This window comes from Streptomyces laurentii (assembly GCF_040635425.1).
Taxonomy (GTDB): Bacteria; Actinomycetota; Actinomycetes; order Streptomycetales; family Streptomycetaceae; genus Streptomyces; species Streptomyces laurentii.
Window position 1 is genome coordinate 56,796 of sequence record NZ_JBEYHT010000014.1, and the last position, 57,671, is coordinate 114,466.

The following is a 57,671-nucleotide window of genomic DNA, read 5'->3' on the forward strand; positions in this document are numbered from 1 at the left end:
CCGGGCCGTGCTCGCCGTACACCAGGCGGGGGTGCCGGCGGACGTCGGCGCGCTGCGCGCGGCGTGCGCGGACTGGGGGCTGCCGCTGGTCGAGGACGCGGCCTGCGCGATCGGCTCGACGGTGGACGGCGGGCCGGTCGGGCGGGGCGCGCTGCTCGCGGCCTGGTCGTTCCATCCGCGCAAGCTGCTGACCACCGGCGAGGGCGGCATGGTCACCACGGACGACCCGGAGTGGGCGGCCCGGCTGCGCCGGCTGCGCGAGCACGGGATGGACGTGTCGGCGGCCGAGCGGCACGCGAGCGGGAAGCCGGTCCTGGAGCGCTATCTGGAGACCGGGTTCAACTACCGGATGACCGACATCCAGGCCGCGGTCGGCCTCGCGCAGCTGGAGAAGCTGGACGCGCTGGTCGCCCGCCGCCGTGAACTCGCCGCCCGCTACGGGGAGTTGCTGGCGGACGTGCCGGGCCTCACGCCGGTACGCGATCCCGCGTACGGGCAGGGCAACGTCCAGTCGTACTGGGTGCTGCTCGCCGAGGACTTCCCGGTGGACCGCGACGCGCTGCTCGGGCTGCTCGCCGAGGCCGGGGTCTCGGCCCGCCGGGGCATCATGGCGAGCCATCTCGAACCCGCCTACGCGGACCACCCGGCGGCGCCGCTGCCGGTCACCGAGCGGCTCGCGCGCGACGCGCTGATCCTGCCGCTGTTCCACACGATGACGGACGAACAGCAGGAGCGCGTGGTCGCGGTGCTGCGGGACGCGGCGGTACGCCGGTGACCCGTCCCCTGGTGATCATCGGCGCCGGCGGCTTCGCGCGGGAGACCGCGCAGGCCGCCCGCGCCGCCGGGCTGCCGCTCGCGGGCCATCTCGACGACGACCCGGCGCTGCACGGCACCGGGATCGACGGCGTGCCCGTGCTCGGCGGCACCGGGCGGGCCGGCACGCTGCCGGACGCGGTGTTCGTGGTGTGCGTGGGCAATCCGCGCGACTACGCCGCCCGGGCCCGGATCGTGGACCGCCTCCGGCTGCCGGAGGACCGCTACACGACGGTCGTCCACCCCACGGCGGCGGTCTCGGCCGACTCCGTACTCGGTCCGGGCACGGTGCTGCTCGCGCACACCGTGCTGACGTCGGCCGTGCGGGTGGGCCGGCATGTGGCGGTGATGCCGCACACCGTCCTCACGCACGACGACACCGTGGGCGACTTCGCGACGGTCGCCTCGGGCGTACGGCTCGGGGGCGCCGCCCGGATCGGGCCGGGCGCCTACCTGGGCGCGGGCGCCCTGATCCGCGAGGGGACGGCGGTCGGCGCCTGGTCGCTGGTCGGGATGGGCTCCGTGGTCCTGGCCGACGTCCCGCCGGGCGAGGTGTGGGCCGGGTCCCCGGCACGCCGTCTGCGCGCTGCGCCGCCCCCGGCGCTGGAACGGCTCGCCCGGTCCGCCGTGCCCGGCCCGCCGTCCTTACCGCTCGACCCCGACGACACCGCCGCCCGGACGTCCCGGGCGGTCCCGGCACGAGGAGCGAACGTCTGATGGACCGGATTCCCCTGGTCGACCTGCGGGCGGCCCACGCGGAGGTCGACGCGGAGGTGCGCGCCGGCTTCGACCGGATCCTCGCGGACACCGCGTTCATCGGCGGCGAGGAGGTCGCCGCGTTCGAGCGCGAGTACGCCGCGTTCGGCGGCGTCGCCCATGTCGTCGGGGTCGCCAACGGCACCGACGCGCTGGAACTGGCGCTGCGGGCGAGCGGCGTGGGCCCCGGCGACGAGGTGGTGCTGCCGGCGAACACGTTCATCGCCACCGCCGGGGCGGTGACCCGCACCGGGGCCCGGGCGGTCCTGGTCGACTGCGCGCTGGACACCCTGCTGATCGACGCCAAGGCGGCGGTGGCGGCGGCCGGCGCGGCCACCCGCGCGGTGGTGCCGGTCCATCTGTACGGGCAGTGCGCCGATGTCGCCGCGCTCGCGGCCGGCCTGCCCGGGCACGTACGGATCGTGGAGGACGCGGCGCAGAGCCAGGGCGCGAGCCGGGACGGCCGTACCCCCGGCAGCGGCGGGATCGCGGCCACCAGCTTTTACCCGGGCAAGAACCTGGGCGCGTACGGCGACGCGGGCGCGGTGCTCACCGACGACGCGGACGCCGCCGCCCTGATCCGGGCCCTCGGCAACCACGGCGGTGTCGCCAAGTACCGGCACGACGTCCCCGGGTTCAACAGCCGGCTCGACGGTCTCCAGGCGGTCGTGCTGCGCGCGAAGCTGCGCCGGCTGGCCGCCGGGAACGCGGCCCGGCGGGCGGCGGCGGCCCGCTACGACGAGCTGCTCGCCCCGTTCGCCGAGGCCGGCCGGGTGATCCGGCCGGTGACCGCCGAGGGCAACGCGCACGTCTGGCATCTGTACGTGGTGCGGGTGCCCGGCTCCGACCGCGACGCGGTGGTGGACCGGCTGAACGCCGGCGGGGTGGGGGCGGGCGTGCACTATCCGGCGCCGGTCCATCTGACGCCCGCGTACCGGCAGCTCGGGTACGCGCGCGGCGACTTCCCGCACGCCGAGGCGGCGGCCGGCGAGATCCTCTCGCTGCCGCTGTACCCGCAGATCACCCCGGACCAGCAGCGCCGGGCCGTGGACGCCCTGGCGCACGCGCTCGCCTGAGCGTGCCCACCGCTCCCGGCCCCCTCCGGCCGGGATCCGAACCGTCGTGAGAGGTGCCGCGATGCCGAACCAGTACCCACGGGTCAGAACCGCCGTCTTCGCGTTGGTCGCCGCGCTGGCCGCGCTGTTCCTGCCCTCGGCCGGCTCGGCGAGCGCCGTCGCCGACCCGTGCGGCACGGGCGGCAACCCCGTCGTGTGCGAGAACTCCAAACCGGGCGCGCCGAGGTCCGAATGGTTCTCCGGCAGCAGCTACGGCGACATCGCGGGCTTCGCGACGAAGGTGAGCGTGCAGGCCGGCGAGACCGTCCAGTTCAAGGTGCAGTCCCCGGTCGCGTACCGCGTCCGGATCTTCCGGCTGGGCTGGTACGGCGGTGACGGGGCGCGGCAGATGTCGACGGCCGCGCAGGCCGGACAGACGTATCCCGCCAACTACACCACCAAGCGGGCCGATTGCCTCTCCGACAAGACGACGGGGCTGCTCGACTGCGGCAACTGGCCGACCACGGCGTCCTGGACGGTGCCGGCGGACGCGGTCTCGGGCCTCTACATGGTCAACTTCGACCAGGCGGACGGCAACGGGCTCATGCCGTACCCGATCATCGTGCGCAACGACGCCAGTACCTCCGACATCCTCGTGCAGACCGCGGACCAGACCTGGCAGGCGTACAACGACTGGGGCGGCACCAACCTCTACGACGGCAACGGGCCCGCCCCCGACGGACGGGCCTACAAGGTCAGTTACAACCGTCCGATGGACATCGGCGGCGACAACGGCGTCTACGGCTCCGAGTTCGAGATGATCGCCTGGCTGGAGCGCAACGGCTACGACGTGAGCTACACGTCCGGCATCGACGTCGCCACCCGGGGCGCCACGATCCTGCCCAAGCACCGGATGTACATGTCGCAGGGGCACGACGAGTACTGGACGGCCGAGCAGTTCACCAACGTCCTCAACGCCCGCAAGGGCGGTCAGCACCAGACGTACTTCGCGGGCAACGAGATCTTCTGGAAGACCCGGCTGGAACCGGGCATCGACTCCGGCAAGGCGGCCGACCGGACCCTGGTCAGCTACAAGGAGACCAAGCTGAAGTTCCCGACGCCGAACGGCGTCCCGGACCCCAGCCCCACCTGGACCGGCACCTGGATGGACCCGGACAGCACCAAGGGCGGGGCGCCGTACCGGCCGCAGAACATCCTGACCGGCTCGCTGTTCCAGGTGAACGGCTACCGCAGCGACGCCATCAAGGTGCCGGCGGCGTACGCGAAGATGCGGCTGTGGCGGAACACCTCGGTCGCGGCCCTGACCGGCAGCCAGGTCGCCACCTTCCCGACCGGGACCCTCGGCTACGAGTGGGACGCCGACGTCGAGAACGCCTCGCGGCCGGCCGGCCAGATCCGGATGTCGTCGACGTCGGTCGACATCCAGGACGGCAAGTACCTGCTGGACTGGGGCAACAACTACGGCAACGGCACCGCCACCCACAGCCTGGTCGCCTTCCGTGACCCGACCTCCGGCGCGCTGGTGTTCGGCACCGGCACCGTGCAGTGGTCGTGGGGGCTGACCAACGTGCCGGCGTACGACCCGGCCGACGAGGTCGTCACCGAGGACAAGCGGATGCAGCAGGCCACCGTGAACATCCTCGCCGACATGGGGCTCCAGCCGAAGACCCTGCAGTCGGGCCTGGTCGCGGCCACCGCCTCGGCCGACACGGCGGGGCCCGCCGTCACCGTGACCAGCCCGGCGCCGAACAGCTCCGTCCCTGCGCTGGGGCAGGTCACCGTCACCGGGACGGCCGCCGACACGGGCGGCGGTGTGGTCGCGCGCGTCGAGGTGTCCACGGACGGCGGGACCACCTGGCGCGCGGCCGAGGGTACGGGGTCGTGGAGCTACGCCTGGACGCCGATGACCATGGGAGCGGTGCAGCTGAAGGTCCGTGCCGTGGACGACAGCGTCAACATCGGCGCGGTGACGACGGTGCCGCTGACGGTCGCCGCCCAGCAGTGCCCGTGCACGGTCTGGCCGGCCTCCGCCGCGCCCGCCACCCCGAACGGCTCCGACGGCAGCTCCGTCGAACTCGGCGTGAAGATACGCAGCTCGGTCCCGGGCACCGTCACCGGCATCCGCTTCTACAAGAGCACCGCCAACACCGGGACGCACAAGGGCAGTCTGTGGTCCGCCTCCGGCCAGCTGCTGGCCACCGGAACCTTCACCGGCGAGACCGCCTCGGGCTGGCAGCAGCTGAAGTTCGCCACCCCGGTCCCGGTGAAGGCCGACACCACCTACATCGCCTCGTACTTCGCGCCGAAGGGCGGATACGCCTACGACGAGGGCTACTTCACCGACAAGGGCGCGGGCATGGCCCCGCTGACGGCCTTGAAGAACGGCGCGGACGGCGGCAACGGGCTCTACCGGTACGCCGCGTCCAGCAGCTTCCCCACCCAGTCGGCGAGCGGCGCCAACTACTGGGTGGACGCCATCCTGGAGACCGGCACCGCGAGCACCGCGCCGCCGAGCGTCACGACCCGTGTGCCCGCGACGGGTGCCACGGGCGTGTCGATCACCGCGCCGCTGTCCGCCGGCTTCAGCACGGCGGTGGACGACAGCACCCTGGTGTTCACGGTGAAGGACCCGAGCGGGACGGTCGTCCCGGGCCGGACGACCCTGAGCTCCGACGGCCGCACGGCCGCCTTCACCCTGTCCGGGCAGCTCGCCCTGGGCGCGACGTACGCGGTGTCGGTGCAGGCCGCCGACGTGTGGGGCAATGTGATGACGTCGCCGACCGGCTGGAGTTTCACCACGAGCACGACCCCGCCGCCCACCGCCTGCCCGTGCACCCTGTGGGGCGCCGACGCGGTGCCGTCCCGGGCCGCGGAGACCAGTGACGCCAACTCCCTGGAACTGGGCACCCGGTTCCAGTCCGCGGTCGACGGCAAGGTCACCGGCGTCACCTTCTACAAGGCCGGCGGCAACACCGGGACGCATACGGGCAGTCTGTGGACCGACGGCGGCACACTTCTCGCCACCGGTACGTTCACCGGCGAGACCGCGGCCGGCTGGCAGCGGCTCACCTTCGCCACCCCCGTCGCCGTCACCGCCGATACCCGCTACGTCGTCTCGTACCACGCGCCGAACGGCAACTACGCCTCGGACGGCGACTACTTCGGCGCCGCTCACCTGAACTATCCGCTGACCGCGCCGGCGGACGCCTCCGACCGGCCCAACGGCCTGTACAAGTACGGCTCTTCGACCGCCTTCCCGATCAACTCGTACAACCGGACGAACTACTGGGTGGGCCCGGTCTTCACCACCGGCTGATCCGCCGCCCGGGCGCCCGACCACCGCCGCCGCGGCCGGTCCGACCGGCCGCGCCGACCTCCACCGAAAGACGGGGAACGCACCACATGAGCTCAGTCAGCGTCGTGATCCCCTGCTACAAGTACGGCCATTTCCTGGCCGACTGCGTACGCAGTGTGCTCGACGAACAGCCCGGGCTCGACGTCCGGGTGCTGATCATCGACGACGCGTCGCCCGACGACTCGGCGGAGGCGGCCCGCGCGCTGGCCGCCGGGGACCCGCGGATCGAGGTGCGGGTGCACGAGACGAACCGGGGCCACATCGCCACGTACAACGAGGGCCTCCTGGAGTGGGCGGACGGCGACTACGTGGTGCTGCTGTCCGCCGACGACCGGCTGGTCCCCGGGGCGCTCGTCCGGGCCGCCGCCCTGCTCGACGCCCACCCCGAGGCCGGCTTCTGCTACGGCCGGCCGCTGCGCTTCCGGCACGGCGGGCCCCTCCCGGCGGCCCGCACCCAGGGCACCGGCTCCGTCGTCTACCCCGGCCACTGGTGGCTGGAGCGGCGCTTCCGCGAGGGCACGGGCTGCATCACCTCCCCCGAGGTGGTGGTGCGCACCAGCCTCCAGCGGAAGGTGGGCGGCTACGACCCGGAGCTGCCGCACGCCGGCGACATCGAGATGTGGATGCGGCTCGCCGCCCACGCGGACGTCGGCTACGTCGCCGGCGCGGACCAGGCGTACTACCGCGTGCACGGCCACAACATGTCGACCACGGACTTCGGCGGGCAGCTCGACGACATCCGGCAGCGCCGGGCGGCGTTCGCGGGCGTCCTCGACAAGTGCGGCGACCTGCTCCCCCAGGCCGACCGGCTGGCCGCCCTGGTCGACACCCGGCTGGCCCGCCAGGCGCTGCGCCGCGCCTACCGGGCGTACGACCGGGGGCGCACCGGTGTGGTGCCGGTGGCCGAGCTGGAGGCGTTCGCCCGCGCGTGCCGCCCGGACGCCGAGTCCCTGCCGGAGTACCGGGCGCTGCGGCTGCGGCGCCGGATCGGCGCCCGGACCATGCCGTACCTCCAGCCGCTCGTCCTGTCGGCGGTGGCCGACCGGGCCCGCGAGTGGCTGTGGTGGCGGTCCTGGCGGCGGCGCGGGATCTGACCGGCCCCTCTCCTCTCTGTTCTTCTCTCCTGCCCCTCCGTGGAAAGGCATGTCCGTGAACTACCGGGTGCAGCCCACCGCCCAGGTCGACGCCCAGGCCGTCGTCGGCGCGGGCACGACCGTGTGGGAGCTCGCGCAGATCCGCGAGGACGCCCGCCTCGGCGAGAACTGCGTGGTGGGGCGGGGCGCGTACATCGGGCCCGGGGTCACCCTCGGCGACAACTGCAAGCTGCAGAACCACGCCTTGGTGTACGAGCCCGCGGTCCTCGGCGACGGGGTCTTCATCGGGCCGGCGGCCGTCCTCACCAACGACCACCATCCGCGTGCCGTCGACCCGGACGGGCGGCTCAAGCGGGGCGGCGACTGGGAGCCGGTCGCCGTCCGGGTCGGTGAGGGCGCGGCCGTCGGGGCCCGCGCGGTGTGCGTCGCACCGGTCTCGATCGGCCGCTGGGCGCTGATCGCGGCGGGCGCGGTGGTGACCGCGGACGTGCCCGACTTCGCCCTGATGATGGGCGTTCCCGCGCGGCGGGCGGGCTGGGTCGGGCGGGCGGGCGTCCGGCTGACCGCGCACCCGGACCGGCCCGGGGTGTGGTGCTGCCCGCGGACCGGCGCTCTGTACGAGGAGCGGGACGGACTGCTTACGGAGTGCGGTGCGCCGTGACGAGCCGGCGCGCCGCCCGGCGCCGGCGCCGCGCCACCGCGTACCGCTCGGTCCACAGCGCGCACACCACGCCCACGAAGCCGGCGAGCGCGCCCGAACCGGCCAGGGCACGGGTGCGGTTGGGCGGCAGGGCGACGGTGCCGGGGCGGTTGAGCAGGTCGACGGTGAGCAGACTGCCGGCCGGTACGTCCTGTCCGGCCTGGAGGGCCGCCAGATGACGGCTGTACACCCCGACGATCGCCCGCACGACCCGGTCGGCCTCCTCGGGCGCGGGCTGCTCGGCCTCGACCTGGAGGGTGGGGATCGAGTAGTGCGGGGTGGCGCTGGTGCCGCTGTTGCGCGGGGTGAGACGGAACGTGCCGTGCGCGCCCGCCCTGCGCAACTCGGCCTGCCCCGCCGGGGCTTGGAGCTGTTGCACCACCGCGTAGGAGACCGTGGCCAGGGAGGGCTGGAGGTTGGTGAGCTGGTTGGGCTGGTTGTCGGTGCGCGGCGGCTTCACCACGAGCACGGCCGAGCTCTGATAGCGCGGCGGGGGCCGCAGCGCCGGGTAGCAGGCGGCGGCGGTGACGAGCGCGGTGAACAGCAGCACGTACCAGCGGCGCAGCAGGACGCCGACGAACCCCTCGGGAGTCAGCGCCCCCGCGTCCGCGCGCGTTTCCGCGGCCGATTTCGCGTCTGTGCCCCTGTCCGTGGTCATCGGGACCGATACTGGCACCACCGGGGGCGGCAGGGGGAGGATTCGTGAGCATTGCCGACATCTTCCGTGTCCTGTACCGGCGTTGGTACGTCATGGTGCCCTTGACCCTGCTGAGTCTGGCGGCGGGCGGCTTCCTCGCGGTGACGACCCCGGTGACCTACGAGTCGCGGGCCGAGATGGCCCTGCTCGACTCGGCGCGGGTGGCCCGTCCGGCACCCAGCTACGGCAACCCGCTGGCGTACGCGAGCGGTTCGCTGATCGGCACCGCCGACGTACTGATCCGGGCGCTCCAATCCCCCGAGACCGTCGGGATGTTGCGGGAACGGGGAGTCACGGACGCGTACGGGGTGGACTTCGCCGCGAACGCGGACGGACCGCTGCTCACCCTGACGGTCACCGGCGAGAGCCGGACCCGGGTCCTTGAGGAGACCCGGCTGATCACCGACTTCGCGGCCGATGAACTCCGGACCCTGCAGCGGCAGGTGAAGGTGCCGGAGGGATACGAGGTGCGGTCGGCCCGGATCGTGCCGCCGCAGAAGCCGGTGTCGGAGCCCAAGACCCGCTACCAGAAGGTCGCCGCGGTGGTGGCCTTCGGTCTCACCGCCGCCTTCGTCCTGTCCTTCGTGGTCGAGGCGTGGGCGCTGGCCCGGCGCCGCGCGCGGGGGCTGCCGGAGCCCGGCCCCGGCGCCTCGTCGCCCCGGCCGGGCGCGGGCCGGATCCGTACCCTGCTGACCCGCCCGCTCGACGCCGTGGCGGTGCTCACCGGCTATCTGGCGCTCGCCCTGTTCCTGCCGTCGAACCTGGCGCTGCCCGCGCTGGGCGGGGCGGGAACCCCGGCGAACGTGTTCGCGCTCCTGGGGCTGTTCTGGTACCTCGCGACCTGGTGCCGCGGCCTGATCGCGCCCGCGCCCGGCACCCGGACCGTACGGACGATGATGCTGGTCCTGGCGCTGACGGTGCTGCTCTCGTACGTCGCCAACCAGGACCGGCTCAGTACGCAGAAGGAGATCCTGGCGGCCGACCGGGGACTGATCGTGCTCCTGGTGTGGGTGGCCCTGGTGGTGCTGGCCTCGGCCGGGATCCAGGACCGGCGGCGGCTGGACGTGCTGCTGCGACGGCTGGTGGTGATGGGCTCGGTGGTGGCCGCGCTGGGGCTGTACGACTTCTTCACCGGCACCAACATCGCGGACTCCCTGCGGATTCCCGGGCTCAACTCCAGTGTGGCGAGCGTCTCGGTGCTGGACCGCGGCTCGTTCACCCGCCCCCGCTCGCTCACCGCGCATCCGCTGGAGTTCAGCGGGATGCTGGCGATCCTGCTGCCGTTCGCCCTCGCGCAGGCCCTCGATCCGGCGCGCCGGGCCGCCGGGGCGCTGCGCCGCTGGGCCCCGGTGGTACTGCTGGGCGGCGGACTCCCGCTGACGGTGTCGCGAACCTCGATCATCGGGGTCGCGGTCGTGGTGCTGGTGATGCTGCCGCGCTGGAAGCCGCAGCGGCGCTGGACCGCGATCGGCATCCTGTTCGGGTCGGTGGCGGTGTTCAAGGTGCTCGTGCCGGGGCTGATCGGCACCATCACCGGACTGTTCTCGGGAAGCCTGAACAACGCGGACAGCAGCACCCAGGCCCGCACCATCAAGTACCCGAAGATCTACGAGTACTTCACCCAGGATCCGGTCTTCGGCCGGGGCTTCGGCACCTTCACCCCGGAGCGCTACTTCTTCACCGACAACCAGTATCTGCTCACGCTCGCCGAACTGGGCGCGCTCGGGGTGCTCTGCCTGCTGCTGCTCGGGCTCACCGGGGTGCACCAGGGCGGCGCGATCCGGCGGCTGGCGCGCGACGAGGCGGACCGCGAGCTGGGACAGGCGTTCTTCGCGTCGGCGATGGTGGCGCTGGTCGTCGGGGCCACCTTCGACACGCTCAGCTTCCCCATGTTCGCGGGGGTGTTCTTCCTGCTGCTCGGCCTGGGCGGCAGTTGCCTCGGCTTCGTACGACGGGAGGCGACCGCGTCCCCGCCCGCGCCCGCGCGCGCTCCCGCCGCCCCCTCTCGTTCCGCCGACTCCCCGCACCTCGTGGAGATGTGATGAACCCTCTGACAGTGACGTCCGCGCGGCGCCCGGTCGCCGTGGTCGTCGTGACCTGGAACAGCGCGGCCGTGCTGCCCGGGTTCCTGGACGCCCTCCCGGCCGCGATGGCGGGCCTGGACTGGCGGCTCGTCGTCGCCGACAACGACTCCGCCGACGGCTCCGTCGCCGTCGTCCGCGAACACGCCCCGGACGCCACCATCGTGGAGACCGGCCGGAACGGCGGCTACGCGTTCGGCGTCAACGCCGCCCTGCGCGCCGCCGGGGCCTTCGACGGCGACTGCGTCGCGGCCCTGGTCTGCAACCCGGACATCCGGATGGCCGAGGGCTGCGCGGCGACCCTGGTGGCGGGCCTCGGCGACGTCCTGCCGGACGGCACCCGCGCCGGGATCGCGGTGCCGCTGCTGTACGAGGCGGACGGCGCCCTCGTCCACTCGCTGCGCCGCGAGTCCACGCTGACCCGGGCACTGGGCGAGGCCGTGCTCGGCAACCGGCGGGCCGGCCGGTTCCCGCGCTGGAGCGAACTGGTCACCGCGCCGGACGCCTACGCGGCGCGGACGAGTCCGGACTGGGCGACGGGCGCGCTGATGGCGCTGTCCGCGGAGTGTCTGGCGGACTGCGGCGAGTGGGACGAGTCGTTCTTCCTCTACTCGGAGGAGACGGAGTACTGCCTGCGGGCCCGGGACCTCGGCCACCGCGTCCGGCTGGAGCCGGAGGCCCGCGCCGTCCATCTCGGCGGCGAGTCGCGGGTCTCGCCGCGCCTGTGGTCGCTGCTCGTGGTGAACCGGGTCCGGCTCTACCGGCGGCGCCACGGTCTCACCGCGACGACCGTGTTCCGCGGGGCGGTCCTGCTGCGGGAGCTGTCCCGGGCGGCACTCGGCCGCCCGCCGGCCCGGGCGGCGGTGCGGGCCCTGCTCGGCCGGCCCCGGCGGGACACGGGCGGGCGGCCGGCGGGGGCGGCGTAGCGGCGGCCACCGGAACGGGCGGCTCCGGCGTCGGCCGACGGCACGGTCGTCTGGGACGGGGACGGGATCACGCGGCGTCACCGCCCGGATGGCAGGGCCTCGGCGGCGGACTTAGCCTGCTCGAAGGTGTACCCCCGCCGGGAAGGGCCGAATGCCGTGACCATCGAGAAGGACGAGCCGGAAGCCGCCCTGGAGCCACGCGTCGGCCCGGCCCCCGAGGAGGGCCCGGAGTTCCACCCATACCACCATCCCGCCGCCGGCTGGGGCGCGGCAAAGAGCGTCACGCGCTTCCTGCTGCGCGAGAAGACGCTGGTGGACGGCCCCCGGGCGATCATGAAGATGAACCACGAGAACTCCGGGTTCGACTGTCCGGGCTGTGCCTGGCCCGACGACACCAAGGGCCTCCGGCTCGACATCTGCGAGAACGGCATCAAGCACGTCACCTGGGAGATGACCGGCAAACGCGTCGGCCGGGACTTCTTCGCCGCGCACAGCGTGACCGAGCTGGCCGAGTGGAGCGACTTCGCCCTGGAGGACCAGGGCCGGCTGACCGAACCGATGGTCTACGACCCGGACGCGGACCACTACGTCCCGATCAGCTGGAAGAACGCCTTCGAGCTGGTCGGCCGGACACTGCGGGAGCTGGACGACCCGAACCAGGCGGCCTTCTACACCTCCGGCCGGCTCGGCAACGAGGCCACCTTCCTCTACCAGCTGATGGCCCGCGAGCTCGGCACCAACAACCTGCCGGACTGCTCCAACATGTGCCACGAGGCCAGCGGCCGCGCGCTGCGGGCGTCCCTCGGCACCGGCAAGGGGACGGTCGACCTGAAGGACTGGGAGACCGCCGACGCGCTGTTCGTCTTCGGCGTCAACGCCGCCTCCAACGCCCCGCGGATGCTCACCGCCCTGTCCGAGGCGTACCGCCGCGGCGCGCAGATCGTCCATGTGAACCCGCTGGTCGAGGCCGCCGCCACCAAGACGATCGTGCCGCACGACTTCCTCGACATGGCGCTGTACAAGACGACGCGGACCAGCACGCTGAACCTCCAGCCGCGGATCGGCGGCGACATGGCGCTGCTGCGCGGGATGGCGAAGGCGGTCCTGGAACAGTCGGCCACCGACCCGAAGGCGCTGGACCGGGAGTTCGTCGAGCGGCACACCCAGGGCTTCGAGGAGTACCGCGCGCTGTGCGAGAGCACCCCGTGGGAGGAGATCGAGCACCAGTCCGGGCTGAGCCGCGAGGACGTGCTCAAGGCGGCGCGGGTGTACGGGGAGGCCGACCGCAGCATCGTCAGCTGGTGCCTGGGGCTCACCCAGCATGAGCACGGCGTCGACACCGTACGCGAGATCGTCAACCTGCTGCTGCTCCGCGGCAACCTGGGACGCGAGGGCGCGGGCCCCTCCCCGGTCCGCGGGCACAGCAACGTCCAGGGCAACCGGACCTGCGGGATCGACCACCGGCCCGCGCCCGCCTTCCTGGACCGGCTCGCCGAGGTCTGCGGGATCGAACCGCCGCGCGCGCACGGCCTGGACACCGTGGGCACGATCAAGGCCATGCTGAAGGGCGACATCAAGGTCTTCGTCGGCATGGGCGGCAACTTCGCGCTCGCGGCGCCGGATTCGCCGGTGACGTACGAGGCGCTGCGGACGTGCGAACTGACCGTACAGGTGAGCACGGAACTGAATCGCAGTCATCTCGTACACGGGCGGCGGGCGTTGATCCTGCCGTGCCTGGGCCGCACCGAGAAGGACCACCAGCGCCGGGGCGTCCAGAGCACCTCGGTCGAGGACTCGATGAGCATGGTGCACCTGTCGGTCGGCATGAAGCGGCCCGCCTCACGGCAGCTGCTGTCCGAACCGGCGATCGTCGCGGGCATCGCCCGGGCGGCGCTCCCGGACAGCGAGACACCGTGGCAGTGGTACGTCGAGGACTACGACCGCATCCGCGACACCATGGCCAAAGTCCTCGACGGCTTCGAGGACTTCAACCGCAGGGTGCGGCTGCCCCTCGGCTTCCGCATCAGGCAGCCCGCCCGCGAGCTGGTGTTCCTCACCCCGTCGGGCAAGGCCGAGTTCTCCACCGCCCCGCTGCCCGACGTCGTCCCCGAGCCGGGCACGCTGGCGCTGGGCACGATGCGTTCGCACGACCAGTGGAACACCACGATCTACTCGGACGACGACCGCTACCGCGGCATCAGGAACCTGCGCACGCTGATCTTCATGAACCGTTCCGACATGCGCGAGCGCGGGATCGACGACATGGCGCCGGTCGACATCACGAGCACGGCCAGGGACGGCAGCCGGCGGTCCCTCAAGGGCTATACGGCCGTTCCGTACGACATTCCGCGCGGCTGCGCGGCGGGCTACATGCCGGAGATGAACGTGCTGTGCGCGCTGGGCGACTACAGCACACAGAGCGACCAGCCGATCATGAAGCATCTGAAGGTGACGGTCGGCCCGGCCGCCTGAGCCGCGCGCGCCGGCCACGGGGCTTCGGCGAGGGGGTCAGCGCCCCCGTACGAGCCGGTCGAGCAGTCCGTACGCGCGGTGCTCCGCGGCGGCCAGTTCGGTGGGGTCGATCTCGGCGGGCCAGAGCTCGCCGGCCGCCGCGTCGTCGGCCTCGCGCAGCTCCACGACCGCGGCCGCCAGCCGCGTCTGCGCCGCGGGGAACAGCGTCGCGTCGCGGTCCGTCAGCGCCCGTTCGGCACGCTCGGATGCCCGGGCGCACGCGGTCAGCGCGTGCTTCGCCCGCAGCGCCGCCCGGTCGTGCACCACGACGAGCGCGCAGAGCAGTGCGACGGCGATGCCGAGGAGGCTGCTCAAGGCGCGGTCCTGGACCAGGGCTCCGGCCGGCATGGGCGCGGCGAGGTCGGTGAGCAGCAGTGCCAGCGGCGTCAGGAAGACGACGCCGAGCCCGTAGTTGTAGGCCACGCCGTACTCCAGCAGGAACTCCAGGAGCACGACCACGAGCACCAGCGTCAGGGGGTCGGGGTGGGTGGCCAGCACGCCGAGCGCGAGCAGCAGCCCTGCGGCGGTGCCGAGGGTGCGCTGCACCGCACGCTGCGCCGCCGTCCGCACATTGACCGAGTGCAGGACGGCGGCGGCCGTGATGGCCGCCCAGTACCCGTGGCCGAGTCCCAGGGCGAGGGCCGCCGCGCCCGCCAGGCCGGTGCCGAGGACCATCCGCAGGGCGGGCATCAGGAGGACGAGCGTGTGCCGGTGGGCCCCGCCTGTGAGGAGTTCCGCCGCGCGCAGTTCGGCGTCCTGCGGGGCGGCGGCACCGGCGGCGGTACGGGCGGGGGTCGCCCGGGAGCCCTCGGTGGTGGTCGCGTCGGCGTGGCCGGCCTCGTACGCCCGTGACAGCGCGGGAAGGAGTTCCGGTCGCCCGGGCCGACGGCTCACCAGCAGGCGGACCTGGGCGCGCAGGCACCGCGCCAGGCCGAGGGGGTCGTCGGGAGGACGGCGGGCCGAACCGACGAGCAGCGACCAGGAGAGGTCGGTCAGCCGTAGGCACGTGCCGCCGTCCCGGCCGCTCCGCTCGGCGGCCGTCGGCGGCGGTACGCCGAGGGTCCGGTACGCCTCCAGCACGGCGGCGGTCGCCCGGTGCCGCGACAGCCCATGGCCCCCGCCCGCGTCGATCGCCTCCATCAGGTCCGCCAGCTCGCGGAGCGCTGCGGCGACGGCGAAGCGCTGGGGGCGGTCCGGGTACACGAGCCGGCCGGAGACGCCCAGGAGCCAGGCCGTGGCCGCGCCCACCGCGGCCAGGCCGGTGTGCGGCAGGACATCGGACGACACCGGCGCGCCGTAGGCGGCGGCGGCGAAGGAGAACAGCAGCAGGACGGCACCGAGGCCGCTCAGCCGGGTCGCGTCGCAGGCGAACTTGGCGGCCCCGGCCACCAGGGCCGTCGCCGTGACGACCACGGCGGCGCCCGCTCCCCCGTCCTGCGGCCGGGCCCACGCGCCGAGCGCGGAACCGGCGGCGACACACAGCGTCATCGCCACGGCGACCAGGGCGAGCACCCGGGCGCGCCGGCCGTACGGCAGATTGCGGCCGAACGTGGTGGTCAGCGAGCCGAGGATCGTGTAGACGGCCGCGTCGGCCCGGCCTGCCATGGCGAGCGGCACCGCCGGCAGCGCCGTCGTCAGCGCCGCGCGCGCCGCGAAGGACAGGGCGCCGTCGATGTTCTGGAGGGCGAGCGCGCCCCGCGGGGACAGCGCGCGCTTCGTACGGGCGGCCCATCGGCGCGGGCCGGCCTCGGACATCACCACGCGCACAGGGCGCGGACGGGACCCACCCGGTCCATCGGTGGGGCGGAGTGGCCTCGGGTCACAGCACTGTCCTTCTTCCCCGCGCGAGGCGGTCATACGGGCGAACTCCGGAGGCGTCTCTGCCGGAATGCGCGGGCTTCGCCGGGGCGGTGAAACGGAATTTCTCACGTACCCGAAACTCTCGGACAATGCCTCGGTGATGTCAAAGAGGGAGCCCCGATCGCTCGATCGGCGAGATCTATCACGAGGCATGCCATCGCAGGTCAGGTGGCCTGGGAGCGGAGCAACGGGCACCGCCGGCCGCGAGAGCGGAGCGGGAGCGTCGACAATTCCCCAGCCGTCCGGGAATTCGAAGACACAGAAACCCGGATACCCGGAAGTGTGGAAAGGGATCGGCGGAAATCAGCGGCAGCGCCGAGGACCCGGTTGGCGATCCCGCCGGCGGTCGGGTAGACCCGTCACGTGCTGTTCCGCCAACTCGAGTACCTGGTGGCGCTCTCTCGCGAGCGTCATTTCGCCCGCGCCGCGCAGGCCTGCCACGTCTCCCAGCCCACCCTGTCCGAGGCGATCAGGAAGCTGGAGGACGAACTCGACGTGCCGCTCGTCCGGCGCGGCCGGGCGTACGAGGGACTGACCCCGGAGGGCGAGCGCATCGTCCTGCGGGCACGCCGCCTCCTCGCCGACCGGGACGCTCTGCGGGCCGAGGTCGGCGCGCTGCGCGGCGGGCTGAGCGGGCGGCTGCGGATCGGCGCGGTGCCGACCGCCTCGGGCGCCGTCGCCCAGCTGACCGGACCCTTCTGTACAGAACACCCGCTGGTCACCGTCGCGGTGACGGCGGATCTGCGGGCGGAGGACATCCTCCGGCAGGTGCGGGAGTTCGAGCTCGACGCCGGAATCACGTATCTGCCCGCCGATCTCCCGGAGAGTTTCCTGGCCGTACCGCTGTACCGGGAGCGGTACGTACTGCTCACCGATGCCGCCGACAGCCTCGCCCCCGGCGCGTCGGCGACCTGGGCGGAGGTGTCGCGGCTCCCGTTGTGCCTGCTGACGGAGGCGATGCAGGGGCGCCGGGTGCTCGACGAGGTGTTCGCCGAGGCGGGGGTACGGCCCGAGCCCCGGGTCGAGACGGACTCCGTCGCGGCGCTCTTCGCCCATGTCCGGGCGGGCCGGTGGGCGAGCGTGGTGCCGCACACCTGGCTGCACGTGTTCGGCGTGCCGCACGGCATGCGGGCGGTGCCCATGACGGAGCCCGACCGGACGGTGCCGCTCGGCCTCGTGGTGGCGGCCCGGGAGCCGCGATCGGCGCCGGCACGGGCCCTGGTGGAACTCGCGCGCCGCACCGATGTCGCGGCCGCGCTGGAACGGCTGCCGGAGGACTAGGGCCTGTCTTTCACGGCTGGGAAAGGGCGTTGAGCTCGTGCCCGGCGATCGAGAAGACTGCCACCATGAGCTCTCGGCACTTCGTGACACTCGACCAGGACCTACGTTGTTCGCAGCGCCCGCCGGTTGCTCCCCGGGCAGCGCCATCGGCGGTCTGATCCTCGCCGGGGCCCCGGCATCTCTTGCCTGAAGACCGCGCCTACGCCACCGCGGCGCTGGTCGGCATCGGCGCCATGGCGATCACGACGCTGACCAGCCTTACTCTCGCCCGCCGTCGCTCGTCCGAGGCCAACCCGAACGTCAGAAGCACTCGTCCCCACACTGGAGGTTCCATGCCCAAGGGCTACTGGGTCAGCGTCTACCGCACCATTTCGGACCCTGAGAAGCTGGCCGCATACAACAAGCTGGCCGCTCCGGCCGTCAAGGCCGGGGGCGGTCGGGTCCTCGCCCGTGACAGTCGGGTCGTGGCGTACGAAGCCGGAATCGCCGAGCGCACGATCCTGATCGAGTTCGACAGCTTCGAGCAGGCCGTCGCGGCGCGCGAGAGCGCGGCCTACCAGGAGGCGCTGGCCGCCCTCTCCGACGGCGTCGAGCGCGACTTCCGCATAGTCGAAGGCCTCGACTGACCGCCGGCTTCTTGCGCCGTGACGTGGCCATGAGCATCGGCAGGCCGGCTCCGGCCTGCCGATGCCGAGCCCGGAGTGGCACCCTTCGCGCAGGCCCCGGCCCGCGCCCTGCACGCCGGCGAGAGTGCCGCATGAGCGTCGAGCGGGCTGTCGGCACAGAGCGACAGGCTTCAGTCGACCCTGACCACGTACTTGCCCCGCACCCCGCCCACCTCCAGTGCCCGGTGTGCCGCCGCTGTCTCTTCCAGCGGGAAGGCCTTGTCCACCGCGGGGCGCAGGCCGCCGTCCGCCACCTGGCGGGCGAGGTCGTCGAAGAGTGCCCGCGTGGGGTTGCCGCTGAAGAAGCGCACCCGGCCGCGTCCGTGGACGGCGCTGGCGGCCATGTAGCCGAGTGAGGCGGCGGGCCGTGCCGGGTCGAAGGCGATGGAGACCATGCGTCCGCCGGGCTTCAGCAGGCGCCGGAAGGCCCGCAGGTCGGTGCCCACGGTGTCGAAGACCACGTCGAACAGGCCCATTTCCCCCGGCGGGACGGCCCGGTGGTCGATGGCGTGGTGGGCGCCGAGCATACGGACGAAGTCGAGGTTGGCGGCGCGGGCCAGGGCCGTGACCTCGGCACCGTATGCCTGTCCGAGCTGGACGGCGGCGTTGCCGACGCCGCCCGCGGCACCCCGTACGAGCAGGCGTTCGCCGGGGCGCAGCCCGGCCTTGTCGCGCAGTGCCGTGATGGCCGTGGTCGCCACCGGAAGCGCGGCGGCTGCCACCGGATCCAGTCCGTCCGGGACCCGGCCGAGCCGCCCGGCGCGTACTGTCACGTACTCGGCGGCGCTGCCGAATCCGGTACGGCCCACGATGCCCCACACACGGTCGCCGACCGCGAGGTCCGCCACGCCGGCGCCGAGTGCGGCAACCTCGCCAGCAAGATCCGACCCGACGCGCTGCGGGAACTTCCGTCCGGTGAAGAGACGAAGCCGGCCGGAACGGGCAGCCACTTCGCTGCCGTTGACGCTGAACGCCCGCACCCGCACGAGTACCTCGCCGGGCGCCGGTTCGGGGCGCGGTACCCGGCCCACGTACAGCACCTCGGGGCCGCCGAAGCGGTCGAAGAGTACTGCTCTCATCATGCGGTCGCCCATCGTTCTCACCTTCGCCACCAGTGGCCGTGCGGGGGATTCGGCCCCGAGCGTAGGCTCTCAAGCGGACGGCATCGTCCGTTTGAACCGGAGGTGAGAAACAGTGGTGGAGGAATCCTCTCGGATCGCGGGCCCGGCCAGGCTGCGGGCCGACGCCCGGCGCAACCAGGAGCGCATCCTCGTCTCCGCCCGCGCGGTCTTCGCCGAGCACGGGATCGACGCGCCCATGGCGACCGTGGCCCGGCGTGCCGGGGTCGGCGTGGCGACGCTGTATCGGCGTTTCCCGACCCGGGATGCCCTGGTGCGGGCCGCGTTCGCGCAGCAGCTGGAGACCTGCGCCCGTGCGCTCACCGAGGCGCTGGCCGACCCCGACCCCTGGCGGGGCTTCCAGCGTCTGGTCGAGACGGCCTGCGCGCTTCAGCGGGAGGAACGGGGGTTTCCGGCCGCCTTCGTCGCCGCGTTCCCGGACAGCACGGCGGAACACGCTCAGGCGCGGGAGCGGGCCGAACGGGACCTCATGACCCTGGTCCGCCGAGCCCAGGAGGCGGGCGCGCTGCGGGCCGACTTCCACCCTTCCGACCTCGCTGTGGCCCTGTTGTCCCACTGCGGTCTGGTGAACGCGCTGCCGCATGACGATGCTGCGTCCCGGCGTCTGGTGGCGTACCTGCTCCAGTCATTCCGCGCCGAGCCGGCTCACGGGGCCCTGCCTCCGCCGAGCACTCTGTCGCTGCGCAGCCTCCCGCTCGCGGCCGACAACTCCCCGGGACGGCGCCCCTCCAGGGCCTGACGCACAGGGCCCTCGGTCGTGTCCGGAAAGTCCCTCCCCCAGGGCTTCGCCTGCGAGGTGCCCCCAGCCCGCGACGCCTGGCACGCACTCCCTCGTAGCCCTTCGGGCACGGGAGGTGCCCCCACGCCGCGTTGTCGGAGTCATCCAAGTACGTCCAGTACGAGGGCGATCCTCCGCCTTGCGATCGCGGCTCGGCATCCGAAGGGCGAATAGAGCGCCGAGACGGAGCAAGCGAAGCAAGCAATGCGCACCAGACGCCGCGGGCCCTGCCCTGCGGGCAGACGGCGCTAACTTTCCGGACACGACCTCGGCAGGGATACCGCATCCTCCGGTGCCTCAGTCCGCCGCGGGAGCGACCGATGGCATGGTCGCCGGGTTCGTCTGCCGGGGCCCCGTTACCGTCTTCGTGGCCTCGCAATGAGGCTCCCGGCCTTCGGCCCCGGTATGACTTGAGCCCCCAGTCGAGATGATCGAAAAGGTGGTGTCGCCGGTGTCGGAGGCATTGGCAGACCGCTGATTAGAGGCACGAGCGCCCTTGGGCAGTCTCTTCGTAACGTGGATGCCGGCACGCTGATGCCGCAGGTGGGGCCGGGGAGAGCACGAGCACGGGAGCAACAGGCATGGCCGCTGACGATGGCATCGACGTCTACCTCGGTCTGGACGTCGGCAAGGGCGAACACCACGCCACTGCCGTCAACCAGGCGGGGAAGAAGGTGTTCGACAAGCCGCTTCCCAACAGCGAGTTAAGGTTGCGCGAGCTGTTCGAGAAGCTGCAGGTCAAGCACGGGACGGTGCGGCGGATCGCCGATCTGTATCCCGGCGAGGCAAAAACCGACGCCCGCGATGCGTTCGTCATCGCCGACGCCGCCAGAGCGATGCCTCACACCCTGCGGACCATCGATCCCGCCGATGAGACGGTCGCCGAGCTCGCCATGATCACCGGGTTCGACGACGACCTGGCGGGCGAGTCCACCCGAATCGCCAACCGGCTCCGCGGCCTGCTGACCCAGATCCATCCCTCGCTCGAGAGAGTCCTTGGCCCGCGAATCCAGCACCCGGCCGTGCTCAGACTGCTGGACCAGTTCGGCTCCCCGGCCCAGATCCGCAAAGCCGGAAGACGACGTCTCGTGGCCCTGATACGTCCCAAGGCGCCGCGGATGGCCGAGCGGCTGGTCGAGGACATCTTCACCGCACTCGATGAGCAGACCGTCATCGTCCCGGGCACCGACGCGGCCGCACTGATCGTCCCGAGCCTCGCCGGCTCACTCCAGTCTGTCCTTGACCAGCGCAAACTCCTTGCCGCGAGGATCGAAGAACTCTTGGAGGCCCACCCTCTTTCCCAGGTCCTGACCTCGATGCCCGGCATCGGGATCAGGACCGCCGCCCGCATCCTCATCGACGTCGGTGACGGCAGCGGCTTCGCCACGGCCGGCCACCTCGCCGCCTACGCCGGCCTGGCACCCGTGACCCGCAACTCCGGCACGTCCATCCGCGGTGAACACCCTTCCCGGCGAGGCAACAAACAGCTCAAGAGAGCCTTCTACCTCGCCCCGTTCGCCTCGCTCTCCCAGCCCGAATCACGCGCCTACGACGACCGCAAACGACGCGAGGGAAAACACCACATCGCCGCCCTCGTCGCACTCGCCCGACGCCGCATCGACGTCCTCTTACCCCGTTGATGTCCTCGCCCGCGTCGGCCTGGGCCATCAGCGCGGTGAACACCTGTTCCCAAGTGCCGTCGATGGCCCACATCCGCAGCCGGTTGTAAGTGCCGCGCCAGTTGCCGTACTTCTCCGGTAGATGGACCCACTGCGTTCCGGTCTGGAACTTGAACGCGATCACGTCGATCACCTCGCGGTGGTCCGGCCACCGGCCACCCCGCTTCGGCGCGCGCTCCGGGAGTAACGGCTCGATCCACGCCCACTGCGCGTCAGTCAACGGCATACCCGGACCAACGATCAGATGAATCTGAGAGTGGCGGACTAATCGCCAGAGAAGGCGATGCGCAGGTCTCTGTCCGCGCGGCAGCGCAGGCCCCAGGCCAGTAGCGTCGAGACTAACTGGCTCTCGACACCTCTCAGCCGCGCAAGATCCGCCCCCTCCAGCTCTCGCACCATGTTGTCCACTGCCTCACCGCGCACCAGGGTATCCCCATACGGATCGACGTCAGCCAGAGTAGGCAGTCGGTGTCGGCCCAACGTATCCAGGGCTGCCCAGAGCTCACCATCGACAACTATCCGCTCAAGGACTCCTACTGCGGGACGCGGTCCTGACTTCCGGCCGGTCCGAGCGGTTGAGACCCCACGCCGCAACTCGATGACGAGCGTCATCGCACCCCCTCGCTTGCCTCGGACCAACGCTCGTATCGACCAACAGCTCACTTTCATGATCCGAAAGAAACGGCGGGTGGACGGCCACGCACTCGACCGGACCATGTCGGCGGCGACAAGGCATGCAGCTCACGTCGCAACCGACGCTACCTGCGAAGACGCCAGATCAAACACACCATCCCCGAGCCGAACGACCAGCGGGCCAACCGCAAACGGCGCGGCAGCAAGGGCGGCCAGCCCACCGGCTTCGACAGCGAGATCTACAAGCGCCGTAACGAGGAAGAACGGACGATCAACCGGCTCAAGAACTCCCGGGCCGTCGCCACCCGCTACGACAAGAGGGCCTACATCTTCCATGGCACCGTCGCGGCTGCGGCGATTCGCCTCTGGCTCGGGCCCGACCGTCAAGGTCAGGGAACAGCGCAGTCGTCATCGCGCCACGTGCGGTTCAGAGTCCGGCGGCAATAAGGATCCCCGCCCCCATGAATGCGAAGACGCCTCCAATCACTCTGCACGTGGTGACGCTGCCGGGCCATGATCGGTAGGCGTAGGACATCGCCTGGAACCGGTCGGCCACCCCTCGGACGTTAGCGGCCAGGAGCCCCCCGCCCACGAGAGCGGCGCCTAGCCGTCCCACGCCGTGTAGCGGCTGTCCGGGTTCACCAGGTAGCGGACGGTGGGCCGGGGGAGGTGGGCGACGCGGTGGGTGCGGGCGTAGCGGCGGATCAGCTCCCAGTCCTCGCGGGGCAGCACCCGGGGGGTGCGCCGGAGGCGGCTGAAGTGCAGGGCGGGGGTGCGCCGGGCGACGAACGCGTTGGTGTCGAGGAAGGCGGCGTGGGCGGCCCGCCGGCGGTCGAACGGCACGGACAGGACGTCGCGTTCGGTGCCGTCCGGCCGGATCCGCCGCAGGGCGGTGTACACGCCGTCAGGGCCGCCGGGGGTGTCGAGCGCGGCCAGGGTGTACCGGAGGTGGTCGGGCTCCCATGCGTTGTCGTCGTCGAGGAACGCCACGTACGGCGAGTCCGTCAGCCGGATGCCGATGTTGCGCACCACGCCCGCGACGCCGGTGTTGCGGCTCAGCGAGACGGCGAACAGCCGTGTGTCCTCGGGGAGTCGGGGCAGGCCCGCGCCGTCGTCGACGACGAGGACGACATGGTCGCGTACGGTCTGGCCGAGGGCGGAGCGCACCGCCCGCCGCAGCGCCTCGGGCCGGCGGTGGGTGGCGATGACGGTCACGACCCGGGCGGCGGGCCGCCGCCCGAGGACGCGGGTGAGCCGGGCCGTCTCGGCGTCCTCGAAGCGGCGCAGCCGCCAGGCGGTGGGCGCGAGCAGCACCTTGTTGCGCAGCTCGTACAGGACGAGCCAGCCGAAGCGCCGCTTGAGCAGTTCCCAGGGCGCCCGGATCACCCGGCGCTCGCGTAACGCCCCCCGCATCAGACGCGGTTGCGGACGGCCGTGAGGGACTTCGTCAGTCCGGCGACCCGCTCGGCGAGGATCACGGAACGCGGGAAGAGGTAGCGCATCTCGGCGCGTGTGAGCAGGTCGATGCCGATCACCGCATCCATCCCTTCCTCGGGCGTGCCGGGCCGGCTGTGGGTGAGCGGCCAGTGCCGGACGAGCTTCGCCCGCGCGGCCAGCGGCAGGAACTGGAAGCCGGGGGCCAGGAAATGCGGTTCGACGGGGAAGTAGCGGTACGGGGTCTGCACCCAGTGCAGCGGGGCGAGTTGGTCGACCGCGGCCACGAACCGGCGGCGCTGGCTCGGCCCGCCCACGTGCTCGATCGTGGAGTTGGAGACCACCAGGTCGAACTCGCCCAGCTTGGCGGGGATGTCGGGGTCGGTCACGTCGGCGTTCTCCGCGCTCATCCACTCGGGCAGCAGATCGGGGTGCGGCTCCAGGTTGACCAGGTGCACGTGCCGGGGCCGGAGTGGGGAGCGCAGCCAGTTCTCGGCGGTGCCGCCGAGGTCCACCACCCGCATGCCCCCGATGCCGGGGAAGCAGGCGCGGAACCGCTCCCAGCGGGCGGCGCGGAACCGTTCGCCGAGCGAGTCGGGAGCGTCGACGAAACGGGAGCGGAGGGCACGGATGCCGGACATGCATCAACCACCTGGGGTCGGAGAGGCGGATCGGAGAGGTGGTGCGAGGGGAGAGTGGATCGGCTCAACCGTAGTCGTGGGAAAGGGATTTATCAGGGGATCCCGTGATCCGCCCGCACCCGCCTCCCCTTCGGTCGCGCCGGCCCGGACCGTCAGGGTTTCGGCGGGGCCACCGGGGTCCCGTCCGCCATCCGGTTGCCCCGCCAGACGTTGCCCTCGCCCGTCGGGTTCCAGTAGGCGACCGGCCCGTACTTGCCGCCCTGCGGGTAGTACTGCGGCGAGAAGACGTTGTCGGTGACCTCGATGCCGGTGGCGTCCTTGCCGCCCGCGTAGAGGGTGTACGCACCGCCCGCGAGCCAGTTGTCGTCGACGACGGTGTGCGTGACGGGCGCGCTGTCGGCGAAGAGTCCGACGGCGGCGGAGGCGCCCTTGTCGGCCGGGGTCGGGTTGAGCAGCGTGTTGTGCCGGATGGTCAGCTTGCCCTTGCCGCCGCCATTGCTGATGACCGCGTTGGTGTGCTGCCATTCGCCGCCCAGATTGCGGAACGGGGTGATGTCGTGGACGTAGTTGTCGTGGAGGTCGCCCTGGCCCATGGACAGGGCGTCGCCGAAGACGGAGATGTCGCAGTAGCCGACCTCGACCGGGCTGGTGCTCATGTTGGACACCGCGTAGTCGGAGCCGCCGTTGTCCGGCCCCTTGCCGGGGACGGCGGTGATGGTCGTGTGGAGGACGCGCAGTCCCGAGTAACCCGGCCGCAGGTTGATGCCCCACCAGTTGGTGGAGGTGATCCGGCTGTCGATGACCGTGACGTCGTTGGCGTAGATGTCGAGGGAACCGGTGATGTCCCAGCCCTTGATGACCGTGCCGTCGGTGCGGATGGCCGCGTTGCCGGTGGACTGCGGGGTCAGGGTGGCGATCCGCGGCCCGGTGGTGGTCGCGTCGGGGTAGCCGCAGGCACGCGGGCTCGCGCAGCCCTTCCGCGCGCCGGGTTTGCCGTCGTTGCCGCCGCCCTTGGGTGTGCCGGAGGCGCCGGGTGCGGTGATGGCGCGCGCGTCGCACAGCGCGGCGCCGCCGAGGCAGAACACCTGCTGGCCGAGGCCCGTGAAGGTGAACAGGGAGAACAGCAGGACGACGGCGAGCAGGGTCGCTGTGAGCAGGGTGCGGCGGCGGCCGGGTCGGGCCAGGGGACTCACCTCATCGTTCTCGTGCCGGACCGGCCGGCTGGTGCGGTGACGCGGGTGCGGAGCTGGTGCGGTGACGCGGGTGCGGGATCAGTTGCGCGGACGGGCGGGCGGTGAGGGCTGCGGTGCCGATGCGGAATCGGCGGCCGGCACGGGGTCGAGATCCGGTACGGAGCCGGGAGCCGGTACGGCGGAGGTGACCCCGGTCCGGCGGCGCAGGGTGAGCACGCCGCGCACCAGTGTGCGGCCGGGCACGGCGCACAGCCCGTATCCCACGAGCCCCGCCACACTCGTGGCGGCCAGGGCGACGAACCCCTCCCCCAGCCGGCCGCGGCCCAGGACCAGCAGGACCGCCATCACGACCCCGCCGAGCACCGGCCGGACGCACACCCGGACCAGCGCGCGGGCCGCGATGCCACCGCGCCGCAGGGCGGCGAGGAAGGCGGGCAGTACGACCAGTCCGGCGACGACCACATGGCCGGCGGCGACGGTCCCGATCCCGCCCTCGCGAGCGGCGAACGTCAGCACCGGCACCAGGGTGACCAGCCACAGCCCCTGGATCAGCAGGAGCGAGCGGCGTCGGCCGACGGCCACCAGACAGTCGTACGTCAGCTCGGCGGCGATCCGGGCCAGGCCCAGGGCCATCAGCCAGGGCAGCGCCTCGGCGGCGGGCCGCCACTTCGCGCCGTACACCAGCTCGACGAGCGGCCCGGCGAGCGCGGCGAGCAGCACGCAGGCGGGCACGGTCGCGGTCATCAGGACCCCGAGGGCGCGGGCGAAGCCGTCGGCGAGGGCCTTCGGCGAGTCCGCGAGCCGGGAGAAACCGGCGAAGGAGACCCGGCGGGCGGTCTCGGAGATGACGCGCACGGGCCAGCCCGCCATGTTGAAGGCGAGCATGTAGTAGCCGAGCGCGACATTGCCGAGGACCGCGCCGACGATCATGGCGTCCGCGTTGACGACGGCGAGCGAGAGCAGACTCGCCCCGGCGAGCGGCAGCCCGAACCGCAGCAGCGCCCGGGCCTGCACCGGGTCCCAGCCGAAGCGGAGCATGCCGGGCGCGGCGAGCGCGCAGCCGGCCAGGGCGACCACGTTCCCGGCGACGGCGCCGCACGCGAAGCTCAGCGCGCCCTGGCCCTGGAGGGCGAGCAGCACCGTCACCCCCGTGCTGACGACGAAGTTGAGGGCGTCGATCACCATCCGGCGGCCCTGGCGGAACTCCCGGGTGAGGACGCCGGCGGGCACCTGGGACAGGCCGTCGAGCACCAGGCACAGACACATCACCCGCAGGACGACGGTGGCCTCGGGGGCGCCGAGCAGTCCGGCGACGGCCGGGGCGGCGGCGAACAGGGCGAGATAGAGCAGACCGCTGGACAGGGCGCTGAGGCTGAGCACGGTGGGCGCGAAGCGGCGGACGTCGCCGTCCCAGCGCACCACCGCGAGGGTGACGCCGAGTTCGTTGGCGGAGAGCAGCACCATGAGGACCGTCTGGGCGACGCCGTAGACGCCCCAGGCGGCCGGGTCGAGGACGTAGCGGACCAGGACGATGCCGGTGGCGAAGTTGCCGAGCCGCATCACCATGGTGTTGATCAGGCTCCAGCGGGTGGCGGAGCGGACCTTGCCGCCCAGCGTCTCCGCCCCCGCGGGGGCAGGGGAGGATCCGGACTCACCTGGGGTGTCGCGCGGTGCCGGGGACGCCTGGTCGGGGGCGTCGTTCCGCATCGGGGGGCTCCTCTCGGGGGCTCCTCTTCGCCGGGTCCGTCACTTGACCCAGGACGGGGGACGCCGGGCGGGCCGGGTCCCGGGGGTGGGCCGCACGGGCAGTTGCACGGTGGGCTGGTCACGCTGGTCGTACGACTCCGGGGGCGCCGTCTGTTCCTCCGGCCGCCCGGCCGCCCGCTCCCCCGGCCGTTCCTGTCCCGCCCGCTCCTCCTCCGGCCGCCCGGACCGGGTGGCGGCCCGCGGGGCGGGCCCCTCGCCGCCCGCCGGTCCCTGGCGGTGCCGCGGTCGGGCGGCGCCCCGGCGGCGCGCCTCGGCGAAGAAGGTCGCCACCAGGCTGAGCACGACGCCGAGGCCCCCGCCCATCACCAGATACTGGATGGTGGACTTGAGCTGCGCCTCGGGCTTCTGGGGCGGGACGATGGTGGTGATCCGGATCATCGCGTCCGGGGCCACCTTCTGGTCCGCCTGGAGCTCCCGGAGCCGCTGCTTCGTGAACTCCATGAGCGTCGCGTTGCCCTTCAGGACCGCCGTCGGCTCATGGCCGGTGACGGTGATCCAGAGCAGCGGCCCCTGCGCGTTGTCCGCGATCTTCACCTCGTACTTCTCGGTGAGTCCCGCCCGCTTCAGATCCCCCTTCGCGGCATCGGAGTTGACGTTGCGGGCGAGGCTGTCGGCCATGCCCGTCAGCGACGGTTCCATGCTCAGGAACGGGTTTCCGTCGGCTGCCGCTCCCTTGCGGGAGTTGAGCAGCGCGACCGTGCTCTGCGAGCTGTACGAGACCGGCAGCACGCGCCAGGCCCCGACGACCAGGCCGGCGGTGATCAGCAGTCCCGGCAACAGGACGTACCACCGCCGGCGCATGACGCGGAAGATCTCTGCGAGGTCCAATGGCGTTTCCCCCTTGCGCCTGGTGCGGCGTCCCCCAACTACCGTTCCCTGCACGAGGATAGAGGGGATCTCAGCGATCGCGGACCTGTCGGGGCGGCCGGTCCTCGTGATCGGGCCACTCGGGCCGGTCGGCCCGGCCGGGCGGGGCGTCGGTGGGCCGGGGCCGGCCGGCCGCCGTCCCGCCCTCCAGGATCACCCGGGCGATCCGTTCCCCCGCCCGGCCGTCCCAGAGTTCGGGACGGCGGGGTGGCGGCGGGTCGGCGAGGACCCGCAGCGCGGTGGCGGTGACGCGGTCCGGATCGCGGCCGGCCAGCACGTTGGTGCCCTCCTCGACGGTGATCGGGCGTTCGGTGTTGTCCCGGAGGGTCACACAGGGGACGCCGAGCGCGGTGGTCTCCTCCTGGACGCCACCGGAGTCGGTCAGCACGATCCGGGCGCCGGCCTGGAGGGCGACGAAGTCCAGGTATCCGGCGGGCGGGACGAGCCGGATCCCGCCGTGGACGCCGAGCGCGGTCAGCTTCCCGGCGGCCCGGGGGTGGACGGGCAGGACGAGCGGGCAGTGCGCGGCGATCTCGCCGAGGGCCTTGAGCAGGCCGGCGAGGACCTCGGGGTCGTCGACGTTCGCGGGCCGGTGGAGGGTGACGAGTCCGTACGTCCCCGGCTCGTGTCCGAGGCGCGCGAGGATGTCGGAGGCGGCCGCCCGCTCCCGGTTGGCGAACAGCGTGTCGATCATGACGTTGCCGACGACGTGGATCTGGTCGTCCCGGTATCCCTCGGCGCGCAGGTTGTCGGCGGCGTCGGGGGACGGGGCGAGCAGGTAGTCGCTGAGCCGGTCGGTGGCGACCCGGTTGACCTCCTCGGGCATGGACCAGTCGCGGCTGCGCAGGCCCGCCTCGACGTGGGCGAGGAGCGGCCCCGCCTTGGCGGTGACCAGGGCACAGGCGAGGGTGGAGTTGACGTCGCCGACCACGACGACGGCGTCGGGCGCCACGGTGTCGAGGAGCGGTTCGAAGGCGGTCATGACGCGGGCGGTCTGGGTGGCGTGGCTGCCGGAGCCGACGCCGAGGAAGTGGTCGGGCGGGCGCAGCCCGAGGTCCTGGAAGAAGACCTCGTTCATGGCCGGATCGTAGTGCTGTCCGGTATGGACGAGGACGGTCTCGGCACCCCGGGCCTCCAGGGCGTCCAGCACCGGTTTGATCTTCATGTAGTTGGGGCGGGCGCCCGCGACGCAGACGATGCGCTGGGGGGTCGGGCTCATGGGGTCAGAGCACCTCGATCCGGGGACCGCTCAGCCGGCGCCGGCAGTCCAGTACGTAAGGGGCGTGGGCCTCGACGAGGTCGTAGTCGAAGGCGTCGTGGTCGGTGAGGAGCACCACCGCGTCGGCGGCGGTCAGTTCCTCCTCGGTGAGTTCGACGCGGACGAGCCGGGGGTCGACGCGGTGGTTCTCGACGACGTGCGGGTCGGCGGCGCGGACGTCCGCGCCGAGGTCGAGCAGCAGCCGGGAGATCCGCAGGGCGGGCGACTCCCGGGCGTCGCCGGTGTTCTTCTTGTAGGCGAGGCCGAGGAGCAGGACGCGCGAGCCGTTGACGGAGCGCTTGCGCGTGTTGAAGGCGTCGATCAGCCGGCGGGCGACGAAGTCGGGCATGTGGTTGTTGATGTCGTTGGCGAGTTCCACGAAGCGGAAGCTCTGGCCGAGTTCGCGCTGCACCCGCCAGGACAGGTACGACGGGTCGATGGGCAGGCAGTGCCCGCCGACGCCGGGGCCGGGTGTGAAGCGCATGAAGCCGAAGGGTTTGCTGGAGGCGGCGTCGATGGCCTGCCAGACGTCGATGTCGAGGTGGCGGGCGAACATCGCGATCTCGTTGACGAGGGCGATGTTGACGTGCCGGAAGGTGTTCTCCAGGAGTTTGGCCAGTTCGGCCTCCTTGGGGGAGGTGACCGGGACGGTGGTGTCGACGAGACCGTCGTAGAACTCCCGCACGGCCTTGAGGGAGGCCTCGCTCACCCCCGAGACGACCTTGGGGGTCTGTTCGAAGCCCCAGACCGGGTTGCCGGGGTCGATCCGCTCCGGGCTGTAACCGAGGTGGAAGTCGGCGCCGGCGACCAGCCCCGAGCCCTCCTCCAGGAGCGGGCCGAAGAGTTCCTGGGTGGTGCCGGGGTACGTGGTCGACTCCAGGATCACGGTCGCGCCGGGCCGCAGATAGCGGGCGAGGGCGCGGGCCGACTCCTCGATGTACCGCAGGTCCGGGGTGCCCTCGTGGAGCGGGGTCGGCACGGTGACGACGGCCACGTCGAAGCCGCCGCAGTCCCGTACGGAGTCGGTGGCCCGGTAGCTGCCGGCCTCCAGGGCGGCGCGGAGACGGGCGGAGGAGACGTCCTCGACGTACGACTCCCCGGCCGCGAGGCTCTTGACGCGTTCGGCGTCGACGTCGAAGCCGATGACCTCGTGGCCGGTCTCGGCGGCCCGGACGGCGAGCGGCAGTCCGACGTATCCCTGTCCCACGACGACGACGCGCATCACGATTCCCCCCTGCTTGCGGTGCTGATCGACGGTGCCGGTGTCCGGCGGAGCAGCTCCCGTCCCGTCATCAGGGCGAAGGAGGCGTTGGTGGTGAGGTAGCGGCGGCCGAGGCGGCGTGGTTCCTGCAGGGCCCGGTAGAGCCATTCGAGGCCGAGGCGCTGCCAGCGGACGGGGGCGCGGCGGGTGACGCCGGCGAGGACGTCGAAGGAGCCGCCGACGCCGTGGACGAGCCCGGCCCCGGTCCGGGCGCCGTATCCGGCGGTGAAGTTCTCCTTCTTGGGCGAGGTCATGCCGAGGAACAGCATGTGGGCGCCGCTGGCGGCGACGGCGTCGGCGATGGCGCCCTGTTCCCGGTCGGCGAAGTAGCCGTGGCGGCTGCCGGCGACCCGCAGGCCGGGGTGGCGGACGGCGATCCGGCGGAGCATCCGGTCGAGCGCGTCCTGGGTGGCGCCGAGGAAGTAGACGGAGAGCCCGGCGGTCTCGGCCTCGGCGAGCAGCCGCTCGAACAGGTCGATTCCGGCGACGCGTTCGGGCAGCGGGCGGCGGAGCAGCCGGCCGGCCCAGACCACCGACTGGCCGTCGGCGAGGATCAGGTCGCAGCCGGAGACGGCGCGGGCGAGGGCCGGGTCGCGGCGCATGGCGACCAGCTTGGCGGCGTTGACGACGCCGATCTCCAGGCGTTCCCCGGCCCGGACGGCGGCGAGGCAGCGCTCGACGGTCTGGTCCAGGGTGAGGGCGTCGAGAGTGACCCCGAAGAGGTGCTGGCGTAACGTCATCTCGCGGTGTCCTCCGGGGTGTCGAGAGCCTCCGGGGTGTCGCCGGGGAGGCCGCCGAGCCAGGCGAAGAGCATCCAGCCGAACTCGTAAGGGCGGCACTCGCGGTCCACGGCGGTGGGCCGGAACACGGTGTCGAGCGGCCGGAGCCGCAGACCGGGCCGGACCCGGGTGCCGAGGCCGCGGGCGGCCCGTACGGCCTTCTTCGGATCGCCCCGGTACACCTTGCGCCAGGTGACGCCGAGCTCGTCCCGGATCATCGGCTCGGTGGAACCGGCGGCGGCGAGTTCGGGGACGTCGGTCATCCAGCGCAGACCGCGGCGGACCGGCTCGCCGAAGTCGGTGCCGCCGGCCTCGGCCAGGTCGAGCAGGGCGGTGGGGGCCATGGCGTGCTGGTGGACACTGTAGACGGGGTAGCCCTCGACGACGGTGCCGCGCCGGGCGTCGTAGTGCCACCACCACTGGCCGCCGTCGCCCTGGAGGGCGCAGATCCGGGCGGCGCAGGCGTCGGCGGCGGCGAGCGCCTCGGGGTCGCCGCCGCCGCTCGCGTGGGCGCGGGCGAGGGCCTGGAGGGGGTACGTCTGGTCGGCGAAGCAGCCGATGTGCGCGCGGTACCACGGGGTGAGGCCGGGTCCGGTGGCGTGCGGGAAGAGCGGGCCGTCACCGATCCGGGCGTCCAGCAGCCGGTCGCGGGCCGCGGCGAGGCGGTCCTCGACGTCGACGGTGCCGGTGGCACGGGCGGCGGCGAGCGCGGAGAGCACCCAGGCGGCCTCGACGGTGTACTGGGGCGTGCCGGGCCGGTCCAGGGCGGCGACCCGGTCGAGCGCGTCGGACAGTTTGGGGTGGCCGGTCTCGGCGGCGGCCCAGGCCACCAGCGCGGCGTCGCCCAACCCCCGTACCCCGGGCAGCCGTTCGACGAGCAGCCCGGTGAACTCCTCGGCGGTGCGGCCGCCGAGGACGGCACGCTGCCGGTCGGCGGGCAGGTAGCGGACGCCGAGCGCGGTGATGGCGGCGTAGCGGAGGCTGGTGCCGCGCCGCTCCAGGGTCCGGGTGCCGTCGCGGCGCGCGGCGCGGGTGAAGGCGAACTCGCCGCCCTCCGGCAGAAGCATCCGCGGGAGGCCCCGCTCGGCCACGGCGAGCAGCCGGCCGGCCAGGGCGTGGAGCGGTCGGTCCGCTCCCGCGAGTGCGGTCAGACGTGAACTACGTGATATTTCGGGTGTGTTGACATCGCGATCGGACACACCCACCCCCCTCGGGTCGGTCCCGGACCAGAGCGGCTGGTCCGGATGGCTGGCTGTTCGACGCTGCCGGTCGACGAGCTGAGCGAGCGATGAGCCTTGGTGCGCTGAACGGTGTGCGGTGAGCCGGGTGGGTCACGGGGTCGAGCGGCGTACCGGGAACGGATCGATGAGTGAAACGACGGACACACGACGGGCACGGCGGGAGAACGGCGCACGACACGGCGAGGACGGAGCGGCGGCTGGTCGGTCCGCCGTCGCGTCCCCGCGTCGGCACACTCGTGCGGACCGGTCGTCGCGGCGCCCCTCGGGGCACCGCCCGGCCGGTCGCGACGGTGCGCGCGGGCGCGGCTATCCGGCCCGTTCGCCGGGCAGCCGGTGAACGGGCGCTCCGGACCGTGGCCGACCGCGGGTATCCCCCACCCGGGCAGACCGGATCCGGCGTGCCTGACATGCGTGACAAGACAGGCGGTCGGCGTCGAAGCGTCGCCGCTTCGGCCTCCCGCCGGTGAAACCCCCCACGAACACCCCCTGCGCACAGCGCGGACGTTGTGCTCGAATCGCAGCGTACAACGGGAAGATAGGCGCACAACACGGGGACGATGACGCCTTTCACGGAATTGGTGGCAAGCGGTCGCGAAGCCGTCCCGATCGTGCCCTTCCCGGAGCGTTCAGCCGCTACAGTGACCAGCGCGCGTACCGCTCACGGCAGTTGGAGACTCGCCCGTGTATCTGGCCGACCGCACCACACCGACCGGAACGACCCGCTCGCCGTCCGGCGGCCGGGTGCGCGGCACCCTCCGCGCGGCCTCGCCGACCGTCCTCGCGCTCGGCACGGTCAGTCTGATCACGGATGTGTCGACCGAGATGGTCACCGCCGTCCTGCCGCTCTATCTGGTCTTCGGCCTGGGACTCGGGCCGCTGGGCTTCGGCATGCTCGACGGCGTGCAGAACGGGGTGAGCGCCCTGGTCCAGCTCGCCGGCGGCCACCTCGCCGACCGGGTGCGCGACCACAAACTGGTGGCCGGGATCGGGTACGGCCTGTCAGCGCTGGTGAAGCCGCTGCTGCTGGTCCCGCACCTGGGCGCCCTGGGCGTGTCCCTGGCCCTGGACCGTACGGGCAAGGGCCTGCGCACCGCCCCGCGCGACGCGCTGATCTCGTTGTCCGCGCCGCCCGAGCGGCAGGGCCGGGCGTTCGGGCTGCACCGCGCGATGGACACCACGGGCGCGCTGCTCGGCCCGCTGGTCGCGTTCCTCATCCTCGGTATGGCGGCGGGGGGTTACGACGCGGTCTTCACGGTCAGCGGCTGCGTGGCGGCACTCGGCGTCCTGGTCCTGCTGCTGTTCGTGCCCGGCGGGCAGCGGCGCGCGGCGCGGGGCGCGCGACCGACCGGCGTTCCGGTACGGAGCCGGGCGGGCCGGGCGGGCCGGGCGAAGGGTCCGGCGGCCGACGCCGAGGCGCGGGTGGATCTGCGGGCCGCGTTCGGACTGCTCCGGACCCCTCGGCTGCGGGCCCTGGCCTGCTGCGCGGTGCTGCTGGGCCTGACCACGGTCAGCGACGCGTTCCTCTACATCCTGCTCCAGCGCCGGGCCGGGGTCGGCGAGCAGCTCCTTCCGCTGCTCCCGCTCGGCAGCGCGGCCGTGTTCCTGCTGCTCGCCCTGCCCGCCGGGCGCCTCGCCGACCGGATCGGGCGCCGGACGGTGTTCCTCGCCGGGCACGCCGGGCTGCTGCTCGCCTACGCCCTGTTGCTGTGGTCGCCGGACACGCCGGCCCTGCCGTACCTGGTCCTCGCGCTGCACGGCATCTTCTACGCCGCCACCGACGGGGTGCTGCCCGCCGCCGTCGCCGCCGTGGTGCCCGCCCCGCTGCGGGCCAGCGGCATCGCCCTGGTCGGCACCGGGCAGGCACTGGCCCGGTTCTGCTGTTCGCTGGCGTTCGGCGCCGCGTGGGCGACCTGGGGCGACGGCCCCGCCCTCGCCGTGGCCGCCGCCGGCCTCGCCTGCTGCGCGGCGGTCGCCGGCGTGGCCCTGCGCCCTTCGGAAGGCCGTCGATGACCCTCACCCCGCAGCGCCGGCTGCTGATCCTCGTCGTGGGGGTGCTGCTCCTCGCGGGCCTGGGCACCTGGTCCGTGCTGTCGGCGGCGGACCGGGCCGCCGAGGAGAACGCGCCGCGCGCGGGCGGACCGGCGTACACGAGCGGGAAGGTCCGCCTGGACGAGCCGGGCCGGCGGGTCTTCCGTTCCACCGCGGCGGGACCCCGGCGCGACCGTCTCGTGTCCGTGCCGGCGACCGCGCCCGAGAACGCCACGCGCACCGCGTCCCCGGTCGCCTGTCTGCGCTTCCACGCGGCGACGGGGACCGGCGTCTGCCTCCAGTCGACCCGTACCCTCGGCCGGCCTTCGTACCGCGCCTTGGTTCTCGACGCCGAGCTGCGCACCCGGCGCGCGTACGCCCTCGCCGGGGTCCCGAGCCGCGCCCGGGTCTCCCCCAGCGGACATCTGGCCGCGTGGACCGTCTTCGTCAAGGGCGAGTCGTACAGCAGCTCCTTCTTCTCGACCCGTACCTCGATCCTCGACACCCGGACCTGGCGACTCGTCCCGAGCCTGGAAGAGTTCGCCATCACCCTGGACGGCCGCGCCTACCACAACGCCGACGTGAACTTCTGGGGCGTCACCTTCGCCGCCGACGACGACACTTTCTACGCCACGCTGAGCACCCGCGATCAGACCTATCTGGTCCGCGGCTCTCTGACGGCCCGTACGGTCACCACCCTGGCCGAGAACGTGGAGTGCCCGTCCCTGTCTCCCGACGAGACCCGCGTCGCGTACAAGAAGCGGGTCCTCGGGAAGACCGCGCTGTGGCGCGAGCACGTCCTGGATCTGCGGACGTCGAAGTCGACCGCGCTCGCCGAACGGCGCAGTGTCGACGACCAGGCGGTGTGGCTCGACGACCGCACGGTCGCCTACGCGCTGCCCGCCACCGAGGACGACGACCGCGCCGGCGGCGAGAACGTCTGGACGGTCCCGGCCGACGGCACGGGCACTCCCCGCGTCCTGCTCGAGGACGCGGCGGCGCCACCCCGTTGATCTCGGGGAGGGGACCGGCAGCCCGAAGAGGTGCCGACGGAGGCCCGTGCCACACCGCCGGAGGCCGAGCCGCCCCCGGTCCCCTTGATCCGGAGGGGGATGGCACGGCGTGCCGCCTGCCCCGGACGGCGGTGTCGCCCGGATGCCAGGAAATTCGCCGAGGCCCGGAATCAAGCCGCCCCACCCCGGCCACTCCCCCGCGTCCGGCGCATCTGTGTTAGACTCACAGAGTTGCAGTTGTGGTACCCATGAACTCATGTGCGCCCGGCAGGAATACTCCTTACGGGCGCATTTTTTGTTTTCCGGATTCTCCGGATGGGGCCTCTGCCTACAGAAGGAGAAAATCATGGCGCAGGGAACCGTGAAGTGGTTCAACTCGGAAAAGGGCTTCGGCTTCATCGAGCAGGACGGCGGCGGCCCGGACGTCTTCGCCCACTACTCGAACATCGCCACCCAGGGCTTCCGTGAGCTCCAGGAGGGCCAGCGGGTTTCCTTCGACGTCACGCAGGGCCAGAAGGGCCCGCAGGCGGAGAACATCGTCCCCGCCTGATCGTCGGCGACGTCATCACAAACCGGGGTTCGCACCATCACGGTGCGAACCCCGGTTTGCGCTGTTTCCAGGAAGGAAAAAAACGCATGCCTCGCAGGCCCCAGAAGTCTGGCCGGCGCACCTCTTCCCCCGCGTCCTCCGCGCCGCCCAAGGAATTCCGGCTGCCGGAAAACACGACGCCCGCATTGCCCGCCGTCGAGGAATTCGCCGAGCTGGACATGCCCGCGGGGCTGCTGAAGACCCTCGTCGCCCAGGGCGTCACCACCCCCTTCCCCATCCAGGCCGCCACGCTGCCGAACTCGCTCGCCGGCCGCGACCTGCTGGGGCGCGGGCGCACCGGCTCCGGCAAGACCCTGGCGTTCGGGCTCGCCCTGCTGGCCCGTACGGCCGGTCTGCGCGCCGAGTCCAGGGCCCCGCTCGCCCTCGTCCTGGTGCCCACCCGTGAGCTCGCCCAGCAGGTCACGGACGCCCTGACGCCGTACGCGACGGCGGTGAACCTCCGGCTGACCACCGTGGTCGGCGGGCTGTCGATCACCAAGCAGGCCGGGGCGCTGCGGCGCGGCGCCGAGGTCCTCGTCGCGACGCCCGGCCGGCTCAACGACCTGGTGGAGCGGGGCGACTGCGAGCTCGACCAGGTGCGGATCACGGTCCTCGACGAGGCCGACCAGATGACCGACCTGGGCTTCCTGCCGCAGATCACCAAGCTGATGCTGCAGGTCCGGCCGGACGGGCAGCGACTGCTCTTCTCGGCCACCCTCGACGGCAACATCGACCGTCTGGTGCAGCGCTTCCTGGTCGACCCCGTCGTGCATTCCGTGGACCCGTCCGCGGGAGCGGTCACCACCATGGAGCACCACGTGCTCCATGTCCTGGACGAGACCGACAAGAAGGCCGTCACCACGCGGATCGCGGCCCGTGACGGCCGGGTCATCCTGTTCCTCGACACGAAGCGGTCCGCCGACCGGCTCGCCAAGCGGCTGCTGTCCGTCGGCGTCCGCGCGGCGGCCCTGCACGGCGGCCGGAGCCAGCCGCAGCGCACCCGCACCCTGGAGCAGTTCAAGAACGGCCAGGTCACGGCGCTGGTGGCGACGAACGTCGCGGCCCGGGGCATACACATCGACGACCTCGACCTCGTCGTGAACGTCGACCCGCCCACCGACCACAAGGACTACGTGCACCGGGGCGGCCGTACGGCCCGCGCCGGCAGCACGGGCAGCGTGGTCACCCTGGTCCTGCCCGACCAGAAGCGGGACGTCAGCCGGCTCATGTCGGACGCGGCGATCCGCCCCCGGACGGCCCGCGTCACCTCCAGTGACCCGGCGCTCGCCGCCCTCACCGGCGCCCGCGAGCCCTCCGGCGTGCCCGTCGTCCTCGAGACGGCCCAGCCGACTCCCCCGGCGACGGCACGACGGGGCCGGAAGCCGGGCACCGAGCCCGGCCGACGGGCCGGCCGTCCGCGCAGGGCCGGCGCCGGAGCCACGGCGGGTGCGTCCGCCGACGCGGGTACGCGGAACCAGGGCCCGCAGCGGCGCGCCGCCGCCACCGGGGCAGCCGGAGCCGACAAGCCGTCCACCGCGGGCGGCGGCAGGCGCGGCGGTGCCCGCCGGACCGGATCCGGAGCCGGAAACGGGGCCGCTGCCGGGGCCGGGAAGGCCGCTGCCGGTGCCGCCGGCTCGGGCGGCCGCGGGGCCGACCGCCGGGCCCGGGGCGCGCGGACGAACGGCGCCGGCGCCGCAGCCGGCAAGCCCGCCCGGGGCTCCGGCCGAGGCGACCGCCGTAACTCCCCCTCGTAGCAGGGGTCGTGCCGCCGTACGGCCGGAATGCCCGGACGTACGGCGGCGGTTGACCTGGTCCGGTGCGCCGGACACGATGCCGGTGGCGTCGGCGTCGACGCCGTACCGCTCCCAGGTACGGTGCGCGGGCGCCACCGCGTCGTCCAGGGAGGCACCCGCCGATGAACATCCCGTCCTCGCCGTCCGAAGGCCGGCCCACCACCGGAGAGCCCGTCCGTCTGGGCGCGCTCGTCCCGCTGACGCGGCCCGGCTGGACCGAGGCGGGCCGGCATCTGCTCGCCGGACTCGAGCTGGCGGTCGGCGAGATCAACGGCATCGGCGGGATCGACGGCAGGCCCCTGGAACTGGTGGTGCGGGACACCGCGGCCGATCCGGCGCGGGCCGAGGCGCACGTGGACGAGCTGGCCGGTCTGGGCGTGACCGCGGTGGTGGGCGAGTACCACAGCGTCGTCGCCCGCGCGGTCGCCACCCGGGCCGAGGCGCTCGGTGTTCCGTTCCTCTGCTCCTCCGCGGTACTCGACGCGCTCACCGACGAGCCGGCGGAAGGGGTCGCGCGGCTGGCCCCGGCCCAGTCCCACGGCTGGCGGATCTACGCGGACTTCCTGCTCCGCCAGGGCCGGAACCGGATCGCCGTGGTGGCCCAGCCCGGCGTCTACTGGGCGTCGGGGACCCGCGTCCTGCGCGAGCGTCTCGCTCCCCACGGCGGCAGCGTCCTCACGCTCGACGCGAACACCCTCACCCCGGAAGCACTGTGCGACGCGCTCGCCGATCACGGCGCGACGGCACTTCTCCTGCTGGTCGGCCATCCGGAACCGGCGGTGCCGATCGTCAGGGCCGTACGGCGCGACGCGCGACTCGCGGACCTCCTCGTCGGCGCCCCGGCCGGACAGCCGGAATTCCCGTCCTGGGCCGTCGCGTTGGGCGAGGAAGGTGCCGGGATCCCGTTCCTGCGCTACCTCCCCGAGCGCCTCGGCCCGCTCGGCGAGCGGGTCGGGAAGGAGCTCCACGAACGGCTGGGCGAGGCGCCCTCGTTCGTCGCCTTCGAGGGCTGGGACACCGTCACCGTCCTCGCCGAGGCGCTGCGTTCCCACGGCACCGGCCGGGCGGCTCTCGCGTCGGCGTGGCCGCATGTGGCGGTCGAGGGCACGCGCGGGCCGATCCGCTTCACGCGTACGCCGGACATCGCCGTATGGCAGTGGGCATGGGCGCCCGTCCAGGTCGCCGACCGTGACCCGGCGGAGCCCGGACGCTTGCGCACCCTGCACTCCGGCTGAGCAAGGGGCGACGAGGCGGCCGGATCCGTCCGGGCTCAAGTCCCGCCCCGTACCGTCCCGTTCACCTACCCAGGCCGCCGGCCCTCGCTCCGCCGAAGGTGACACTCTCCCGATTATTCATTTGATTCGACCAAAAGATTGCGGCAAGGTCGTGGCACTGGGGTGACGGAACGGGAGGCGACGCAGGATGTCCGACACACAGACCCGGCTCGGCAGAGCCCCGATCGGCTCGTTCGTCGCTCTCGGGGACAGCTTCACGGAGGGGCTGGGCGACGAGACCTCCGAAGGCGCGCTCGTCGGCTGGGCCGACCGCTTCGCCGACCGGCTCGCCCACCGCTCCCCCGTACCCCTTCGCTACGCCAATCTCGCCATACGTGGCAAGGTCATCGAAGAGATCATCACCGAACAGGTGCCCCGCGCCATCGAGTTGGCCCCGGACCTGGTCAGCCTGTGTGCCGGCGGCAACGACATCCTGCGGCTCGGGAGTTCGGTGGACCGCATCACCGACCGCTTCGAGGAAGCCGTCGTCGAGCTGAGCGGCGCGGCGAAGACCGTGCTCGTCTTCACGGGCTTCGATCCGCGGGGCACACCCGTCCTGCGCCATCTGCGCGGGAAGATCGCCACGTACACGGCGCACATCCACGCCATCGCGGAGCGGCACGGATGCGCGGTCGTCGACCTGTGGTCCATGACCTCCATCCAGCATCCCCAGGCCTGGAGCGAGGACCGGCTGCACCTCTCGTCCGAGGGGCACCGGCAGGTGGCACTGCGGGCCGCCGAGGTCCTGGGACTGGCTCCCACGGCCCCGGCGACTCCGACGACCCCGGTCCGGGACGCCTCCGCGGCGGCCGTGCGGCGGGGGCCGGCACGGCAGACGGAGCGGCTCGAGGATCTGCGGTGGGCCAAGGAGCATTTCCTGCCCTGGCTCGGTCAGCACCTGCTGGGGAAGAACCCCCACGAGACCCTGGAGCCCAAGCGACCGGAATTACTTCCCCTCTGATGATGCGGTGGTTCCGGCCCTTCAGGTCCAGAGGCCGTCGCCGAGCGTCCCCGACTTCCCCGCGCCCGGCAGGACATAGGCCACGGCCGAAGCCCGGTGCTGGACGAAGGGGTTGAGCGCGTCGCGGGTGGCCAGGCGCTCCTGGACACGGACGAACTGGTTCAGGTCCCGCATGAAGGCGCAGAAGAGCAGGCCGCGATCGTCCGGGCCGTCGTCGTAGCTGTAGCTCCGGCGGAGCATCCGCGCGCCGCGGTCGAGGCGCGGGCTGGCGAGCCGTACATGAGCGGTGGCGGGGATGACGTACGAGCCGTCGGGGTTCTTGGCGTAGACGTCCGGCTCGTCGTGCTCGGCGGTCCCGCTGAGCGGCGAACCGTCCCCGGCGCGGCGGCCTATCACCCGGTCGCGCTTGCCCTCGGGCAGGGCCCCGAAGCCGGCGACGTCCATGTGGATCCGGCGGTAGACCAGGACCGTGCCGTCCCGGTGGGCTCCGGAGGGGCCCCAGACCCACTGATCGGCCGCCGCGCGATCGGGATTGGCCGTGCCGTCCTTGGAGCCGAACAGATTGCGCGGGGTGGTGCCCGGCGCCGTGGGGGCCATGAATCCGGACTGGGTCCAGCGCGGTACGGCGCCGGCGGACCGCGCCGCCGCGGCGACGAGTTCGGCGACCACAGTGAGGGTCCAGCGGTCCGCCGCGCACAACTGGACCAGCAGGTCGCCGTCGCCGCGGCGCGGATCGAGGCGGTCGCCGGGGAAGGCCGGCAGCACGGCGAGCGAGGCGGGGACGTCGAGCCGGAGGCGGGCCGCCGCCGCGGGGCCGATGCCGACCAGGGAGGTGAGCCGGGTCGTGGCACCGCTCTGGAGCCGGGGGTCCGCCGGAGCCTCGGAGGCCGCGGTGGCGAGCGTGCCGGTGAGCGCGCCCAGCACCTCGCGCAGGGTCTTCCGGTCGGCGGCGGCCGACGTCCGCGGAAGGTCGAAGGCGAGCAGATGCGTGGCCGGCTGCTGGGGTGCCAGCACACCCGCCTGCCGGGTGCCGTGGAAGGAGATCGCGGTCGCGGCCGGCGGAGCCCCGGCGCCGGCCGTAACAGACCGGCCGTCCGTACGGTCCCCTCGCGCCAGTTCGGCGGCCGCCGCGCCGATTCCGGCCGCGAGCACCGCACCGCCGGCGAGCAGCGCCCCGCGCCGCCCGATGCCGCTCGCCGCGGCCGGGGACGAACCCTGCGCATTTCCCTGTTCGGTGGGCATCCGCCTATTGGAGACGATAGAACAACTTCCATGCAAATCCTGTCTACAAAGGGCCTGTTGACGCCCTCCGCCGGACCGTCGGCCGGATTCCGGAAAGCGTCGCGTCTGTCGGCCCTGCTCGCCGCGCTCGCGCTCGCGGCCACCGGGTGTTCCGGTACGGAGTCGGCGAAGGACGACGCCCGGCATCCGGCCGGGAGCGTGGTGCGCGTGCCGCAGGACTTCCCCACGGTGCAGCAGGCGGTGGACGTCGCCCGCGAGGGAGAGACGGTGCTGATCGGCCCCGGCGTGTACCGGGAGAGCGTCAGCGTCACCAAGCCCCGCCTGGTGCTGCGCGGAACGGACCGCAACAAGGTCGTCTTCGACGGCGGTCTGCGCACGGCCAACGGCATCACCGTGACCGGCGCCGCCGGGGTGGTCGAGAACCTCACCGTGCGCAACTACCTCGCCAACGGCGTGCTGTTCACCGGCGTCACCGACGAGAAGCTGCAGCGGCGCGGCGCCGGCGGCTCCGCGTACGATCCGCTGGACACCAAGCGCTTCCCGCCCGTCCGCGGCTTCCGGGCGACCCGGGTGACGTCGTACAACAACGGTCTGTACGGCATCTACGCCTTCGACGCGCGCGACGGCGTGATCGAGGAGTCGTACGCCTCCGGGCACGCCGACTCCGGCATCTACGTCGGCCAGTGCAAGCCCTGCGCCACCCTCGTCCGCGGCAACACCGTGGAACGCAACGCGGTCGGCATCGAACTGACCAACGCCTCCGACCAGTTGTCGATCCTGGGCAACCGCGCCGCCGGCAACCGGGTCGGCATCACGGTCAACTCCAACGACCTGGAGGCCCTCGCCCCGCAGCAGAACGCGGTGATCGCGGGCAACGTGGTCACCGGCAACAACTCGGCCGACTCCCCCGAGCAGGCGGACGGCGGCTTCGGCATCGGGATCGGCCTCGGCGGCGGCACCGGGAACCGGGTCCAGCGCAACCTGGTCCAGGGCAACCGGTCGGTCGGAGTGATCATCACCGACCCGTCGGGCCATCCGGCGAGCGGCAACCGCGTCGAGGGCAACCGCGTCACCGGCAACGGCACCGATCTCGTCCTGGCCTCGGTCGATCCCGGCAACTGCTTCACGGACAACCGGCCCGCCACCCAGAGCCCGGACCGCCTTGAGCGGAACGCGGGCTGCGGCAGCGGCCGGAAGGGGGCCCTGCCCGCCGGGCGGGCGACCGCGGTGCAGGCGCCGCCCGGGGTCCCGTTCAACCGCGTACCGGCCCCGCCCTCCCAGCCGTCCCTGCCGGACCCGACCGCCCCGGGCAAGCCGGCGACCGGCCTGCCGGGTGCCGTCGACCCGGCCGCCTACCCGCTCCCGAAGGACGCGAACGCCGTACCGAAGGCGCGCTGAGTCCGGCGCGGTTCTGAGAACCGAGGGGCGGGTCAGCCGGTGGCCCACGGCGCCTCGGGGAGCTTCGCGCGGGCGTCGCGCCCGAGGAACTCCAGGGTGGCCGGGGTCCCCAGCCCCGGCATCCGCATCGTCACCTTCGCCAGGCGGCCGTCGCCGTCGACCCAGTACGTCAGCGGCGACCGGCCGTCGTCGGGCCCCGTGCCGGGCCGGGCGCCCTGCGCGCGGGGGCCGGCGATCCGGTCGTAGTCGTCGCGGCCGTTCATATGGTCGCGCCCCAGCCAGCGGGCGCCGGACTGGGCGAGGAGCAGCGGGTTGTCCGGGCGGTCCGCGCCCAGGCCGATCATCAGCTGAAGCCCGGCGTCCAGGGGATCCGCCGTATAGGAGCGCGGGGACCAGCCGGACCGCGGGACCCGCTCGGCCCGCGACCAGGGCGGGTCGGCGTCGCCTTGGGGGCCGGGGGCCAGGCCGAGGCCGCCGGCGTCCCAGACGATCAGCCCGCGGTCGAGCGTCCCCGCCGTGGCCGTGGTCGCCCCCGGCGCCCCGGAAGCACCCGAAGCCCCGGTGATCGTGTAACTCCCCACGGCCCGGCGTGTCCGGTAGTCCACGACCCCCTTGACGGCCACCCTCACTCCGCCGCCCTCGTCGACGAAGAGCCGCACCGCCACCGGACTGGCCTGGTACAGGTCCAGCCGTGACAGCGCGAGCCTGGACGCCTCCTCCGTGGTCACCGGCCGTTCGGCGGGGGTGTCGTCGGACAGGACCCACCAGGCCGCCACGCCGGCCGCCGCCGCACCGAACACCACGACCGCGACCAGACCGGCCCAGAGGGACCGGCGCGGCGTCCGGCGTGCTATCCGACCGGCGGTCTTCTTCTTCCGAGCCATGCGCTCGCCTTCTCTCGTCGGTCGGTGACACAGGTGGGCGGGCCCGCGGACCGGTGGTCCACGAACCCGCCCGAGCCGGACCGGAGTTCACCCGGTCCGGCCGCCCCTCAGGAAACCAGAGGGACTAGAGGGGTCGCGCCTTGCGCCTGCGCCGCATCAGGACGACCAGGGTCGCGCCGAGGACGGTCAGCGCCGCGCAGCCCGCCACCAGCGGACCCGCCAGGCTCGTGCCGGTGGACGCCAGGCCGCCGCCCGGGCCGGACGCGTGACCCGAACCGGACGAGTGACCCGGGGTCCCGGGGGTTCCCGGCGTACCGGGTGTGCCCGGCGCCGGCGTGGTCGGCTCCGGTGTCGGCGTGGGTGCGGGCAGCTTCTTGTTGACCGCTGTCACCGAGACCCCGTCGGCAAGGTTGTCGGCGGTGAGCTCCAGCGGCCCGGACACCGCCTTGTCGGGTACGGCGTAGCCGTCCGGCGGGCTCACCTCCTGCCAGTAGTACGTGCCCACTTCGCCGCTGCCCCCGCAGAGGCCGTCGGCCGTGGTCACGCAGGGCTCGCCGGTCTTCGTGTCCGGCTTGTCGCCGGTGGTCTGCAGGTCGTCGGTGCCGTTCGTCTCCTTCCACAGCTGGAACGTGGCCCCGGCCAGCGGTTTGCCGTCCTGGTCGTGCTTGACCAGGCGCAGCGCGCCTTCCTGCTGCCGGAAGCCGAAGTCGTACGTGTGGTCGTTCTCGCCCGGCCCGCCGGTGGTCAGCGCCCGCTCGGGGAACTTCGCGCCGTCCGGGACGATGCCCTTGGAGTCGATGAAGTGGTTGTCACCGACGTCCGCCTTCGTGGGCACCCACTGGTAGAGCGGTCCCCCCTTGGCGTAGTCGGCCGGGTTGTCGAGACGGATCGTGTACTTCGTCTTCGGCTTGAGGCCGCCGGAGACATTGGAGTCGTCGAAGTAGTACTCGCCGCGCTCCGTCGTCTTCGCCGTCCCCACGAGCGTGCCCGACGCGTCGTACAGGTTGACCGTCGCGCCCGGGACGGGACGCTGCTCCGGGCTCTGGACGCCCTTGCGCTCGGGGTCGTACCAGACGCGGTTGCCGATCTGGAGCGGAGCCTGGTCGCAGAGCACTTCCAGGTCGCCCATCGAGGCGCCCTTGCCGAACGGGGCCGCCGTCCCGGCCGGGTTGAGACGCAGACCGGACTTCGGGTCCTGCTTGCCGTCGCGCTTGTTGAAGGTGGTGCCGTACCCGAAGGCGGTGCTGTTCGGGTCGAAACCGGAGGTCGCGATGGTGTCCTCGACCTTGGAGAACGCCATGCCCGCGAAGGACGCGTTGTGGTGGGACCCCATGCGGCTGGTGTCGAAGAAGCGGGTTCCCCGCGGGGAGAGCCCACAGCCGTTGTTGGTGTCCATCACGTACGTGCCGTCCGCCAGGCATGCCTTGTTCAGGTCACCGCCGGACAGAACGGTGCCGACCGAGTTCGGAGTGGGTCCGGCCGGTGCGCGGTCGCCGAAGCGGTCGCGGAAGGCCAGCAGCATGGACCCGTCGGCCTCGAAGTCGATCTCTCCCAGCTCCGGCTCGGGCTGGGCGATGTACGTCCCGCACGCCTGGCCGTTCTGGGAGGTCGGGAAGGTTCCGGTCCAGGGGAACCAGCCCGCCCCGTCGCACGGGGGCCCGCCGACGGTCGACTCGCGCGGGTAGTCCAGTCGCTGGTCGAGAACCGGCTTCCTTACCGCACCGGTGGCAAGGTCGAAGGGCATGACCACGGCGCGCAGGTCCGCGGCCTTCCCGGTGGACTCGCCGGAGCACACGCCGCCGACGTAGCCGAGACCGTCGTGCAGGCCGAGGCCGAACGGACGCCAGTCGCCGGGCGCGGGGCATCCCGGGTCCGGGATGGCCGTGACGGCCTTCGGCTTGTCCGCGGTCGGCGCCGTGGCGTCGTAGCGGTAGAGCTTGCGGTCGTTGAGGTTGACGACGAACAGGTCCTTGCCGTCGTCCGTGATCTTGATGCCGCCCAGGCTCTCCTTTCCGGGCACGGCGACGAAGCCGTCGTCGGTGCCCGCGCCGTGCTTCGTCGTCCCCGCGTCGGGGACGGTGGTGAACAGGGTGGTCTTCTTCGTCTCGCGGTCGGTCACGTAGACGCCGCCGGCGCCGCCCGGACCGTAGTCCGTCGTGCGCTTGGCCACCGCCGAGGAGAACACCCGCTTGTCGGCCTTGTTCCACGCGATGCCGTAGAGCGTGCCGGTGTCGGCATTGGTGGCGACGTTCGTGACATTGACGTCGACGCCATCCTGGCCACGCGCGCTGTACGGGAAGGAGACCAGCGTCCGCTGGGTCCCGCCCTCGCGCGTGGCGGGCTGACAGGACGTCACCAACGGCGCGTTCTTCTGGCAGTACTCGCCAGGGCTCCACAACCCGGTGGTGAACGCCGCGGTCTTGCCGCCGGAGAGGTCGACGAACTCCTCGTTGCTGCTCAGCCGATCGGGCGCACCGGCCAGTCCCTGCCGGGAGGCGAAGGCCGGGAAAAGGACTCCCGGCTTCGGATTCTCCACCTGTACGCGGTACTTGCCGCTGGTGACCTTGCCCGCCGTCGGGGCCAGCGTCACGGTGCCGTCGGCCGCCGTGACCCCCTCGACGCCCGCTCCGGCATCGTCGGTGAGGGTCACCTTGACCCCCGCCATGCCGGGTTCCAGCGCGGGCGTCCACACGCCGCTGTCGTCCACGGCCCGGATCACCCGGACCGTCACCGATCCTTCCTCGGTCTGCGAGTACGCGACCGGCGCCAGGGCCAGAGCCCCGCCGCCCATGCCCAAGGCGAGCGCGGTCGCACCGACCACGGTGCGGCGGCCGGGCATGCCCCGGCGGCGCCGACGTGGTTCGGGCGCGGCTGCCCTGGTGCTCTCATTCGTGAATGTCATCCCCTGCTCTCAGCGTTCGAAGGGGCCTATGGCCCGGCTCGTGAGGGAGTACACAGAGATGCGGAGAAACCGCCTCACCGGGATCCTAGAGCCGCTTTGAGCATGATCGTGGCGGAATGGCGAACTCTCCTTCCGCTCAGCGTTCGCGTGGTGGTCTTCGCGCACCTCACGAGTGGGTCGACAAAGCTGTAAAGCCGTTCCGTTACGTGCAGTTGACACATAGCCAGACGACTTGTCGACGCCGAATCAGGGCTGCTTCACGGGGTGCGCCCACAGGACGGCGCCGCCGGTCCCCTGGGGCGAGGGGACCGGCGGCACCGCGTTCCATGGGGCGGCGAAGGCCGCCGGAGAGAGGTCAGCGAGCGGCCGCCAGGCCGGGCGCGATGTCCACGATCATGTCCTCCTGGCCGCCGACGAGCCGGCGCCGGCCGCATTCCATGAGGATGTCGCGCACGTCGACCTCGTAGCGCCGCGCGGCGGTCTCCGCGTGCCGCAGGAAGCTGGAGTACACGCCGGCGTAGCCGAGCGTGAGCGTCTCGCGGTCGACCCGGACGGGGCGGTCCTGCCGCGGCCGGACGATGTCGTCGGCGGCGTCCTGCAGCCGGAACAGGTCGCAACCGTGCCGGAAGCCCGACAGGCCGGCGACGGCGATGAACGCCTCGATGGGGCAGTTGCCCGCGCCCGCGCCGTGTCCGGCGAGCGAGGCGTCGACGCGGTACACGCCGTTCTCGACCGCGACCACCGAGTTGGCGACGGAGAGCGAGAGGTTCTCGTGGGCGTGGATGCCGATCTCGGTGGCCGGGTCGAGGACGTCCCGGTAGGCGCGCACCCGGGCGGCGACGTCGTTCATCGTCAGCCGGCCGCCGGAGTCGGTGACGTAGACGCACTGCGCGCCGTACGACTCCATCAGCTTCGCCTGCCGCGCGAGCCGCTCGGGCTCGGCCATGTGGGAGAGCATCAGGAAGCCGGAGACGTCCATGCCCAGTTCGCGGGCGGCGGCGATGTGCTGCGCGGAGATGTCGGCCTCGGTGCAGTGGGTGGCCACCCGTACCGAGCGGACGCCGAGGTCGTAGGCGTGCTTCAGCTCGTGGAGGGTGCCCACGCCCGGCAGCAGCAGGGTGGTGAGGCGGGCCCGCTTCAGGACGGAGGCGGCGGCCTCGATCCACTCCCAGTCGGTGTGGGAGCCAGGGCCGTAGTTGAGCGAGCCGCCGGCGAGGCCGTCGCCGTGGGCGGTCGGCCCGGGTGCTCAGCCGGCCGGGGTGCCGTCCGCCGGCGGGCCGTACAGGTCCCGGTAGGACGGGAAGAGCCCGCCGGGGGTGTCGGTGGTACGGGCGGCCAGCGCCGCGTGCACCACGGCCCGGCAGACCGCGTCGGCGCCCGCCGCGAGGATCTCATCGACCGCCGCCGCCTCGATGTGGACCTCCCAGCCGGTCCGGTCCGCGCCGCCTGCCTCGTCGTCGCCGGTCAGGGGCCGCCGGCCGGTCGACAGCGCGAACACCGTGTCGCCGTCGGTCAGCAGGTGGACCGGCCGGATCGCACGGGCCAGGCCGTCGTGCGCGGTGCCCGCCAGCTTCTGCGCCTGGGCGCGGGTGAGCACGGCGTCGGTGGCCACGACGACCAGGGTCGTGTTCAGCCGCCGTACGTCGTCGGCCTGCCGCCGCCGGCTCTCCTCCAGCGCGGCGGCCAGTCGTTCGCGGGCCCGGGCGTGTACGGCGGGGTCCGGCAGCGGCGCGTGCGGCCCGTGGGTCCGGAACTCGTCGCCCAGCGCCGTCCACGCCCCGTACAACGCGCCGGTGGCCGGGTCGACGAGCGAGCCGGAGGCGTTGACCGCGACCAGCGCCGCGACGGTCGCCCCGGACGGCAGGACGACACTCGCCGTACCGATACCGCCCTTCATGCCGCCGGACACCGCGCCCGTACCGGCCCCCGTACAGCCCTCGCGGACAGGCCTGCCCTCGCCGCCGCGGGCCGCCTCCCCGATGGCCTCCCGCCCCAGCGCCGCGCCCGGCCGGGCGGACCAGCGGCCGCCGCGCCCCAGGTCGAACAGGGCGGCGGCGGGCACGACCGGCACCACCTGGTTCGGGCCCGCGCCCACCCGGAAGCCGCGGCCCCGCTCCTCCAGCCAGGCCGCCGCGCCGGACGCCGCGTCGAGGCCGAAGGCGCTGCCGCCGGTGAGCACGACCGCGTCGATCCGGGCCACCAGGTTGCGCGGATCGAGGGCGTCGGTCTCCCGGGTTCCCGGTCCCCCGCCGCGTACGTCGACCGCCGCGGTCATCCCGTCCTCCGGCGCGAGGACCGCGGTGACACCGGTCAGCCAGCCGTCCTCGGTGCGCTCGGCGTGCCCGACCCGGAGCCCGGCCACGTCCGTCAGCGCGTTGTGCGGTCCGGTGCGCGGCTCCGGCCCGGCTGTCGGCGTCCCACTCATGCACTGCCCTCCGCTCGCTCGCCCGCGGCGGCGCCGGCTCGCGCCGCCGTCCGCCGTCCGCCGATTCGTACCCCCGCCCGGTCCGTATGATCCTCCGGCCGGCCGGGCGGCGTCAGGATCAGCCCGACTTCGGCGGATTGCCCGCGTCGAAGGCGAAGAGCGTGTTCTTGGCCGCGGCCACGACCACCGCGCGCCCCGCGACGGTCACGCGCGGGCTCGCGCCCTCCTCGCCCGTCAGCCCGTCGGCCTGCGGGTCCGTCGTCCACAGGGCCTTGCCGTCGCGCGGCGACAGCGCGACCACCCGACCGGTGGCCGAGCTGAAGAACACCGCGCCCTCTCCGGCGGCGGGACCCGACGCGCCTTCCACGCTGGTCTGCCGCGCCCACTTCTTGCGGCCGGTCGCGGGGTCGATCGCGGTGACGAGACCGGTCTGCCCGCTTACGTAGAGGGTGCCGTCGACCATGCCGGGCGTCCCGTCGTACGTCGCGTCCAGCGGGGTGTACACGACCTTCCCCGAGGCCGGGTCGACCCGTGCCACCCCGTCGTAGGCGCCCAGCGGCGTTCCCTGTTCGAGCCTCGTCAGGAGGACGAGGCGGCCGTCGGCGACACCCATCGGTTCGGCGGGACCGTCGACGGCGATGGGCTCGCCCAGCTTCCCCGTGGCGCGGTCGAGCGGGTACAGGGTGGGGTTGCGCACCGCCGAGTCGCTCAGCTCCGTGTGCGTGGCGCACATGGCGAGGAGCCGCTGGTCCAGCGGGACGGGGGCGCACTGCCGGCCGGCGGGGAACGCCCTCGTCCAGGCGACCTCACCGCTGTGCGCGTCCCGGGCCTCGAAGCGGGAGTTCGCGGCGTCGATCGTCACGACGGTGGAACCGAGGACGAGGGCGTCCTGGGACCGGCCCGTGACGGCCATCGACTGGGCGCCGGAGGGCACGGACCACAGCTCCCGGCCGCTGGCCGCGTCGACGGCCACGACCTCGCTCTGGGGGTCCTGCGGGGAGTCCAGGGCGGCGAAGCGGTATCCGAGCACCGTGTCGTCGGTGGCGTCCACCATGTGCACGCCCTGGACGGGGACGCCCGGGCTCGTCACCGTCCACACCCGCGAGCCGTCCACGGCCTTGATCCGGGCCGCGACGACACCGCCGCCGCCGCAGAACACCGCGTCACCGTGGGCGACGCACCGCAGCTCGTCGGGGATGTCCTCGCGCCCGCCCGGGACGGTCGTGCGCCACGGCGCGAAGCCGGCCGGAAGCACGCCGCCCGGCACCACGACGCCGCTGCCCTTGGCGTCGGTGCCGGGTTCCCGGGGACCGCCCGCCGTCAGGACGGCCACTCCGCCGCCGATCGCCGCCACCGCGACCCCGGCCGCGAGCACGGGCCGCCACCGGCGGCGCAGCCGACGGCCGAGGGGGATGCCGGTGCGGCCCGTATCGGGACCGGGCGGCGTGACGGCCGGGGAAGTCGAGTCGGTCGCCGCCTGGGTGTCCGGGGTGACCGGGGTGACGGGAGTAGCCGGGGCAGCGGGGGCAGCCGGGGTGACGGGTGTCGCGAGGTGGTGCTGGGTGTTCACATCGCGGGTACTGCAGCCCGCGTCGGCCCCGCCCTCCCCCGCCCCACCGAGGTCGGCCGGCAAATCCCGCAGCAGCACGAGGAGTTCGTGCGCCGAGGGGCGCCCGTCGGGCTCCTTGTCCAGGCACAACTCGACGACCGTACGCAGCGCCGGCGGCACGGCGTCCAACGACGGCGCCTCGTGCACGACTTGATACGCCGTCATGTACGGGCTGTCCGCGTCGAAAGGCCCGCGGCCCGTCGCCGAGTACACCAACAGCGTGCCCAGCGAGAAGACATCGGACCCCGGCCCGACCCCGCGCGGCGCCTGCAACTGCTCCGGCGACATGAAGGGCGGCGTCCCGATGACCCGGCCGGTCATCGTCAGCGTCTGCTGGTCCGCGGCGCGCGAGATGCCGAAGTCGATGACCCGCGGGCCCTCGGGCGACAGCACGACGTTCGAGGGCTTCAGGTCACGGTGGACGACCCCGACCCGGTGGATGTCGCGCAGGGCCTCCGCCAGCCCGATCGCGAGCCTTCTCAGCTCCGCCCCGCTCAACGGCCCCTCGGCGGCGATGTGCTGGGCGAGGGTGTTCCCCTCGATGTACGTCGTCGCCATCCACGGCTGCTCGGCCTCGGGCGCGGCGTCGACCACGGCGGCGGTGAACGCGCCGCTCACCCGCCGCGCCGCCGCCACCTCCTGCCGGAACCGGATACGGAACTCGTCGTCCGCGGCGAACTGCTGGTGGATCAGCTTGATCGCGACAGGCCGCCCCGAACTCGTACGGGCCAGGAAGACCGTACCCATGCCACCCGAGCCGAGCCGCGCCTCCAGCGGATAGCCGCCGATCTCGGCTGGATCACCTCCGCGCAGCGACACTCTCCCCGACCTCCCGTTTTCCCCCGCGCGGCTCTGCCACCACGGTCCCGCCTACCTGTCTGCGCACAAACTAGCCGCAGGTCGTCATGGGGCCGCAGAGTGGGTGACGATCGGCGAGCCTCAGGCCGTCTCCCGGGGTCCGGAACACCATCCGTGACCCCGGCCTCACCGTCCGGCGGGATTCCCGGCCGCCGGCCCCTACGCGCCGCGACGGACCCGGGCGGCCTTGCGGGCCTCGGCGAGCCGGCGGGCCTCCGCCGACCGGCGCGACCCGCCCCCACCGGACCCACCGGACCCACCGGACCCTTCGGGGCGCGAACCGAGACCGCGGAACGGGGCGCCGCCGCGCTTCGGGCGCTCCTCGGCCGGCGCGCTCCCGCCGACGGGAACCCCGGAGGGGGCCTTGGCGCCGGTGATACGGCTCAGCTCGGCCTCGCCGGAGCGGACCTTCGTGACCTGCGGGCGGATGCCCGCCTCGGTCAGGAGACGGACCACGTCCCGGCGCTGGCCGGGCAGGACCAGGGTGACGACCCGGCCGGACTCGCCGGCGCGGGCGGTGCGGCCGCCGCGGTGCAGGTAGTCCTTGGGTTCGCCGGGCGGGTCGACGTTGACGACGAGATCGAGGTCGTCGACGTGCAGGCCGCGGGCCGCGACGTTCGTGGCCACCAGGACCGTGACGGCGCCCGACTTGAACCGGGACAGGGTGTGGGAACGCTGGGGCTGCGACTTGCCGCTGTGCAGCGCGGCGGCCCGCACGCCGCTGCCCATCAGGTGCCGGGTGAACTGGTCGACCGCGTGCTTGGTGTCCAGGAACATGATCACGCGCCCGTCTCGGGCGGCGATCTCGGTCGCGGTGGCGTACTTGTCGGGGCCGTGCACCTGGAGGACGTGATGGTCCATGGTGGTGACCGCGCCGGCCGCGGGGTCGACCGAGTGGACCACCGGGTCGTGGAGGTAGCGGCGGACCAGGTGGTCCACCTCGCGGTCCAGGGTGGCCGAGAACAGCAGCCGCTGGCCGTCGGGGTGCACCTGGTCGAGCAGGGCGGTGACCTGGGGCAGGAAGCCCATGTCGGCCATCTGGTCGGCCTCGTCCAGGACGGTGACGCGCACCCGGTCCAGGGCGCAGTCCCTGCGCTCGACGAGATCCGTGAGGCGGCCGGGAGTCGCGACGACGACCTCGGCCCCGGCCCGCAGCTCGGCGGCCTGCCGGCCGATGGACATGCCGCCGACCACGGTGGCCAGCCGCAGGTTCAGCACCCGCGCGTACGGGGTGAGCGCCTCGGCGACCTGCTGGGCCAGCTCGCGCGTGGGGACGAGGATCAGGGCCCGCGGCTTGCGCGCCTCGGCCCGCCGTCCGGCCGTACGGACGAGAAGCGCGAGGCCGAACGCGAGCGTCTTGCCCGATCCGGTACGCCCGCGCCCGAGGACGTCCCGCCCCGCGAGGGAGTTCGGCAGGGTGGCGGCCTGGATCGGGAACGGCTCGGTCACTCCCTGGGCGGTGAGCGTCTCCAGCACCGCGGCGGGCAGACCCAGCTCGCCGAAGGCCGCGACCGCCGGAAGGGCCGGGACGACGGGTTCCGGCAGCGCGAATTCCTCCGCCGCCCCGGAGGTGTGCGCCTCCTCCCGCGGACGCGCGGGGTCGTTCGTGGCAGCCGATCGGCTCATGGAGCACCTTCCTCGATGGGGCGCGCGTCGAGGAATTCCCGACGGAACGAGTCGGACGAATCACTGGAACGAGCCGAAAATGAGACCGAGGAAATTCTATCGGAATCCGAGAACGACGACCCGGGCCTCGGGGCGGGGCACGCGCCGGGCCAGGCGGAGCGCCGGCAGGGCGCCGATCCGCGGCGACGCGGCAGAAGGACGGCGTCGGCGGGGGCCGCCCCGCCGGTCACCGGCGGGGCGGGGTGCTCCCCGTCGCGTATCCGACGGGGGGCGTCACTCTCCGTATGACGGGTGGGGCGAGGCGTCATCCCTCGTGCGGCACGGGGGCCGCGCCGGTCAGAAGATCTTCGACAGGCCGCCGGTGATCGAGGACACCAGCTCCTTGCCCTCGTGCGCGACCTTGGAGACCACGGGCGCGACCTCCTTCGCGATCGGCTTCACCAGCTTGCCCCGGCCGAAGGTGAGCAGGTTGAGCGCGCTCTCCCCGGCGGCGCTGACGAACTGGCCGCTGGTGAAGCCGTGTTCGATGCCGGTGAAGAGGGCGCCCAGCGCGCCGGCCCCCAGCGACACGTAGCCGAAGAACGCCGCACCCGCGGCGAGCGGCGGGAAGACCAGGCTGGCCGCGCCGAGACCCATCGCGATCATGCCGGAGGCGACGCTGACCTTGTTGGCGGCGTCGGCCCACCAGCCGGCGTCCGACCACCAGTCCTCACCCCCGTTCCCGCTCCCGCCCCCGGTGCCGGTGCCATTGGGGTGGACATCGTCGTGGGTGTTGCTGTCGGCCGGGTTCTGGCCCTTCTCCCGCTCCTCCTGCGCCTTCTCCTTGGCCACGCGGGCGGCCTCGGCGATCTCCGCCTCGCGCTTCTGCGTGGCGATCCGCTGCGCCTCGCTGGCGGCGGCGGCCGCCGCCGCGTTGTCCCGGCCCGCCTGCAGCGCGGACTCACGGGCCGCGGCGGCCGAAGCCTGGGCGTTGTAGGAGGACTGGAGCGCCGAACGGGCCGCGTCGACGGCCTTGTTGGCGGAGTAGTTCGCCGACCGGGACGCCTGGCGCGCGGTCGCCGCCGCCGCATTGGCCTGATTGGCCGACGCCTGGGCGGCCGCCGCGGAACGGTCGGCGGCGTCGGCGTTGTCCTTGGCCTGCTGCGAGTAGGTGTTCGCCGTGCTGGCCGCGAGCAGCGCCTTGTCGGCCCACTCCTGGGCCTTGTCCGCGGCGTCGCGGGCGTCGGCGGCCGCCTTCGACGCGTCCGCCGCGTCCTTCTGCGCCTGGTAGGCGATCTTGGCCGCGGCCGCGATCGACCCGCGGATCGCGGAGACGTGGGTGGCGGAGTCGTGGTCGAGCTGCGCCGCCGTGTACTGCACGTGCTGGACGAAGTTCCGGCGCATCCAGGTGGGACCCTCCAGGGCCACCTCCGCGTACGCCTTCACGTACTCCCCGCCCTTGGCCACCGCGGTCGCGGTGGCCACCGCGTCGTCCTCCCGCACCGCGGCCGGGTAGGTCTCGTTGAAGAACTCCTGGTACCCCTCCGCGGTGTTCTTGTCGAGCGCGTCGTTGGCGGCCTTGACGACGGCCTTGCCCGGGTTGTCCTTGAGGATGCGGCCGATCTGGACCTGGTTGTCCTCCCGGGACGCGCGGACCACTCCGGAGGTGAGGAAGTCGCCCACCGCCGTCGAACTCGAGCTCGACAGGGCGGCGTGGGCGGCCTCGGCGATGGCGGGGCTGGATATCTGCGCGAGGTAGAGAACGGCCTCCCGGTCGTCCTGGTTCTTCGCGAGGGACCGGTCGAGGTCCACCCAGGAGAGCACGTCGTCGTCGCTGCCGGCCAGCGCGAACTGCGCCGCCTGCCGCGTCCACGCGCCCTGCGCGACGAGCAGCCCGGTGGCGGCCTTGCGGCCCAGCGTGGCGGCCAGCGCCAGGTCCCCGGTCTGCCACAGGGCCTTCTCGGCCGAGGCGATGAGGTCCTTGAGCGCCTGACTGGTCTGGTCGTCCTGGGTGCGCTTGTTCTTGTACGCGGCCTGTTCCTCGGCCTCGAGCTGGGCCAGCAGGCGGGCTTCCTCGATGCCCTGCAGCTTGTCCTGCTCCAGCCGGGCCATCTCCGCGTCCCGGGCCGCCTTCTCGACCGCCATGGCGTCCGTCACCGCCTTGGTGGCGATGTCGGCGGCCTTCACGGCCTCCGCGGCGTGCGCGGTGGACTTGTTCGCGAAGTCGATGGCCTTGCCGGCGTTCTTCACCGCCTCGTCGGCGGCGTCGGCGGACGCCAGGGCGTGCGCGGCGGCGGAGTTGGCTGCGTCGCGCGCCGCGCGCGCCGCGACCGCGGCCGTGTTGGCGAGGGCCTGGGCGGTGGAGGCGGAGTTGGTGGCGCGGTTGGCCGCGGCCGACGCGATGGCCGCCTGGCGCTTGGCCTCGGCCGCTTCGGACTGGGCCGCGCCGGAGGCCGCGGCGGCCTGGGCGGCGGCCTGAGCTGCGGCGGCGGAGTTGCGGGCGGCGCTCGCGGCGGCGGCGCCGGCGTTGACGGACTCGGCGGTGGCGGCCGCGGCGTAGTCGGCCGCCTTGGCCGCGGACTGGGCCTTCGCGGCCGCGTCACGGGCGGCGACGGCGGCGTTCTTGGCCACCTCCGTCTTGGAGGCGTCCTTGGAGGCGGCGATGGCCGCGTTGTAGGCCTGCGAGGCCGCGTTGCCGGCCGCCGAGGCGGCGTGGGAGGCCGCCGTGGCCGCGTAGGAGGCACGGCGGGAGGCGTTCACGGCCGCGTTGGAGGCGCTGATGGCGTCGCGGGCGGCGTTCGCCGCGCCCTTCGAGGCGTCGGCCGCCTTACGGGCGGCCGCGGCGGACTTCTGTACGTCCTGCTGGGCCGCCGCGGCCTCGGCGGCGGCCTTCTCGGCAGCCTCCTTGGCCTTCTGGGCGGCGGTCTGGGCGCGTGCGGAGGCCTCGATGGCCAGGTCCGTCTCGGCCTGGGCGCGCTTGCCCTCCCGCTCGACCACCGCGACGAGTTCGGCGATGGTCGCCGACTCCTGGTCCCGGGCCCGGGCGATGTGCTGGCCGGTGTCCAGAAACCACTGCACGTCGGAGGCCGAGCCGCTCAGCGCGCGGTCCGCGTACTTCCGCACCTCGGGTCCGGCCTTGAACAGCATGGTGGACACCTGGACCCGGGCGTCTTCCAGCCGGGCGTCGTACTGGCCGTCGGTCAGGAACGTCTCGAGCGCCTGCCGGGTGCCGAGGTCCAGCGCGGCGGACGCGTCGCGCCGGACGGCCTTGTCGCCGGTGGACATGACGATGGAGGTCGCCACGCTCAGGTCCTCGATCAGGGCGGGCTTGTACCCGTCCTTCAGGAAGGTGGCGATGGTGGCGTCGCCGTTGTCGAGCGCGGCGACCGCCTCGCGGCGCAGGCCCTTGCCGGCCCGCGCGAGGTAGCGGGCGATGGCCACCCGGTTGTCCTCGGCGACGACCTTCGGGAGCGTCTCGGCGAGGAAGGTCCGGACCTCGGGGTCGGTGCCGTACAGCGCGTAGGCCGCCGCTGCCTTGGTGGCCTTGCCTCCCGTGGTCCACGCCCCGACCACCCTGGCCCGCTCGGTGTCCGGCAGGTTGAGCGGGCCGGCCGGCGTGTCCGGTTCGGCGGCGCGCGCCGGGGGTGTCAGCGACAGCGGAGTGGCAGCGGCGGCGGCCACGGCGGCGGCGGCTCCGAGGAGCCGTCTGCGACTCCAGAACGTCTCGTGCATAAGGGCGTTTCCCTCGCGGTCTGGTCGGTGGAATAGCAGGAACCGAGCAATCGGGAGGACGATACCAACGTGCAGGGACACTCAAATCAGTTGACAGCGACGCGAATTGACGAGACGGCGCATCTGTCGGCCAAGCCCTCCCTCTACCTGCCTTTACACGTTCTCCATGTATGTCCGGACACCCTCCCCAAGGAGTGTCGAAGGTCACACTTGATCTTCAATCGGCGCCCCATTTGCCTTGGTTGCTGCTGTAGACAGGACCCCCGGGGTAGAGGTGGCATGGACGGGCTCACGCGGGGGTGCGAAAAGCGAAGGGTTGCCTTCCGTATTCCCGCCGGGGGTTGGGGGCCCTTATGGAATTGCGGAGCCTTCATGTCTTGATGTCTTGATGTCTTGCACGGGGTCGGATGACGGACATCCGGTCGAATGAAGCGAATTTAGGACTGCGATGAAGGTAAGCACCATCCCCGCGGCGAAGCCGCAGCGGAAGAGAATCGTGGCGCGCGCGCTGGGCACGACGCTGGTCGCGGGCGGCCTGGCCTGGGCCGCGCTGAGCTACGGCCTGCCGGCGGACAAGGGCGGTCCGGTGGCGACCGTGGCCGACGAGGCCCCGGGCTACGCGGTCGAGGACTTCAACTATCCGCAGGCCGACAAGATCCTCGCGGAGCAGGGCATCGTCCTCAAGCGCGGAGACGGCCACATCACCCTGGCCAACTGCGCCGACGGCACCGGCCTCCTGCAGGTCCGCGCCCGGCAGGAGGCGAATCCGATCTGCTTCAAGACGACCGGCAACTCCGGTTGGCTGACGATGGAGATCCCCGCCGTCTACCTCGTCCGGGGCAACAGCTACACGACGCGTGTCGACATGACCGT

40 protein-coding genes and 3 pseudogenes (2 of these 43 cut by a window edge) are annotated in these 57,671 nt (G+C 73.0%); 22 read left to right on the plus strand and 21 right to left on the minus strand.

Going from position 1 to position 57,671, the window contains the following annotated elements; genetic code table 11:
• The 6 genes from ABZ693_RS12015 to ABZ693_RS12040 form a co-directional block, all read left to right on the plus strand.
• A protein-coding gene (locus tag ABZ693_RS12015; RefSeq protein WP_359875739.1) for an aminotransferase class I/II-fold pyridoxal phosphate-dependent enzyme crosses the window boundary here: on the plus strand, positions 1 to 775 show its 3' end. Its footprint begins 1,352 nt before the window's first position; 775 of the gene's 2,127 nt are visible here — the last part of the coding sequence; its start codon lies beyond the left edge, outside the window; the stop codon is at positions 773 to 775.
• Positions 772 to 1,530: an acetyltransferase gene (locus ABZ693_RS12020; RefSeq protein ID WP_359875740.1), complete on the plus strand. Its 759-nt coding sequence runs from the start codon at positions 772 to 774 to the stop codon at positions 1,528 to 1,530. Before ABZ693_RS12015 ends, ABZ693_RS12020 begins: the two co-directional genes overlap by 4 nt.
• Positions 1,530 to 2,645, plus strand: a complete 1,116-nt coding sequence (locus ABZ693_RS12025; RefSeq protein ID WP_359875741.1) for a DegT/DnrJ/EryC1/StrS family aminotransferase — start codon at positions 1,530 to 1,532, stop codon at positions 2,643 to 2,645. The genes ABZ693_RS12020 and ABZ693_RS12025 overlap by 1 nt, the downstream gene beginning before the upstream one ends.
• Before the next feature lie 61 nt (positions 2,646 to 2,706).
• Positions 2,707 to 5,961, plus strand: a complete 3,255-nt coding sequence (locus ABZ693_RS12030; protein WP_359875742.1) for a DUF4082 domain-containing protein — start codon at positions 2,707 to 2,709, stop codon at positions 5,959 to 5,961.
• A gap of 86 nt (positions 5,962 to 6,047) precedes the next feature.
• Entirely contained in the window at positions 6,048 to 7,094 is a 1,047-nt protein-coding gene (locus tag ABZ693_RS12035; RefSeq protein WP_359875743.1) for a glycosyltransferase, read from the plus strand.
• Between the two features lie 55 nt (positions 7,095 to 7,149).
• Positions 7,150 to 7,755, plus strand: a complete 606-nt coding sequence (locus tag ABZ693_RS12040; RefSeq protein WP_359875798.1) for an acyltransferase — start codon at positions 7,150 to 7,152, stop codon at positions 7,753 to 7,755.
• Here ABZ693_RS12040 and ABZ693_RS12045 read toward each other — a convergent pair.
• Positions 7,733 to 8,452, minus strand: a complete 720-nt coding sequence (locus tag ABZ693_RS12045; RefSeq protein WP_359875744.1) for a YveK family protein — start codon at positions 8,450 to 8,452, stop codon at positions 7,733 to 7,735. The genes ABZ693_RS12040 and ABZ693_RS12045 overlap by 23 nt on opposite strands.
• A 44-nt stretch (positions 8,453 to 8,496) precedes the next feature.
• On the opposite strand from ABZ693_RS12045, the gene ABZ693_RS12050 reads away from it, so the two are divergent.
• The 3 genes from ABZ693_RS12050 (at position 8,497) to ABZ693_RS12060 (ending at position 13,970) form a co-directional block, all read left to right on the plus strand.
• Positions 8,497 to 10,533 (plus strand): O-antigen ligase family protein, encoded by a 2,037-nt coding sequence (locus ABZ693_RS12050; protein WP_359875745.1) that lies wholly within the window; start codon positions 8,497 to 8,499, stop codon positions 10,531 to 10,533.
• The gene (locus tag ABZ693_RS12055; RefSeq protein WP_359875746.1) at positions 10,533 to 11,498 is read left to right on the plus strand and encodes a glycosyltransferase; all 966 of its coding nucleotides are present in this window, start codon (positions 10,533 to 10,535) and stop codon (positions 11,496 to 11,498) included. The genes ABZ693_RS12050 and ABZ693_RS12055 overlap by 1 nt, the downstream gene beginning before the upstream one ends.
• A 156-nt stretch (positions 11,499 to 11,654) precedes the next feature.
• Complete coding sequence (locus ABZ693_RS12060) at positions 11,655 to 13,970, plus strand: FdhF/YdeP family oxidoreductase (protein WP_359875747.1); 2,316 nt, start codon at positions 11,655 to 11,657, stop codon at positions 13,968 to 13,970.
• 36 nt (positions 13,971 to 14,006) lie between these two features.
• On the opposite strand, the gene ABZ693_RS12065 is transcribed toward ABZ693_RS12060, so the two are convergent.
• Positions 14,007 to 15,764 (minus strand): FUSC family protein, encoded by a 1,758-nt coding sequence (locus ABZ693_RS12065; RefSeq protein ID WP_359875799.1) that lies wholly within the window; start codon positions 15,762 to 15,764, stop codon positions 14,007 to 14,009.
• Positions 15,765 to 16,232: 468 nt separating this feature from the next.
• Between ABZ693_RS12065 and ABZ693_RS12070 the strand changes: the two genes are divergently transcribed.
• The gene (locus ABZ693_RS12070; RefSeq protein ID WP_359875748.1) at positions 16,233 to 17,150 is read left to right on the plus strand and encodes a LysR family transcriptional regulator; all 918 of its coding nucleotides are present in this window, start codon (positions 16,233 to 16,235) and stop codon (positions 17,148 to 17,150) included.
• 332 nt (positions 17,151 to 17,482) lie between these two features.
• Entirely contained in the window at positions 17,483 to 17,776 is a 294-nt protein-coding gene (locus tag ABZ693_RS12075) for a DUF1330 domain-containing protein (protein WP_359875800.1), read from the plus strand.
• Positions 17,777 to 17,946: 170 nt separating this feature from the next.
• Here ABZ693_RS12075 and ABZ693_RS12080 read toward each other — a convergent pair whose 3' ends face one another.
• The gene (locus tag ABZ693_RS12080; RefSeq protein ID WP_359875749.1) at positions 17,947 to 18,909 is read right to left on the minus strand and encodes a quinone oxidoreductase family protein; all 963 of its coding nucleotides are present in this window, start codon (positions 18,907 to 18,909) and stop codon (positions 17,947 to 17,949) included.
• A gap of 103 nt (positions 18,910 to 19,012) precedes the next feature.
• Between ABZ693_RS12080 and ABZ693_RS12085 the strand changes: the two genes are divergently transcribed.
• Both ABZ693_RS12085 and ABZ693_RS12090 read left to right on the plus strand, forming a co-directional pair.
• Positions 19,013 to 19,693, plus strand: a complete 681-nt coding sequence (locus ABZ693_RS12085) for a TetR/AcrR family transcriptional regulator (protein WP_359875750.1) — start codon at positions 19,013 to 19,015, stop codon at positions 19,691 to 19,693.
• A gap of 620 nt (positions 19,694 to 20,313) precedes the next feature.
• Positions 20,314 to 21,372 (plus strand): IS110 family RNA-guided transposase, encoded by a 1,059-nt coding sequence (locus ABZ693_RS12090; RefSeq protein ID WP_359875751.1) that lies wholly within the window; start codon positions 20,314 to 20,316, stop codon positions 21,370 to 21,372.
• A gap of 49 nt (positions 21,373 to 21,421) precedes the next feature.
• On the opposite strand, the pseudogene ABZ693_RS12095 reads toward ABZ693_RS12090, so the two are convergent.
• Positions 21,422 to 21,637 (minus strand): annotated as a pseudogene (locus ABZ693_RS12095) (transposase); the annotation flags it as partial.
• A gap of 458 nt (positions 21,638 to 22,095) precedes the next feature.
• On the opposite strand from ABZ693_RS12095, the pseudogene ABZ693_RS12100 reads away from it, so the two are divergent.
• Positions 22,096 to 22,416 (plus strand): annotated as a pseudogene (locus tag ABZ693_RS12100) (transposase family protein); the annotation flags it as partial.
• A gap of 231 nt (positions 22,417 to 22,647) precedes the next feature.
• Here the strand turns inward: ABZ693_RS12100 and ABZ693_RS12105 are convergent.
• The 9 genes from ABZ693_RS12105 to ABZ693_RS12145 all read right to left on the minus strand — a co-directional run bounded on the left by ABZ693_RS12105 (position 22,648) and on the right by ABZ693_RS12145 (position 32,311).
• Positions 22,648 to 23,457, minus strand: coding sequence for a glycosyltransferase family 2 protein (locus ABZ693_RS12105; protein WP_359875752.1), 810 nt, complete (start codon positions 23,455 to 23,457; stop codon positions 22,648 to 22,650).
• The gene (locus tag ABZ693_RS12110) at positions 23,457 to 24,119 is read right to left on the minus strand and encodes a class I SAM-dependent methyltransferase (protein ID WP_359875753.1); all 663 of its coding nucleotides are present in this window, start codon (positions 24,117 to 24,119) and stop codon (positions 23,457 to 23,459) included. Before ABZ693_RS12110 ends, ABZ693_RS12105 begins: the two co-directional genes overlap by 1 nt.
• A gap of 152 nt (positions 24,120 to 24,271) precedes the next feature.
• Positions 24,272 to 25,312: a right-handed parallel beta-helix repeat-containing protein gene (locus tag ABZ693_RS12115; RefSeq protein ID WP_359875754.1), complete on the minus strand. Its 1,041-nt coding sequence runs from the start codon at positions 25,310 to 25,312 to the stop codon at positions 24,272 to 24,274.
• A gap of 78 nt (positions 25,313 to 25,390) precedes the next feature.
• The gene (locus ABZ693_RS12120) at positions 25,391 to 27,019 is read right to left on the minus strand and encodes an oligosaccharide flippase family protein (protein WP_359875755.1); all 1,629 of its coding nucleotides are present in this window, start codon (positions 27,017 to 27,019) and stop codon (positions 25,391 to 25,393) included.
• A gap of 39 nt (positions 27,020 to 27,058) precedes the next feature.
• Positions 27,059 to 27,907, minus strand: a complete 849-nt coding sequence (locus ABZ693_RS12125) for a YveK family protein (protein ID WP_359875756.1) — start codon at positions 27,905 to 27,907, stop codon at positions 27,059 to 27,061.
• A 70-nt stretch (positions 27,908 to 27,977) separates the two neighbouring features.
• Complete coding sequence (gene wecB / locus ABZ693_RS12130) at positions 27,978 to 29,165, minus strand: non-hydrolyzing UDP-N-acetylglucosamine 2-epimerase (protein WP_359875757.1); 1,188 nt, start codon at positions 29,163 to 29,165, stop codon at positions 27,978 to 27,980.
• 4 nt (positions 29,166 to 29,169) lie between these two features.
• Complete coding sequence (locus tag ABZ693_RS12135) at positions 29,170 to 30,426, minus strand: nucleotide sugar dehydrogenase (protein WP_359875758.1); 1,257 nt, start codon at positions 30,424 to 30,426, stop codon at positions 29,170 to 29,172.
• A complete protein-coding gene (locus tag ABZ693_RS12140; RefSeq protein ID WP_359875759.1) occupies positions 30,426 to 31,205 on the minus strand; it encodes a WecB/TagA/CpsF family glycosyltransferase in 780 nt (259 codons plus the stop codon). The genes ABZ693_RS12135 and ABZ693_RS12140 overlap by 1 nt, the downstream gene beginning before the upstream one ends.
• Positions 31,202 to 32,311 carry a hypothetical protein gene (locus ABZ693_RS12145; protein WP_359875760.1) on the minus strand — a complete coding sequence of 370 codons (1,110 nt, stop codon included), beginning with the start codon at positions 32,309 to 32,311 and terminating at the stop codon, positions 31,202 to 31,204. Before ABZ693_RS12145 ends, ABZ693_RS12140 begins: the two co-directional genes overlap by 4 nt.
• 855 nt (positions 32,312 to 33,166) lie before the next feature.
• Between ABZ693_RS12145 and ABZ693_RS12150 the strand changes: the two genes are divergently transcribed.
• The 6 genes from ABZ693_RS12150 to ABZ693_RS12175 all read left to right on the plus strand — a co-directional run bounded on the left by ABZ693_RS12150 (position 33,167) and on the right by ABZ693_RS12175 (position 40,143).
• Positions 33,167 to 34,495, plus strand: coding sequence for an MFS transporter (locus ABZ693_RS12150; RefSeq protein WP_435842402.1), 1,329 nt, complete (start codon positions 33,167 to 33,169; stop codon positions 34,493 to 34,495).
• Positions 34,492 to 35,526 (plus strand): TolB family protein, encoded by a 1,035-nt coding sequence (locus tag ABZ693_RS12155; RefSeq protein WP_359875761.1) that lies wholly within the window; start codon positions 34,492 to 34,494, stop codon positions 35,524 to 35,526. The genes ABZ693_RS12150 and ABZ693_RS12155 overlap by 4 nt, the downstream gene beginning before the upstream one ends.
• Before the next feature lie 346 nt (positions 35,527 to 35,872).
• Positions 35,873 to 36,076, plus strand: coding sequence for a cold-shock protein (locus ABZ693_RS12160; RefSeq protein WP_007502648.1), 204 nt, complete (start codon positions 35,873 to 35,875; stop codon positions 36,074 to 36,076).
• Positions 36,077 to 36,162: 86 nt separating this feature from the next.
• On the plus strand, positions 36,163 to 37,869 hold the full coding sequence (locus ABZ693_RS12165) for a DEAD/DEAH box helicase (protein ID WP_359875762.1): 1,707 nt from the start codon (positions 36,163 to 36,165) through the stop codon (positions 37,867 to 37,869).
• Positions 37,870 to 38,030: 161 nt separating this feature from the next.
• Positions 38,031 to 39,143, plus strand: a complete 1,113-nt coding sequence (locus ABZ693_RS12170) for an ABC transporter substrate-binding protein (protein WP_359875763.1) — start codon at positions 38,031 to 38,033, stop codon at positions 39,141 to 39,143.
• A 187-nt stretch (positions 39,144 to 39,330) separates the two neighbouring features.
• On the plus strand, positions 39,331 to 40,143 hold the full coding sequence (locus tag ABZ693_RS12175) for an SGNH/GDSL hydrolase family protein (protein ID WP_359875764.1): 813 nt from the start codon (positions 39,331 to 39,333) through the stop codon (positions 40,141 to 40,143).
• A 21-nt stretch (positions 40,144 to 40,164) separates the two neighbouring features.
• Here ABZ693_RS12175 and ABZ693_RS12180 read toward each other — a convergent pair whose 3' ends face one another.
• On the minus strand, positions 40,165 to 41,385 hold the full coding sequence (locus ABZ693_RS12180; protein ID WP_359875765.1) for a Dyp-type peroxidase: 1,221 nt from the start codon (positions 41,383 to 41,385) through the stop codon (positions 40,165 to 40,167).
• A 30-nt stretch (positions 41,386 to 41,415) separates the two neighbouring features.
• Here ABZ693_RS12180 and ABZ693_RS12185 point away from each other — a divergent pair, with 30 nt between their 5' ends.
• Positions 41,416 to 42,783 carry a right-handed parallel beta-helix repeat-containing protein gene (locus ABZ693_RS12185; protein ID WP_359875766.1) on the plus strand — a complete coding sequence of 456 codons (1,368 nt, stop codon included), beginning with the start codon at positions 41,416 to 41,418 and terminating at the stop codon, positions 42,781 to 42,783.
• 32 nt (positions 42,784 to 42,815) lie between these two features.
• On the opposite strand, the gene ABZ693_RS12190 is transcribed toward ABZ693_RS12185, so the two are convergent.
• The 7 genes and pseudogenes from ABZ693_RS12190 to ABZ693_RS12220 form a co-directional block, all read right to left on the minus strand.
• Entirely contained in the window at positions 42,816 to 43,667 is an 852-nt protein-coding gene (locus ABZ693_RS12190; protein ID WP_359875767.1) for a hypothetical protein, read from the minus strand.
• Positions 43,668 to 43,791: 124 nt separating this feature from the next.
• Complete coding sequence (locus tag ABZ693_RS12195; protein ID WP_359875768.1) at positions 43,792 to 46,569, minus strand: SdrD B-like domain-containing protein; 2,778 nt, start codon at positions 46,567 to 46,569, stop codon at positions 43,792 to 43,794.
• A 355-nt stretch (positions 46,570 to 46,924) separates the two neighbouring features.
• Positions 46,925 to 47,800, minus strand: a pseudogene (dmpG, locus tag ABZ693_RS12200) (4-hydroxy-2-oxovalerate aldolase); the annotation flags it as partial.
• Positions 47,801 to 47,815: 15 nt separating this feature from the next.
• The gene (locus tag ABZ693_RS12205; RefSeq protein WP_359875769.1) at positions 47,816 to 48,994 is read right to left on the minus strand and encodes a P1 family peptidase; all 1,179 of its coding nucleotides are present in this window, start codon (positions 48,992 to 48,994) and stop codon (positions 47,816 to 47,818) included.
• A 118-nt stretch (positions 48,995 to 49,112) separates the two neighbouring features.
• The gene (locus ABZ693_RS12210) at positions 49,113 to 51,422 is read right to left on the minus strand and encodes a serine/threonine-protein kinase (RefSeq protein ID WP_359875770.1); all 2,310 of its coding nucleotides are present in this window, start codon (positions 51,420 to 51,422) and stop codon (positions 49,113 to 49,115) included.
• A 198-nt stretch (positions 51,423 to 51,620) separates the two neighbouring features.
• Positions 51,621 to 53,087 (minus strand): DEAD/DEAH box helicase, encoded by a 1,467-nt coding sequence (locus tag ABZ693_RS12215; protein ID WP_359875771.1) that lies wholly within the window; start codon positions 53,085 to 53,087, stop codon positions 51,621 to 51,623.
• 336 nt (positions 53,088 to 53,423) lie between these two features.
• Entirely contained in the window at positions 53,424 to 56,798 is a 3,375-nt protein-coding gene (locus ABZ693_RS12220; protein WP_359875772.1) for an ALF repeat-containing protein, read from the minus strand.
• A gap of 448 nt (positions 56,799 to 57,246) precedes the next feature.
• On the opposite strand from ABZ693_RS12220, the gene ABZ693_RS12225 reads away from it, so the two are divergent.
• Positions 57,247 to 57,671, plus strand: the 5' portion of a protein-coding gene (locus ABZ693_RS12225) for a hypothetical protein (protein ID WP_359875773.1). Its footprint extends 115 nt past the window's final position; the window shows 425 of its 540 coding nt (coding positions 1-425); it begins with the start codon at positions 57,247 to 57,249; the stop codon falls past the right edge of the window.

What these genes read in the sequence shown, in the direction of transcription:
- ABZ693_RS12065 (WP_359875799.1), bottom strand. Translation starts at nt 15,764, where the DNA reads ATGTCCGAGGCCGGCCCGCGCCGATGGGCCGCCCGTACGAAGCGCGCG.
- ABZ693_RS12215 (WP_359875771.1), bottom strand. Translation starts at nt 53,087, where the DNA reads ATGAGCCGATCGGCTGCCACGAACGACCCCGCGCGTCCGCGGGAGGAG.
- ABZ693_RS12185 (WP_359875766.1), top strand. Translation starts at nt 41,416, where the DNA reads ATGCAAATCCTGTCTACAAAGGGCCTGTTGACGCCCTCCGCCGGACCG.
- ABZ693_RS12190 (WP_359875767.1), bottom strand. Translation starts at nt 43,667, where the DNA reads ATGGCTCGGAAGAAGAAGACCGCCGGTCGGATAGCACGCCGGACGCCG.
- ABZ693_RS12110 (WP_359875753.1), bottom strand. Translation starts at nt 24,119, where the DNA reads ATGTCCGGCATCCGTGCCCTCCGCTCCCGTTTCGTCGACGCTCCCGAC.
- wecB (WP_359875757.1), bottom strand. Translation starts at nt 29,165, where the DNA reads ATGAGCCCGACCCCCCAGCGCATCGTCTGCGTCGCGGGCGCCCGCCCC.
- ABZ693_RS12120 (WP_359875755.1), bottom strand. Translation starts at nt 27,019, where the DNA reads ATGCGGAACGACGCCCCCGACCAGGCGTCCCCGGCACCGCGCGACACC.
- ABZ693_RS12170 (WP_359875763.1), top strand. Translation starts at nt 38,031, where the DNA reads ATGAACATCCCGTCCTCGCCGTCCGAAGGCCGGCCCACCACCGGAGAG.
- ABZ693_RS12135 (WP_359875758.1), bottom strand. Translation starts at nt 30,426, where the DNA reads ATGCGCGTCGTCGTCGTGGGACAGGGATACGTCGGACTGCCGCTCGCC.
- ABZ693_RS12080 (WP_359875749.1), bottom strand. Translation starts at nt 18,909, where the DNA reads ATGGGCGACCGCATGATGAGAGCAGTACTCTTCGACCGCTTCGGCGGC.
- ABZ693_RS12045 (WP_359875744.1), bottom strand. Translation starts at nt 8,452, where the DNA reads ATGACCACGGACAGGGGCACAGACGCGAAATCGGCCGCGGAAACGCGC.
- ABZ693_RS12075 (WP_359875800.1), top strand. Translation starts at nt 17,483, where the DNA reads ATGCCCAAGGGCTACTGGGTCAGCGTCTACCGCACCATTTCGGACCCT.
- ABZ693_RS12205 (WP_359875769.1), bottom strand. Translation starts at nt 48,994, where the DNA reads ATGAGTGGGACGCCGACAGCCGGGCCGGAGCCGCGCACCGGACCGCAC.
- ABZ693_RS12165 (WP_359875762.1), top strand. Translation starts at nt 36,163, where the DNA reads ATGCCTCGCAGGCCCCAGAAGTCTGGCCGGCGCACCTCTTCCCCCGCG.
- ABZ693_RS12030 (WP_359875742.1), top strand. Translation starts at nt 2,707, where the DNA reads ATGCCGAACCAGTACCCACGGGTCAGAACCGCCGTCTTCGCGTTGGTC.
- ABZ693_RS12035 (WP_359875743.1), top strand. Translation starts at nt 6,048, where the DNA reads ATGAGCTCAGTCAGCGTCGTGATCCCCTGCTACAAGTACGGCCATTTC.
- ABZ693_RS12025 (WP_359875741.1), top strand. Translation starts at nt 1,530, where the DNA reads ATGGACCGGATTCCCCTGGTCGACCTGCGGGCGGCCCACGCGGAGGTC.
- ABZ693_RS12160 (WP_007502648.1), top strand. Translation starts at nt 35,873, where the DNA reads ATGGCGCAGGGAACCGTGAAGTGGTTCAACTCGGAAAAGGGCTTCGGC.
- ABZ693_RS12055 (WP_359875746.1), top strand. Translation starts at nt 10,533, where the DNA reads ATGAACCCTCTGACAGTGACGTCCGCGCGGCGCCCGGTCGCCGTGGTC.
- ABZ693_RS12175 (WP_359875764.1), top strand. Translation starts at nt 39,331, where the DNA reads ATGTCCGACACACAGACCCGGCTCGGCAGAGCCCCGATCGGCTCGTTC.
- ABZ693_RS12105 (WP_359875752.1), bottom strand. Translation starts at nt 23,457, where the DNA reads ATGCGGGGGGCGTTACGCGAGCGCCGGGTGATCCGGGCGCCCTGGGAA.
- ABZ693_RS12145 (WP_359875760.1), bottom strand. Translation starts at nt 32,311, where the DNA reads ATGCTTCTGCCGGAGGGCGGCGAGTTCGCCTTCACCCGCGCCGCGCGC.
- ABZ693_RS12090 (WP_359875751.1), top strand. Translation starts at nt 20,314, where the DNA reads ATGGCCGCTGACGATGGCATCGACGTCTACCTCGGTCTGGACGTCGGC.
- ABZ693_RS12220 (WP_359875772.1), bottom strand. Translation starts at nt 56,798, where the DNA reads ATGCACGAGACGTTCTGGAGTCGCAGACGGCTCCTCGGAGCCGCCGCC.
- ABZ693_RS12195 (WP_359875768.1), bottom strand. Translation starts at nt 46,569, where the DNA reads ATGACATTCACGAATGAGAGCACCAGGGCAGCCGCGCCCGAACCACGT.
- ABZ693_RS12180 (WP_359875765.1), bottom strand. Translation starts at nt 41,385, where the DNA reads ATGCCCACCGAACAGGGAAATGCGCAGGGTTCGTCCCCGGCCGCGGCG.
- ABZ693_RS12155 (WP_359875761.1), top strand. Translation starts at nt 34,492, where the DNA reads ATGACCCTCACCCCGCAGCGCCGGCTGCTGATCCTCGTCGTGGGGGTG.
- ABZ693_RS12140 (WP_359875759.1), bottom strand. Translation starts at nt 31,205, where the DNA reads ATGACGTTACGCCAGCACCTCTTCGGGGTCACTCTCGACGCCCTCACC.